Genomic DNA, 54313 nt, shown 5'->3' on the forward strand with positions numbered 1-54313 from the left:
GTAATGCCGTTCAGTGTATCGCGCTCTTCCTCGGTCAACTCGATTGGATACGTCGACTGGGTCATTATCACCAGCCTACGATCCACGACAACATGAGTGTTTCAGCTCACGGCTGACAGTACACTAGTAGCGCTCCTTCCCTTTTTCCTTGGCTTCCTGATCGACTTCCGATTCCTCCGGGCAATTCGACTCCTCCGATTCCTTCGGCTGTTCAAGCTCGCTCGGTATACCAAGTCGATTACGCTATTCGCGACGGTGTTACGCAAAAAGAAAGAAGACCTTGTCATCACCTCCACAATCGGCGGTATTCTACTGTTGCTGGCATCATCGTTGATGTACTTCGCCGAGCGCAAAGCCCAGCCCGAGGCGTTTGCGAGTATTCCCGAGACGTTGTGGTGGGGCGTGGTGACGCTGACGACGGTCGGTTATGGCGACGTCCACCCTGAAACCGTGGTCGGGAAACTTATCGGTGCAGCCGTTGCTGTAATCGGGGTCGGATTATTTGCCTTACCAGCATCCATTCTGGCCTCGGGATTCATGGAAGTCGCCACCGAGGATCCTGAATACGCCTGCCCTCACTGTGGTGAATGGGTTTCCGAGGATGATCTCCTCAAACGCAACCAAAACGACTAGTACTCCTATCTTGATTTCACCAAAACGTCACTTCTACGTACGGCAACGCTTCGAACCTGCCAACTACCATTACACCCCGGTGTGGTGCTACGAGAACTGTGTTTCAAGCCAGCCAGCTGCCGTCTCTACTTTGAAGATCTCTGATCCACTAAAGACCGATAACGGTAATTCACGGTCGTCGGACGCATACTCTTCTCGCCATAACTCGGCTAAAGCCTTCAAATCCTCAGCTCGCACTAACCGAATATCCGTTCCAACTTGCATTTCCAACTGTAATGCGTTCGTCGCTGCCTGGTCAGTAAAGTCCGGTGCGATAATCAGAAACCACTCAACATTGTGTTGCTCACCCTTCGTATCAATGTAGTTCTTGATCTTACTGCGAGCATCGCTTCCAAGGCGGAACTCCTGACGGCGGCGTTTATTGTCCCAGAGGAGCCACTGAGCGTCTTGTTGGATCTCGCCATCGGCGACCACACCACTTGCCTGTTGACCGAGCTGAGTCGTCCCTTCAAGATTGAACACCTCTTGGAATATCTTGCCGGTCGCATCCTCAAAGAGGATATCTAGCTTCTCCGAAGGATTATCCGCATCGACGAGGTCCTGAAGCTGGGGCGGCACGTCGGTAACAGCACCGTCCGCGATATCTTCGAAGGCATCCACATACAGATCGACCTCTTGTTTTCCCTCCTCCACAGACTTCTGGGACTGTTCAAAGTACTCAATAATCGCCGACACCATATCTTCGGTCTTCAGCTTGTGGGCATCAAGTCCGTATTCGTCAACGATATCTTTGAGGTCGTCCTTGGGAACGACCTGTTTCAACAACTCGCTTGGGTAGACGCCCGCTTGGACGATATTCTCTCGACGATTTTCGTTTTTGCCGTAGTTCTTCCCGGTAACACCGAAACGGTCACGGGCTTCGATCAGAACGGCCTGGTGATCGAAAATGTCGAGTGTTTCGAGCATCTGGCGATAGTTTTCGTCGGACATCTCGTAATATAGCCAATCGCGAATCACATCGACGTAATTTTCGGGGATACCAACGAGTTCGTCGTAATCGGGGTCGTCAACTTCATAGACAAGTGCCTGCTCTTGGAGAGACCATACCCCTTTCTCGATAGTGTCACGGGCATGTTCGGGACTGTCTGACCGCGAAACCTTCGGGAAACGGTCAAGCGCGGAGAGTCGTTGGAAGAAATCAAGCCACGTGTAGTACTCGTGTTTGCTGTCGTGGGCGTTGTTGTGAAGTTGGAAATAGCTGAACACCATATGGAGTTCAGAATCATTAATTTGGTTCTTGTAATCAACGGCCGCCTGTGCGAGGTGTAGCAGGTCGTCGGTTTCGGGAAAATTGTCTTCGTCTTGAGATTGAATGAGGTCTCGCTGCCAGTCCTGAACAGCATCTATCAAATCCACCTTCTCCATGTTATAGTCGGGTTGCTGGATGAGTTGATGAAGAATTCCGTATCGAATAACAAGGGCTTGGTAAGGGGAATTATTAATTTCGCCAATCCTCGGTGGCGTAAAGTTGTTGAGTTCCTTTTCAAGGCGTTCCTCAGTGGCGAGTGCTGGTGCGTATGTTTCCAGGTATGCTTCGCGATCGCTGAAACCGTCATGCTTGAACGCTTCCGGGTCGAAGTCGTCAGTTTTGATTTTAGTATCACCCTTGATGAAGCGTTTGCGTTCATAGCTGTTCCAATTTCTATCCATCAATTCATGCAATCTCATCGTTATCAATCGATTATATTCAATATACTTTAAGATATCTCTAGAAATGGGTATTTATTTGTCACTATTTGGAATGGCCCACCACTTCAAACTCACACAACGTAATTGGAATAAAATTCTATCTCTCCAGGCTAGTGAACGACAACAGACTTACTAACCAGTCGTCCTTCAGACTCTTACTACCGACCGGCATGGGTATGAAAACATGGATCATAACTCGTCAGCCTTGACTTCCTGGTCCAGCTCCGAGAGATTCCAGCCAAAGACCTCGACATTTGCTGAGATTCTTTTCTCACTCTCCTATAATGATCATCCTTCGACTCATCGGATCAAATATAACGGCAGAACTGTGTGGCTTACCGGGAAACTTTCTTCATTGCTACATCCTTCCACACACCTATGCCAACCAGAAACGAGGTAATCGAAACATGCGATTCTGACGATGTAAGCCTTGTTCGGCTCCTATACGTCGGGAACGATGGTGTTCCTCGCGGTCGCGTCGTTGATGCCGATCACATCGAATCCGCGCTGGATGATGGGATCAACCTCTCATCGGCGATGCAGTCGTTCAACTCACTTGATCATCTCGCACCCGGCGGGATGTTCGGCGCCGCAGGCGAGGTTCGAATACTCCCTGATCCGGAGACGTTCCGGGTCCTCCCGTATGCCGACCGCGCAGCCGTGTTGCTCTGTGACCTCTATGACCTCGACCGAACCCCGTGGGATGCCGATCCTAGAAGTGCGCTCTCATCGTATCTCGATGACCTCCCATATGAGACGAACGCAGCGTTCGAAAGCGAATTCTACTTCACTCGGACAACCGATGACGGCGAGCTGATCCCCTTCGACGATAGCGTCTGCTTCGGCGCCGATGGCATGCAAAGCGCCAACGACATCGCCCTCGACATGACGGACGCACTCAAAGCTCAGGGGATGGATATCGTCGCGTACTATCCGGAATATGGCCCCGGCCAACAGGAACTAGTTGTCGAGCACGCCCCAGGGTTACAGGCGGCAGACAATCATATCCTCTTCAAACAGACCGTCAAGGGGGTCGCGTCAAACAACGGCGTTGAAGCGACGTTCGTCCCGAAACCGTTCGAAGAGGCTGCCGGGTCAGGCTGTCATATCCATCTCTCGCTCTGGGACGACGGCAAGAACGTTTTCCACGACCCTGACAGTGAGGGCCGATACGGTCTGAGTGAGACTGCCCGCCACTTCATCGGAGGTATCTTGGACCATGCACCAGCGCTCGTGGCGCTGACTGCGGCGACTGTCACGTCCTACAAGCGTCTCCGGCCCCACATGTGGGCCTCGGCGTTTACCTGCTGGGGACAAGACAACCGGGAAGCAATCGTACGTGTGCCATCGTCACAATGGGAGGAGCCGAGTGACACCACTCGATTCGAGTTCAAGCCCGCAGATAATACGGCCAATCCATACCTCGCGGAACTTGGACTGCTCGCAGCTGGCATGGATGGTGTCGGCCGAGAACTGGACCCAGGCGCCCCCGTAAACGAGGATCCCGCAGAGATGTCAGCTACTGAGCGCACAGACCAGGACATCTACCGGCTCCCGGAAACCTTGGGGGACGCATTGGACGAACTGGAAGCTGACGAGGTAATTGCCGACGCGATGGGAGAGACGCTCTTCCAGTCCTATCTCGAAGTCAAGCGCAGTCAGTGGGAGGAGTTTACAGGTACTGTCACCGACTGGGAGATCGACGAGTTCACACGGGCGTTCTGATGTCCACCACTCCACCACTGTTCGATGCCCTCGATCTCGACGTAGCGGTGTTGCCTGGCTTCCCGGACGTCCATGAGGCGTATCGACTGCTCCGCGATCAAAAGGATATGGTCTGTGGGGCGTACACGCTCACGTATCTACTTCAGGCGTTCGGCGTCCACGATGATGACGGCAAGCCGGTTACGGTCGACCACGTAGCTGATGTAGCCGGCACCGCGCTCGAACCACACAATGCCGACCGTCAGTCGCTCGTCGAGCGTCGTATCGAGGAGGGCGAACTGCCAGCCGAACGTGCTGGGACGTGGTCCATGCACGACTACTTCGATGGCGACTTCACCGTTGTTGAAGACGAGGGCGGAACGAGCCCCGAAGGACTGGTTACTGCCTGTGAAACCGTCTCGAACGGTCGAGTGGAGGCGATTCCGGTGCCGGCCGTTCACAACGGCGCGACCCAACTCGACGAGGCTCGATTCGATGCGCTGCTCGGTGCGATCTCGACCGATGACCTACCTGGTCAGCCGATCCTCAACTACAATCTGAAACACACGCTAGCCCCTGCGGGGCTGCTCGGTCACAAATACAATCTCGTCTCCCTGCTCACCCAGTGGGATGACCCGTCATACTTTCGGACGATGGACTGGGACGTCGGGCACTTCACGACCGTCGCGGCGCGTGTAACGCGTTCCGAAAATGACGAACGATATTTCGTGATCCGCGATTCCTACAAGACGTTCGGGTGGGATGGCTATCATCTTCAGCCGGAGTCGTACATCAGGCAAGGCCTCGAACGAGCCGATGATCATCGGGATGGTGGTCTCCTGCTCGTATCGCCCACCGACAGTGCCGATACCGTCCGAACGTGGCTCTCCGACCACAACCTCGAATCGGGATTGTGGGACAACGGGAGCGCCTACACCGGTGAAACGGATGACTGACCTCACCGAACGCGAACAGGCACTCGTCGAGACGGGGTGTGCCTGGATCGACGAGAACGCGGACACACTTGTTAATCTATTAGGCGATCTGGTCGCGAGACCGAGCCTCCGCGGCAACGAGGGCGTTCACGACGACAGGGGGACTACTGTCGGGCGATTGTGGGACTTTCTTGAGAACCGTGCTGATCTGCTTGAACTAGACGCGCAACTGCTTCCGTCCGAAGGAGACTATTGCGAAGAACCCCGAGAGAACGTCTACACTGTTCTGCCGGGCGCAGCCGACAACGGGTTTGTTGCAACCAGCCATACCGACGTGGTTCCGCCCGGCACCGACGATGACTGGCCCGAGAACGATCCATGGCAGATACAGGAAGGAACGGTCCGTCGCATCGACGAGTGTACGGTGGAGGTTTCCGTCGGAGACCGGAGCGAGGAGCGCACCATCCGAAACCGGATGGACCGCATCTGGCGACTCCGTGATGAAGACGAGGCGGCGGCGCTGTTCGGCCGTGGGGTCTACGACAACAAGGCGGCAATCATCTGTCTCGCTGGGAGTGCGCTCGGCCTTGATGCCGCACTCACTGGCGCCGACGTGGCACTCGGCGGTGACGTGATCCACGGTCACCTCGTCGACGAAGAGTACTACCAGATCGGCGCAAAGAACATGATCGGATGGGACGGCGGCGACGATTGGCTCGGCGATCGATATGACACGTACGACGGCTGGTCCGCAGTCGTACTCGAAGGATCGTACGGTTTTGTCCCAGTCGTTGGGCATCGAGGACTCGTGTGGGTGACGCTTCGTGCCGACGGCGAGTCAGTACACGCGTCTACGCCCGACCTCGGGAACAACGCCGTCTTGGGAGTTGCGAAGGCACTCGCGGAAGCCGATACGAACGACTACCGTGACGATGTTGCCGCCCCATTCGTTGACGATGCGTTGCTAGGCGATCTGACCGTTGCCCCCGGAACGACGATCGTCGGTGGGGATGTCAAACGAGTCGATTCGGATACCGGGGCCATCGAACGAAGCGGTCTCAATACCGTTTCCGATTGGTGTGAGGCGACGTTCGATATCCGAATTCCTCGCTGGAAGGGATTTCCACAGGGTGTCGATACGCTTCAAGACGACCTCCGTGCGGCGATCGCGGAGCGGGCACGCGCTGCCGCACCCAACGTCGAGTTCTCAGCGACGGTCGGCGAACACGAGTTCTTCCCACCAGTCGCCCTCGCAGATAATCGTGAGGCCGCAGCCGACCACCCGCTGGTTCGAACGGCGTCATGGGCCGCCACTGACACTGTCGGCTACGATCCGGGAGTTGATGTCGCGCCAGGTGTCACTGACGCTGCCTTCATCTACCATGGGACACACATTCCGACTCTCGTTGAGTACGGTCCGTCGGGGGCACTGTCACACGAGCCGCTTGAATACGTCGAGCGCGACCACGTGATCGCTGGTGCAAAAGCGATGCTCAAGTTTGCGATCGCGGAGGTAGGGCTCGTTCAGAGATCGTAGAGGGCGATGGCGTTTTCTCGGAGAATTCCCCGAGCGATCGATTCGGCGTACGACTCACTGATGAAGCCATCCGCGTGGAGTCGATCGAGCACCGACGTCAGGTCGGCGCGGAACCGACGCGCGGCAAGGACGTATAGTTCAGGCACGGAGAACGCATCGCTCCCGTAGAGCAGTTTCGTCGTTGGCGCGAGTTCAAGCGCTTGCGAAATGAGTGGTTCGACCCCGTGCTGGACGAACGGCGTTGCCAGCGAAAGATCGAGATAGACGTTATCGAGCGTCGCCGTCACGTAGCCCGCAGCGCGAGTGTATGGATAGCCGCCGTGAAGCAGGACGATAGGTGTCTGAGCGTGAGCAGTGAGAAACTCATACAGGTAGGTCGGATTGACGAACTGGGGGTGTGCATCAGCGTCGCCAAATCCCGTGTGAAATTGGAGCGGCGCGTCGTGGGAGGCAGCCACGTCCGCAGCGAGGTGGACGAGATAGTCGTTGAAAATAGGCTGTTCGACGCGACCGTCCCAGTTTCGACATACCTCGTCGTACGCTTGCCGGACTGCCTCGCGATCGTGCGCGCGCACCTGGAGACCCGTTCGATACGCGATAACCGTCTTGAGCGCAACGAAATCTCCGCCGAGTGCATCATCGAGTTCGTCGACAAAGGTCTCTTCGAACGCGTTGAGCGATTCCGACGCCGGGAGTAGCCTCTCGGCGACGTTCTCGATGCGATGAATCGGCCTGAGGTCTGCGTCGGTGTACGCTCCGAACTCATCAGGCGTGACGTCAGGGAAGCCGTCATCGACGAGGATCGTTTCCGTGCCCGTCTCGTCGATGAGTTCGCGTGAGTATGATTCGGGGTCGACATCAGCGCGGTGGGCGAGTAATGTCGCCTCGTCAGCCTCACCAAACTGTTCTGCGAGGAAGTCCAGTGTCACGCGGTAGTTGAGTGTATGGCGAGCGTGTTTTGGCGCAAGCTCTCCTTCAGTGAAGAAGTCTGCAAACGTTTCGGTGACACGGTCTCTGTCGAGCGGTTCGACGGCGTGGGCGTGGTTGTCTACGAGCGGCGTCGATGCGACGACGTCGTGGATGCTCATAGCGAACGCTCGGCCGACGAAGGCAAGAAACCGTCGTGTGAATCAGTGAGCTCACCAGCCGGCGTACTGCGCTAACAGATCCGGATCGAGCGTTTCCGTTCGCGCGTCCCCGATCGCAGCTCCCAATCGTTCGATACCCGCATCGAGATTGGACTCGGAGATCGTCAACGGTGGCGTCAGCTCGAGGACGTTCGAGTGCATCCCGACGTAGAATACCGCGAGACCGTGGCGCCGTGCGTGGAGGCATACCTGCGCTGCGAGGTCGTGTGATGGATCATCCGTGCCGGGTTCGACGAGTTCGACGCCCTGCATTAGTCCTCGTCCACGGACGTCTCCGATCACTGGCGAGTCCGCGGCGAGCTCTTCTACTCCTCTTGAGAGGCGGTCACCCAGGCGAGCGGCGCGTGCTGGAAGGTTCTCCGATTCGATGACATCGAGGGTTGCGAGGCCAGCCGCGGCCGGCAATGGCCCACCTGCCGTCGTCATCATGTGACTCGCCGGCTCGAAATCGACGAGTTCTGCCCGTCCGACCACCGCGCTGATTGGAACACCGCTGCCGAGTGGCTTGCCGAGCATGATGGCGTCGGGTGCGACATCAGCGTGTTCGTACGCGAAAAACTTACCAGTGCGTCCGAGTCCGGCTTTCACCTCGTCGACGACGAAGTAGGCGTTGTTGTCGGTACAGAGGTCGGCGAGTCCCTCGAGGAATCCATCGGGTGGAACGAGAATGCCACCGTCGCTCTGGAGCGGTTCAGTGATGAGTCCAGCAACGTCGTGAGTCTCGAACGCCTTGCTGACTGCCTCAAGCGCGTCTTCTACGAGCACATCTGGTGAGTGGGGGGAACGATACACGTCAGGGAACGGTAGAGTAACAACATTCTCTGCACCGACGTCCGCCTGTGCGCTATGCCCTGAAATGGCCGCTGCGCCGGCCGTGATTCCGTGGTACGATCCCTCGAAAGATATGACCACGTCCCCATCGCCCGTGGCCGGGATTGCCTTCGAGAGCAAATCGCCTGCCTCTGATCCGGAATGCCCAAACCACACTTTCGTCGGGATATCACCATTGAATCGGTCACGGAGACGCTCGGCGAGCTCGACCAGTGGTGGATGAGGGAACGAGATTGGTGAATTCGCGAGTGCAGTATCGAGTTGCTCGTGGAGGTCAGAAATGACCGATGGATGTCGATAGCCTGTGTTCGCTACTGCCCATGCAGACGTAAAATCGATTAACCCGTCACCGTCAACGCCTGTAAGCGTTGCATCGGATTGACTTGCGAGAGCGAAGGGGAAAAACCGAATCTTCATTGCCTCCGAAAGCACGTCGGCATCTCGGTCAAGCACGCTCTGTTCTCGGTCCATACGATTGATGACGGCTGAAGGGACCATAATACTCAGGTGACTAATTGCCTAGGCGACCGAGGCATGACGAACTCAACATAATAGATACGAAGAGGTGTCATTCAATTCTTAACTACGCAATATGTATTAGTTCTACAAACTAACAAATATGAATTTCATTCTAATTTCGGCCAACGTTTAAGTACATGTTCGTTCTGGTCTGTGACAAGCTAGCATCAATGTCAACAGATACAGAAATTGCAGAATCAACGGGATTAGCAAAGCGGCTGGGATTCTGGCACTTGTGGGCGATCGGCGTTGGATCAGTGGTCGGTGACGGTATTTTCCTGCTACTGGGCGATGGGATTGCAACAGCGGGTCCGGCGGCTATCCTCGCATACGTACTGGCTGGGATGTTCATGCTTTTCATCGCCCTCGCGGTGAGTGATCTCGCGGTCGGTCTGCCGAGTGCCGGCGCCATGTGGATTTGGGGACGGGAACTCCTTGGAGACTATGCCGGATTCATTAGCGGACTCTCGTATGCCGTTGGATGGATAATCGCGGGCGGGAGTGTTGGCTTAGCATTAGGCCGGATCACTCAGTTTTTCGTTCCTGATCTAGGGGTACCAGCCGCAGTCTGGGGAATCCTCTTTGTGACGATTTTCGCGCTTATCCAGCTCGGTGGTGTGTTTCTGTCGAGCCGACTTCAGCTCGGCCTTGTACTCGTACTTGTGGGTATTGTCCTCATATTTGGCGTCAGCGCTATTCTCAATGGTAACTTCTCTCGAGAGCGTTTCTCGCCGTTCTTCGCGACCGGCACTGGAAGCGTCTGGACTGCGATGGCATTTGGAATGTATGCTTATATGGGACCACTCACCCTCACTACAGGTGGGGACGAAGCGAAGAACGTTGAGGATATCCCTCGTGCGCTGGTTGTTTCGTGTCTGACATTCCTCTTTATCTATACGGTTGCGATGATTGGGATGGTCGGTCTCATGGGCTACGAGGAGTTCTCGGCGCTTGAATCGCCCTTCACGACGACCGCAGAGATGGTCTGGGGATCGAACGCTGCACTCATCATCAATTTCGCAGCGTGGATCGCAGCATTCACCAGTCTCTTCATGGGTACGATGTACTCTGCACCACGGATGCTCTACAAGATGGGCGAAATGAAGGTCCTACCTGATATCTTCGGACAGGTGTATGAGGAGACGCGTGTTCCGCTCTTTTCAACTGTGTTCGTATGGGCCTGCAGCGTCATCCTGCTATTAGTAGCTCAATATGAACTACTGGACTATGCGCAACTCTCACTGCTACTGACGTTTGCGTGGCTTGTCACGTGGGCCATTGCGATTGTCGCCGCCGTCAAGTACCGTCGTGAACATCCTCGCCACGTTGCCAATCAGAACTGGAAACAGCCATTATTCCCGCTGTTTCCGGTGCTCGGGATGATAGGTGTCGCTGTTATCCTCTACGGTACGTTCTCGGGTGCCGTGACATCATTTGGCCTCGGAATCGTGTTCCTGATCGTCATCAGTGTAATCTACTATTTCTACGGCAGCCGGCGGATGGATAACGCTGACATTCCCACGGTGCTTGACTCCGAGCAGGAACCGAGACCTGACGACTAACTCTTTCAGCCTGTAGATTGGGTTCTACTATCGCCAACAAACTCGGCCCAACGGCACCCTCTAACTGATATCCTGTCCTCTTCAAAGCTGACTGCCTCATCTCGCGTTTTGTGTGTTTCAGCCGCTAACATTGCTTCAAGTTCGGCTCGCTCGTCGGCAGACAATCGACAACGTACTCCTGAGTTCGTGATATGAGTGGGTTCAGAGGACGTCTGAATGCTACCGAGAGGCGAACTGAGGAGATGAACTTAGTCGTTCAAGGCTGAAGCGGCACTAGATCACCTCTCTCTAGCCGAAAGATATGAATTATTATAGTGAGTGAACTCCGCTATCATGGATATGTCCTTCTCTTCGGAACAAAGCCTGGGGGAAACACTTCATCAAATTCTCACCCGATATCCTTCACCAGCACAGATCGGGAAGGGCCGCGAGTACTACAAGATCAACGACGATCCGGATCTACACGATCTCATCAAGAATACAAGCGAGGAAGCGGTGTCCAGTGTACTCGAAAGTACAGAACAGGAGTACAACGTTTCTTCCTCGCTCGGTCAGGGATCGATGAGTGATATTCCGTATATCCCGGTCGAACGTCCCGATGAGACCACAACTACGCAAAAAGGAATCTACATCGTCTACCTCTTCGACACCGATGCTGATCGACTCTATCTCACATTAAATCAGGGGGCGACGGAAGCCCAGCGTTGCTCGAGCCGGATATCCGGAAAACCGTACTCCCATACCATCCTTGAACGACATGCTGCCCAATACCGGGACTACATTCGGCCACCAAATGGATTCCACCCGGAGGCAGCGAGGATCACATCGACTGTAACCCACGAAGGTAGCGAAGAAAACGTCCAACGGTCAGATATGTATAACAGCGGTGCGATTCTCACAAAGGAATACTCCCTGGATGATCTCCAGAACGAAGACCAAATCAGAGCAGATTTGCTTGCCCTTGTCGATGTGTATGAGGAACTCTTAGACCAACTATATAGTAACCCAGTGTATGACCCTGATAACCGAACTGTCTGGCAAATCTCTCCACTTACCGATCAAGAATGGGAAACGTGGAACACTGAGAACATTGCAGTCATCCCCAACCAATCTGAAAACCCCACTAGTGAACTCCAGAACGGGGACATCGTAGTCGCTGGAACAGCGATTACAAATATCGATGTTCCATTCGGTGTCGGACGTCTCATTTCATTCGACGTCCCGTCGGAGATACTCGATGACCTTCGTGACGGGCCTGACTTCGACCTATCCAATGACCAACAGGTAGTCAGTGTCGATTGGTACCCATTTGGCGAAAAGGGAATCGCAGTCAACTGCCTTTCTGATGAGACGAACCTCTTTGCTGAGCTTCCAGATGATGATCGCTCCAATCCAACGATCACCAAACTGCCTGCAGAGTTCAATCACTTCCTTGGATCAGCCATTCGTCGGCTTGTCGTAACCGATCTAGCGACAGATTTTGAGACAGAACTCGCGCAGATCGAATCCCATCTTTCTAACCACCAACAGACACCAACCATCTACCAAGTCCCGATCCCCACTGATCAAGGCCCGATTCATACGAATTTCGACCGGACGGTTCTGGAGGGCGTCCCTCGAGAGGCGATCGAAGGCATCGTTAATATCCCGGTCGAGCAAGAGACGGTCCGTGTATGGGGAAACCAGGAAGAAGAGCCAGCTGATGTTGGCGACTATCTCCTTTTTGCTGAGAGAGATGGACACCATGGTGGACGGTATACGACTCTAGCACGCATTGCTCATTCGACAATCCTCGAGTCGGAACAGGCTGGTGAGTTCACCAATGCAGTCGGTTGGGGAGACGTAATTGATGAGGTCTACCCCCACGTAATGGTTCTCCAGCCGATCTACGAAGCTGATCTCGATCGCGAGTCCTTTTGGGATTCAATAGGCTACAAAGGATGGCCGAACGATACGTTCAGTGCAGTCAATTTCGATCGCACGGAATCGACATTCAATGACGAATACGATTCCGTTGAGCAGTTCCTCGACTCTATCAAAGGACGCCAGATCTATCCTGCCGAAAGTCCCAGCGAATACGACTCACTCGAACAGGCGGTAGCGGACATTGATACTCGTCTCCCTGTCGACAACAACTCCTGGCTCAGAAACCGAATTGGTGAAGCCGTTATCGAGGACTGGTCTGTGGCGCTCCCCGAATTCGAACCAACGGACACGGTCTCGTCTGACACCGAAGCAACGTTAGACCAACTCCGCCTCGTATATCAGTCTATAGAACCAGGGTTATCGACACAGTCAGACCAACTCGGAACAGGAATACTCGATCCACTCTCACCCGAACAAACGCTCTTCCTGGGCTGGATTCATCTCATCCAGACCGATTTGGACATCACTGAAGGGCGTCTCACCCCGCCTCAATTAGACAGCATTCTCAATGAAACCTACACCTCTCCAGAGAATCCCACTGACATCTCCGAGACAGAGCATCCACTGATAACCCATCTTCGAACTGCCGAGCCAACCGTCTACAAGACTACAGCACCGCCAGAATACTGGGTGGCCTCGGTCGAATATGGCTCAATATCGTTCGAACACGGCCATGAAGATCGTTGGGAGAGATTGGAGTCGGGCGACGTTGCAATAATTCATTCTCGATCGAAGCCATCGAACCCTGGGTTGGGGGACCAACCAGGTGGGATTATCGGCGTTGGAATTTTCGGCGACAAATTCGAGAAAGATGAGCCGTGGTGGTGGGATGAACACCACGACGGAGAAGAGTTCTCCATGCTTGCGAAATTTGATCGGCTCTTTCTCACTGGAGATATTGGCGCCATCGACACTGCCACTGGTATCTCTGAGAAGACCCGCTCTGACATCGAGCAGGAAATCGCCGCACTCACGGTGGACTGTTTGCCGATCGATGAGGCCAACCGGCTATGCAAACGCGTCTCCGGCAAAGGATTCCCTGCTCAATCGATGTATGGGACCTTCCGTACCGACGATGATGAAATCGACTATGAGCGCCCACGCGCCCTCATCGCGGCGATGGCCGATGATCTGACCGAAGTCCCAACAATCAATTCCCACAAGCCCTTCCAGAGCACGCTTCCCAACGATATTCTCGAAGACCTTCATTTCCAAGACGATCTCGGCGAGCAGATTCTCGAACAGATCTCGACCGCGCTTCAGTCCGATAAACACGTACTTCTCACAGGACCGCCCGGAACTGGAAAGACGGAGATCGCTGAACGGGTCTGCGAGCACCTCGCCGACTCTCACCCTTACCTCTATTCCGACTTCGAGATGACGACAGCGACGGCCGATTGGTCGACGTTCGATACCGTCGGTGGCTACATGCCGACCGAATCCGGCGAGAACACTGACGACCTCTCCTTCACTCCCGGAATCGTTCTCAACCGACTCAAGGATCGCCAGCGAGGCATCCAGTCAAACGATCTCCTCGTCGTCGACGAACTCAACCGCGCGGATATCGACAAAGCGTTCGGACAATTGTTCACGCTTCTCTCTGGACAGTCCGTCCAGTTACCGTACACCGTCGACGGAGACGAAGTCGAATTAACGACACACGACGACGTCGACGGACTCGCTGCATCCAACCAGTTCGTCGTCCCCAACTCGTGGCGTCTCTTTGCAACGATGAACGCCTACGATAAGACGTCACTCTACGAGATGAGCTATGCGTTCATGCGCCGCTTTGCGTTCGTTCGGGTTCCGGCGCCTGACCTCGAGGAGATTGCCTCAGAGAGTGACGATCCAGCCACTGATCTCATCTTCGACTATGCCGACGTCTGGGACCTCGATATCAGTCACGAACAAGCCGATGCAGTTGGACATGTCTGGCTGAACACCAACACTGCCGTTGAGGAGCGTGCCATCGGCCCAGCGATCATCAAGGACGTTCTCCAGTATGTCACCCTCCACCCGGAGGATGACCTCGGATATCACCTCACGCAAGCCGTTATCAGCTACATCTTCCCGCAGCTAGAGGGGGTCCCAAAGCGCAAAACCATCGTTCGGAAACTCACAAAGGTCCCGGAGATTGACCAGGACCTCCTCAAAGGGGCTGCCCAAGAAATGCTCCAGGTATCACTCGCTGAAAATGAATAGAGACGAACTCCTCGGCCAACTCACTGAGGATATTCTCGCGTATGCGATGCGTGGATCCTTTCCGGAGCAAGAGTTAGCTCGGTCGATCAAACCGGAGCAACTGGATGAGCGATTCGAGGAGTACGAACTCCTCCTCGATCTTCATTTCATCCTGCAGGACGACGTCGTCGAGTTCGTCAGGGAACTCTCTGCACAACTCCGGAGTATCCGTACTGAGACTCAGACGACTTCCCGAACGCGGAGAGGGACTATCGACGGTCGAATCAACTGGGGTGCCACCATCAAAAAGCGCTACTCACAGTACCCACAGGACAACTCGATCTTCGTCTGCGATAATCGATCCGAGAACTACGATATCCCGGAGAACATCGTTCTCAAGCGGCTCATCTCGATTATTCATCGGACGATCCGAGAAGCGGAGGAATACCTCCGAGCCGATTACGACTGGGTCAGTGAGACCTGGAAGGGAAGTAACGATCTGATTGACGAACTCCAACGAATCGTCGAGCGGAACGTCCACGTTCGTCGCATCCGCGATCCTGACACCTACGAACCGACAGAGCGGATGTTAACCACGGCTGCGGACTCTCGACACGAGGTGTACCGACAGGCTGCTTCACTCCTCAAATTTCGTCAGCGGCTGCTCAGTGGTGAGGCAGACGAGATCCGTCGATTACTCGAACAGACCGCCATCGCTCCGGACGATACCGATTCGTTGTTCGAACTCTTCGTCCTCTTCCGATTCATCGCCACTATCGAAGAGCTACGAGAGAGTGGTCCTCGGTTCCAAACGATCGCTACTGATCGCCAGGAGGTGGCCCGATTCGAGGGTGAGAAAGAGATCGTCCTCTACCACGACAACTCTGCCCGTGATCGAGATCTCTCCTTTGTTGCCGTCCCTGACGAAACCGAGGCAGCTCCATCGCGAACAGAGCAGGTCCAACTCGTCGCAAAGGAGATCGCTGGCAACTACTTTCAGAAGGAGTTCGAGGATCACACTGGCCGGCCCGATATCATCGTCCTCGAGATCATCTCTGAGGAATCGGGCGACCATGAGTATCTCATCACCGAAATCAAAAACAGCGCTAACGAGGGCACGATCCGACGAGGCATCAAAGAAACGCTCGAGTACCTCGCCTTTTTGCGTCTCAACGAAGAGTACGTGTTCGGACGTGAGGATGGCGAGTACTTCGGATCAGGGGGAAACGGGCTGCTTGTCGTTCAAGATCTTCAGAACGAGACCGCCTCGCTCGACGAGCAGCATGAGAACGAGAGCGAGATCAAGATCCTGCAGGCCTCGGAATTGGAAGAGAAGTTGATGCAGGTGCTCGAGCCGAAAATCTAACCACCAAGCCTCGAACTGACTCCTGGCAGACCATACCTCTCCAGAGAAAGGTCCTTCAGTCCTCTTCGATCGGAATATACACCTCTCATCGGCCTGTGGGCTCTGTTATGGCGAAAACGACTGATGACCTTCGCAACGAGATCCGTCAAGCAGTGGGACGCCACGAACGAATCGAATCGACGGCGTTCACCAAAGAAGCCCTCGCTGCGATCTGTGATGCGGTCGGCTACGAAATCGACGACGTAACTCTTCCACCAAAAGCACAGATGCGTGCAGGTATTCTCTGGACACTCGATCTAGTTGATGACGATGATCGTGAAAACGGGACTCGCCCCTTCCGAAAAAGCGAACTCCAATCAATCGCCGCTGCCCTCGATGCGTCGTAAACCGTCGAAGACGAATCAAAGGGAACACTACTTCGAACAGACGTCTGCGTCCTTGCAACGGTTGACTAAATTACGACAGACGACACGAAATAATATCGGTCTACCGGAGCACTACTCCTAGACGTATTTCATCACTTCGACTAAACAGGACCCGCTATTCAGTGCTGGTCCATCGGTGGTTTTCCGACGGCTAACCAATGCGCACCAATCAGATCTGTCTCTGCTTCCAATCGCTTGTGCTTGGCATCGATTCCGTCGGGTGCTGAATACGAAAATAGGAGTTTGTTTCGTCGGTTTCGTTTGTGGGTTTTGAGCCGAGACCGAAGGTTCGCACTTTCACCGATATACGTGAGTGGATGTGGTGACGTCGAATCCCATATTCGATACACGCCGTTGGTAGCAGGGACGGTGGTACTTACTTCTGCGAGTTCGAGAGGTTCGGACCACTTCAGTCCCATCCAATCAACTGCTGTTGGATCCTCATATGACTGCCACTCTAATGGTGCAATTCCTGGTTCAGCATACGGCTCAGCTTTTCCCTCCGGTAATAGGCCCCCTCGGTTCTCGTTTTTGCTATAACTGGACATCGTATAACCTGGAATGATACGGCTAAACGCACCTGTTGGGCTTTTCCCGACTGCACGTCGGTAACTCGCGATCAAAGCGGCCTCGAGCGATTTTCGAGTTGCTTTATCCGTTGCCTCGTCCGGTGTGATGTACGATACTTCAAATGTAGGACCGTCCTCTTGTCGAACCGCCCACATACAGGGCGCCCCTACGTGAGGGTCTCGATATGGCATCTCACCTGCGTAAGCACCCCGTGCAAGCGCCATAACTCGTCCGCGTACACTCCGACCTGTTTCTCCTATGTATTCAAGTCCCTCTCGTTCGACATGACGTACTCGATACAACCCTTCGTCTGTTGGAATTTCGGATAACTCCTCGTCTTCTGGGTTGAGGGATAACCATGGTGACCACTCAAATCCGAGCCAATCACGGTTCTCAAAACCGACCCAGTCCATGGTAAGGGTCTCTCACCCTGGATAATAAAGTCACCAAACGTTTTTCGGATAGGAAAAAGACCTCCTCTCATGGGCCGTCAAGGCGACATAGATCATCTTTACAGCCTACTTGAGCAGTTAGAGGATCAAATCAATGGTCCATATCGGTTATCCAATTGCAATGGCCGAATGAATTGGCCAGACCGAGGAATTTATATCTTCTTTGCCTCGGATGAAAGCCGGACGGCAACCGACTATCGGCGAATCACTCGTATTGGTACTCATGCAGTCTCAATCGATAGCGGCACCTCGCTTTGGAATCGGCTGATCGCTCACCGTGGGACTTTCAGCGGAATGTACGCTGACGGAGGAAATCACCGCGGATCTGTGTTTCGTCTCCGTGTGGGGGAAGCAATGATCGAACGGAATGGATTGCACGATGACTATCCTAACTGGGCACAGGGGTCCTCGGCTGGGAGTGAAATCCGAAACCAAGAACTGGAGCATGAGCGCCGCGTGAGTCAATATATTCGAGACCTTCCGTTCCTCTGGGTAGAGGTTGATGACGATCCTGGACCAGACAGTGATCGGGCCCATCTCGAGAGAAATATGATCGCTCTCTTGAGTAACTATGATAAAACCCCGATCGATCCGCGAGATCCTTCTTGGTTAGGGAAGCATAGCCCCAATGAGACAATCCGAAGGTCTGGCCTCTGGAACGTTGATTGTGTCACGGCAGACCACGACCCGTCGTTTTTCGATCTGTTAGAAACTTATCTCAATAAAACATCGCCCGTTTGATTGTATTGGGTCACAAAAACTCAGTCATTTCGACAATCTCCGAATTCGTATGCTTTATACTTATCTTTTTTATCTGACTTTTGCGATTTGTTGCACTAACACCGGAAGTAGTGGTGTTACACGGACTCTGTTGTCGTGTCCAATAGCTCTACAAAGCCGGCTTCAACACCAACTGATTTTTCGACTATGAACTCTTCTGCTGATCCCTATCAGTTGGCACGATGGCCGTGCAATTTCAACCGGTTGATGCCCTATTCTGAAGAACATGCTTACAGAGATCGTCGACAGAGCCTCAATTCACCTCAGAACCTTGCTTCGAAAGGCCATACACATCGTCCAGCGCGTCGAAATAGGCCCCCTCAAGCAGTTCCACTAACTGCTCGTTCTTGACGACATGCTCCACAAACGCCTGCTCTAGGGCTGCTACATAGGCCTCGAAGAACCCATCGTACGCATCTGTCTCGATATCGTACGTTGCTTCGATCATATTCCGCTTGTTTCCGGTTACTGAACTTGCCGCTGGAAGCGTCTGTTCAATCCCCGACTGACGACTGTAGAACTTGTCGTTGAACGCATCGATGAACGCCTGGTCGTTGGCGCCCATATTTCGGAAATAGAACGTCAGCTTCTCATCCCTGACAGCGCGATCCCGATTTCGCCCTAGTCGGTGGTGGAATCCGATTCGGACGTCGTTCCGATCGTCTGGTCGTCCATAGATCTCGTCGGCAAGCTCGTCGGTATGGCGCCACCAGCCATCTTTGAAGATCATGCCCCAATCAGAACTACTGGTCCGGAATTTCCACGACTGTCCACTTGATGCGTTGGCTGTCAACTCGACAGCCGTGAGGTGTTCACCGAAATCGGCGTAGGATCCAAACCCGTCTTGCTGAAGCCGCTCACCTAACCGTTCGGCCCACTCGTCGGTGAACTCCTCCCATCGCTCGTCGAACGTCTCACTGACGTCCGTGATCGCGTCGTAGTGTGTGAGGTACAGATCGATCTTCTCCTGGTCGTGTTCTTGTTGGTCGGTCATACCGGTAATTCCCTTGATGTCGTCCTGCAGCTCGTGTAGCTGTGTGGCTGTCCGCTGTGGATACCGTGGTGCATTGTCCGCGAGACACTCCTGAAGCACGTCTTCCGTGAAGTCCTTCCAGGTCCAGTTCGTGAACTCCGATTCGTTTGCTGTCGACTTGTCTTGTGGATGCAGAAAGACGTAGTAAATCCCGGAGTCGTAGTCCGTTTTCGGATCCCCACCGATATGCGTCGCCTCGTTGTAGTAGAACTCGGTTTGTGTATCCGGTGCTCCGAATTTCAACTCGACGAGAACGAGCCACTCGTTGGGGCTCTGGATTGCGAGATCGAGGTATCCGGTCGAGGTGTCGTTTGCCGGCCCCTTAGTGATCTGGACCTGTTCAGCCACGTCAACAGTAGAGAGGTCGTGAACGTCTTCTTCGAATCCGCTGTCGGATGGCAAACTCGTGAGAAAGGCCCGAAGAAACTCGTCGTCCATCCCGTGTGGCTCCGAGGGATCGAGGAGGTATTTCAGGAGGCGATTGACGTACACCTCCGCCCGTCGCTGCTGGCCCAGCGAATACTCGATGACGTTCATCAGCGATCGTGGGCGCTCAGGAACGTCTGTGATTCGTTCCCACCGACGCTCGAGTATCTGCAATTCCTCTCCTATGTTCTGTCTTGTATCCATGGGCTAGGTGTACGAGACTCACTTTACGCCAGCTTTAGAAAGGTATCCCCCACAAAGCGCATCGAATCAATTTATTGGTCAAGCTTCGAGAGATCCCAGCCGACGACCTCAGTGTCCTCCGCAATCTGATAGACCGCGACCGTCTTGCCCCCTCGTGGACAGCTCCATATGACTAAATCCTCTCTGGAATCTCACCGGAGGCGCGATCGAGATCGTGATACCCGTCTTCGGTTTCGATCCGGCTGTTGAACCACATGTCTTCCATATTGAGCTCACTCTCGTCGACGGCAATCTCGACGACCACCCATTCGTACCCATCTTGTCCGTCGTGGTCGCGGGCGTCCTCCGGTATCATATCAGGCTTTGACCCGGTGGATACGAAATAGTCGAGAACGACGTCCAGGCCATCACTCGCGGTGCATCCTGGGAGAGCGGCAACACCGCCAATAGCGGCCGACGAATCCATTAGCGCCTCTGGTTTATATGTTAGTGTTGTAGTTCTAGCAACGAACAAGATGAAGACAAACCCCTAATTTGGAGAACGCAGTCGAATTCCAGTAGCATTTCACTCTCCGTCAGTAGTGATCTCGTCGGGGGTGGCTTTGGTACTGATCTGGTGGCAGATTGCCTCTCCGGAATTTGCGTCGAACAGGTGGATCTTTTCTCTGTCAAATACGATCGGTAGATGATCATCTTCGCTCACTTCGAAGCTTGGATCAACACTCATCAGTAGCTGTGACGCACCCTGGGCCCCCTCCATTCCACTCTGATTCACTTCTTCACCAACGACGTCGAGGTAAACGAATATATTCTCTCCCATGGGCTCAAGTACCTCAACCCGTGCATCTACGCTCGGCGTGGGATCTCCTGCCTGCTCTGCGTTACTCGCTGGATAGAGATCCTCGGGTCGGATACCAATGATTACACTTTGGTCGATATTGAGACCATCACCATCCGCAATAGACGCTGGCAGGGAGAATTCCTCAGTAACGATTCCCTCGTGAGAAATCGTCCCCTTCACCATATTCATCGAGGGAGAGCCGATAAAACTCGCGACGAATTCGTTGGCTGGTTGGTTATAGCATTCTAGTGGCGGGGCAAGTTGCTGTAGTTTGCCCTCATTCAATACGGCAATTCTATCGGACATTGTCATCGCTTCGGCCTGATCGTGCGTGACGTAGATTATGGTCGTCCCTAGCTCCTTATGGATTCGTTGGAGTTCAGTACGCATATGGACGCGTAGCTTTGCGTCAAGATTCGCGAGCGGTTCATCCATCAGAAACACATCTGGGTCGCGAACGATCGCTCGTGCGATCGCAACGCGTTGGCGTTGACCACCCGACAGTTCATCCGGCATTCGGTCTTCGGTGCCGCTCATTTCAACGGTTTCGAGGGCTTGTTCGACTCTTTGGTCGATTTCTTCAGTTTCGATCTTTCGAAGACTGAGGCCGAAACTAGCATTTTCATACACACTCATATGAGGAAACAATGCAATGTTTTGAAATACCATTGCGATGTTTCGGTCCTTCGGTGGTAGGTATGTGACATCGCGGTCACCGATTGTGACCGTTCCGGCAGATGGTTCAGTCAGACCTGCCATCATCTCGAGCGTCGTTGATTTTCCACAGCCGGATGGACCCACGAGACAAACGAACTCACCGTCTTTGATCTCGAGATCCATATTTTCGACCGCTTGTACATCACCGTACTTCTTCGTGATATCTTTGAGTGTAACTTGTGCCATGGATGGTTACTCCTTTAGTGCGCCAGAGGTTAGACCGCTGATAATCTGCTCCTGTGCGAGGACGACGAGTATTGCGACGGGTATTACAGCCACCAAGCTCGCCGCTGCCATGTAATTGTAGAGCTGTTCATACTGTGTTTGATAGTTGAGGATACCGTGCACGATTGGTGCCCAATTTTCTGGCTGGCCGTTGTTCATCAGATATGAGAAGAAGAACTCGTTGTAAGTATAAATGAACGTGAGAACGCCGGCGGTTACTACGCCGGGTGCTGAAAGAGGAATAATCACCCGGAAAAGAGCGCCAAGTCTTGTACTCCCTTCAACTCTAGCTGCGTCTTCAAGCCCGTCAGGAATCTGGCTGTAGAACGTCGTAAGGATGAATATGGACAACGGCATGAACAGTGCGCTAAACGGGAGTATCAGTGATCCAGGTGTGTTGAATAGATCAGGAGAACTCAGGCCAAGTATCGAGACGTTCCCCGTGAATAGCTCGAACAGTGGAATGAGGAATGATGCCGGCGGGAAATAGGAAATTGCCAACACAAACAGCATAATTGGCACTTTCCCCGGGAAATCGAGACGACCGAATACATATCCAGTGATTGATGCGAGAAGTATAACGAATATCGTAGTCGCTAGTGACAAAACGATACTGTTGAAGATAAAGCGATGGAGCGGTGCCTGCTGGAATATCTCGATGAAGACACCGGGGTTAAAACCATTCGGCAGCAAACCGAGCCCGTATATCTGATCCTGTGGAGTCACTGCCAGAGCTGTCAACCAGTAGAATGGGAAGAGCGTCGAAACAAGGAATCCGAAGGTTGCGATGTAGAACGCCGTTTTGTACACCGAGCCAGGTCTCCTAATAGCCTTTTGCACATACACGTTTACTCTGCTGTTGGTGGTGTTTTCTTCCATGGTTTTACACTACTGCCTCCTCACCTAATCTCCAAATGTATCCTGAGACCGCGATTGCGATGATTGCCGCAATGATGAACGCGACCGTCGCAGATGTCCCATAGAGACCGTTACTAAATGTAGAGACAACCATACAGGAGAGTGATGGAATTGTGTTACAGCTGGCGACGGTTTCAATCAATCCGTAGACTCGAAGTGCCTGAATCGTCCTGAACAACATTGCGATAAGGACCATTGGCAACACCAACGGAAGCGTGATCCGTTTGAATCGCTGCCATGGCGTAGCGCCGGCTACCTTAGCGACATTGTAGAGATTCCGATCGATGCTCTGTAATCCGGCTAGGATGAGCAACGCCATGAATGCGGACGTCTTCCAAATGTCAGCAACAATGATTATTACCGTGGCGTCAAGGCTCTGAGACAGTGGTGCAGCCGAGAACAATCCTAATTCTTGGAGCGGTGCCGCAAGGAAACCGATATTGGGTTGGAACATCAGGAAAAAGATCATTCCTTGAATGACGATCGGAATCGCCAACGGCATTATTATCGCAACACGTGCCCACCGTCGTCCCTTAAACTCTTTGTCAAGAACTAATGCCTGTCCAAATCCAATAATCGTTTCGAAGAATACGCTAACGATTGTAAATATGAACGTGACCAAGAGTGCACTCTGGAAAGGGTTTGAGGGATCGAAAAATGCAGAGCCCATCTGAGAATCTCGTTGGCCAGTAATGACTTCAATGTAGTTTTGAAGGCCGACGAATTCCCCTATAATATCTGGTGAGAGGAGCGCGTCGGCATGGAGCGACATCTCGAAGGTTCGGATGAGCGGCCAGATCGCTATCAAACCAAGGACCAGCGCGGAAGGGATCAGTAGTAGATATGCAAACTGTGTTTCGTTCAACCGTTCAATGTAATTCAACACTGGCCGGTGAACGGCAAGCCAATGACGCTGATTCTGTTCCTTAGACATTATAATGAGTTATAATTTGTTGCTACCCAGAGTTGGCGATTCAGACGCTGTCTTCGATCTCTTGAAGTGAGGATTCGAGATCCGACATGGCATCCCCGGGACTTTTCCCTTGGCCAAGCGTATCGTTGACCTCTCCCGAAATCTCAGACGACTGCTGTGGCCAGACTGGCGTCACAGGCCTCGGAACCGCGTTTTCGCCAATAACACGGAACGTCTCCATAAATCGTCCGATTTCCGGAATCTCTGACGCTCCATCGGATTCAAGGACCGATGGCTTCGGGGGAATCTGGCCGATGGATTCGAATACCGCGTTCAGATGGAAGCTATCAGCCATTGTCGCCTCGACGAGTTGCGCAGCAGCTTCTTTTCTCTCGGAATAGGGGTTTATCGTCATGTTCCAGCCACCAAGTGCACCAACAGGACCTCCGCGGCCTTCGTAGGTTGCTTCATCTGCCGTTACCGCATGCGGGATCGGCATAAATCCGAGTGAGTCTCCTAATTCACTAGATGCGTCCTTAATGTAGGAGGGCCAATTTCGATTCGCAACCGCATTGCCGTTGAGGAACGGATCAGCAGAGCTCTGTTCGTTCCATTGGAGAACCGCTTCTGGGGAGATTTGACCGGCGTATCCGTCCAGCGATTCGGAATCATCTCCACCATGGATGAATGTCCTGATCATCCGGATTGCGTTCAGAACTGGCTCCTCGTTGACAGTTACGTCGCGGTCCCCGACTGGTCCAAACAGGTCACCACCAAAGTACGCTCCTCCCCAAGATGAGATAAACTCATTGAAATTACAACAGGATAATCCCTCGTAATCATCGGCTTGGAACGTGTACCCATATTCAATGTCGTCATTGCTTTCCTTAACCTCACTTACGACCTGTGAGAACTCTTCCCAAGTGACACCCTCGGTTGCCCAATTTTCTCCTTCAGGGTCGTATCCAGCTTCTTCAACGAGGTCCTTCCGGTACCCCATCCCTGGCAGTCCGACCCACATAGGGATAGCGTGAAGCGCGCCGTCCTGGCTCTGTGAGGTTGATACTGCAGGTTCAAAGTACTCTTCCTGGACGGACTCAATTAGATCACTCGATAAGTGATTTTCCAGGTTCTCCGTTTGTTCTCGGACGATGAATGGAATCGTCCATCCGCTGTCCATCATAAAGAGGTCTGGCTCACTCCGCTCGGAGTTGAGCCACTGAGTGTACTGATCCTGGCGCTGATCTGTAACGTTTGAACCTGCAATGATATTCAGCTCGATGTGTTCTGGAAGGCCTGCATTTCGGAGTTCTTCCAGAACCACGTCTTTGCTCTGCTCAATACGAGGATCTGCTGCCCATTCAAGCGTCACAGTATCCTGTCCCGCTGACCCCTCCGTGCTACCATTACTGTCGTTGCCGCCGTTGCCACCATTGCCACCATTGCCACCACTGCCACCATTGCCACCACTGCCACCGTTACCACCGTTACCACCGTTGCCACCATTACCGCTACAACCAGCAAGGGCTATTGATCCTGCAGCACCGGCTGCTTTAACGAAGCGGCGTCGGTTCACTGTTTTTTTGTCAGATGAACGCTTGTCAGCCATTGTAATTCCAAACAAATGGATCTATTCTATCCCTAATAAACCCTGTTACCACTACCGTTCATCTTGGAGCGCGTTTTATACCCTTCTTCATCAAGCTGAGGGATCTTCGAGTCTCGTAACCCGTATCCGTGTCGCTCTGAGGTCTTCGACGATGGCTCCGAACCCTCCCACGGTATATGTTTTACATTCTGTCTCGACTGCCAAATTGATTTGATCGGCGTCTGTTACACTGATTCCATCGTCTACGCTGGGATAGAAGTCGGCAACTACGCCCTCTATATGCCGTTCACGACCAGTATCAGTTTCATATCCGTCTACGGTCACTTCTAGAGAATCCCTATTGGCGGGATATGACCGGAGGTCACGAACACAATTCCTGATGCTAGCATATTCCCTCCGAAACTTATCTGTGCGCCGCCCATGCCCATGGATTACCTCCCACCGTCTCCAGAGGGTGTCCTGGAAGTATCGGTAGAGCATCGTTGAAAGCGCCTGATCTTGGACGAACATGCCGTAACCGGATTGGGGCCTTGAGACACCGAAATACGACCGGTGGGAATCAACCAATGCAAGGAATGGAGCCGACGTCTCCCTATATCGTACTTCTGAAGCCGCATCTCGCAAGTAGGGCATTAGATCGTCGATTCCAGTTTTAGAGCCCTCGGTAATGTGTATAGAAATGTTGATGATTATATCGTTCTCAATCGCCTCTTTGAGAGGATTATGGAGCTGCAAGAAGCTCGACGCAGAAAGAGCCAGGTTGATACTGTCAGTTGACTGGCGAACATCCTCTACGGCGTGTTTGAGTACTTGCTGAAAATCGTCATAAATTTCGAAGGAGTGCTTCTCGAGGGGTGGCTTTTGATAGTAATCATCAATTATATCTGCAGTATCATATAGGTCTTCGCCTAATTGTTCAAGGCTATCGATGAACGTGGTTGGATCCGTGATACGGGCACGAAGTGACCCTTTCTCGTAGGTCTCGATGATCCCTTTCTCATTGAGAGTCTCCAGGACGTCATAGATGCGCGGCTGAGGGACGTTAGAGGCCTCGTTGATTTCTGAGACCGAGGCGTCACGGAGCTCGAGGACTGTAAGGAAGGCATTTGCCTGGTATGGAGACAACCCATATGCTTCGAGAACGCTCTCAATCTCATCGAGTTTCATTTGATATTGCCATCTTCTCTGAGCGCGAGAGCTTAAACAATTTGGTCCCTCTCCTCAGATATCAGCCTATTCTATCACTCCCGTCTCTCCGTTGTTACCTTGTAGACTCCGACTCTCAGCTCCCATAAAATGGCCCTCCCTGCGTCTTGGGACGCTAACGACAGAACTGAGCAGTTGAAAGGAGTTTATTTCCACATAATTTCGCATGATTTATAAACAGATTATCGCGCGTCTGGAGCCTCGAACTCTCCCATATCGGGATGGAGCGCTCCTTGTTTGTCGGCGACGGCCCCATCAGGTTTCGAAACGGGACCGCCTATCAATGGGTCATTCGTCTGCTCCATCCAGTTTAGCAGTCGGTCGCGGAGGTCTCGACCAACCGATTCGTACTGCGGCTCTTCGAGAATATTATTACGCTGATTTGGATCGAGATATAGATCATATAATGCTTTTTTTGGAGGCGCTTGCTCGAAATACCCCAATTTTTTAAAGAATTCTTTTGACTGCCCTGCGTCCGTGTTTGGAGCGACATATTGGTCGTACTGCTCGTCAAATCGTTGCACGTATCGGTATCGTTTAGTCCGGACTGATCGCTTCGGTTCGTAGGCAGCATGATATGTGACTTCACTAAACACTTCATCACGTACGGATTCCTCATCGCCATGAAGCATAGGGAGCAACGATATTCCCTCTACCCATTGTGGGATGTCGAATCCAAGGTAGTCGCAAAACGTGGGGAAGAGGTCAATTTGAGAGACGAGTTCGTCTACTACGGATGACCCCTGTGAGTCAATTTGGTCCGGGAATTTCGCAATCAACGAGACACCCGTTCCGCTGTCTGAAAGGGTACACTTCATCAATGGGAACGGAATCCCATGGTCCGTTGTAAAGAGAAACAGCGTTTCATCGATCAAACCCGTCGATTCAAGAGTTTTGTAGACCTCTCCAACACACTTATCGACGTTTTGGACTGCGGCATGATAAGCGGCCATCTCCTCTCGTATAGATGGGACGTCTGGCAGGGGGTCCGGTGGCGCCACAGTATCGGGAGCGACGAGATTCTGATCAATGGGTAACGGTTTGTGTGTGTTGTATAGCCCCAGTGAAAGGAAAAACGGGTCTGAGTCGTCGTCTCGATCCGTTTCACGAAGAAACTTGGTGGCTTCTTCTGTGATGGCAAAGTCTCGACGGGTATGTCCGTGGTCTAACCGTCCGTTACTAGGATCTGTGTCATCTCCACGCAGCACACGGTCGTAGCCCAGTACCGATTTTTCCAGGTCGGCTTCCGTATTTCGGGGAATTTCGTGCTGTTGGCCAGCCAACACAGTATGGAATCCACGTTCCGAGAGGAAATTAGACAGATGATGATTATATTCGTGCATTTCAAAGCCACGATGCGCCAATCCAATCAGACCGTTTGAATGTGGACTTGACCCCGTGTAGAGCGCACCCCGGCTTGGTGAACAGGTTGGACCTGCACAGTGCGCATTGCGGAAGAGGACTCCATCTTGGGCCAGATGCTGGAGATTCGGGGTGTCGATCCCATATCCATAGGGACTGATATACCGGCCAGTGTCATCAGTATGGATAATCACGACGTTATTGGTGGGAGACATCAACTACTACAACTTCCCGTATCAGGGCAGTATATTCTTCCTATAACGGCAATAGTAAACAGAGGCCCTTTTAAATTCAGAGCTATATTAATATTGGGTAATTTATTCCCGTAACCAGCAGACTATAGGGTGATAAATCAATGTACTAGTCTGATAATTCTGGAAATTGTCACGCTAGCACAGATTTATACTGATGTGGTTATCCATTACATGTGATGAAAGATGCCAATGCCTCTGTCGGTGTCATCGGTCTTGGATTGATGGGAACACGCCATGCAACTAACTTAGAGGAACTTGGCGCAGATATCGTCGCTGGTACCGACATTGATTCAGACGCGAGGCAGAAGTTTGAGGTGAAGTTCAGCGCGGAATCATACGCCTCCTTCGAGCGTATGTACGACGGGACCAACCTTGATGCTGTGGTCATCACAACTCCAAATAAGTTTCACGAACCAGCAGCTCTGGCTGCACTTGACGACAACGTGGCCGTGCTTTGTGAGAAACCACTTGCTCATTCCCTCCCCGCGGCGGAACGAATCGCGGCCGCAGATGAACAGTCGGATGCCTTCTGTATGGCTGGATTTAAACACCGTTTCGGCTCCGCTACGTCGCTGTACAAGGCCTATCAACAAGATGGAGAACTCGGCGATCTTAACGCCATTGAGGGGGGATACGTCCGTCGGCGCGGAATCCCTGGACTCGGATCCTGGTTCACTAGTGAGGAGGTGGCCGGCGGTGGTGCCCTCATCGATATAGGCGTCCATGCCATCGACTATGCCCTCTACCTAGCCGGTTATCCAGAGGTGATCGAGGTGATGGGCGTCACACGCAACTCGTTTATAGCCCGAGACAATTATGATGATCCCGACGATTGGGCCGGGAAGTGGGACCTTACGGATGAGTCACGGGATGTCGATGACTCGGCAACTGTTCTTATGAGGTGTGCTGGAGACCTAACAATTTCACTCGAAATCGCATGGGCTGCAAATAGGGAGCCAGACGAAACGTTTGTTGTCCGCGGCACAGATGCCGGCGTCCGCATGGATCTACGTGGAGACTCCCTCGATATATTCAAAACTGGGAGCAAGGATCACGACCATTACAGCGACACCACTTTGACGTCAAAACGCGAGAATGACAAGCTTTGCGACGAAGATTTAGCGTTTTTGCAGGGCGTCTATTCAGACAAACGCCCGTCAATGAATACCATTGACGAAGCGCTGCAGGTCCAGCGTATTATCGCTGCGATCTATCGCTCTAGCGATCAGGATTCGTCGATAGTGCTTGAAAATGATGAATTGAGGCCAACTACGGCGGCTGAGCAGAGGTAAGACCATTCGTCACAACCTAGTGGACCTGCCAGTTAATTCGTACCCACCCCGGTGAGTTCTTACTCATTCCACTCCTTTCACTGGTGATGAGCGTGAACTCATGTCTTCTCACACTACCCCTACACCAGCCCAGATCACGTTGTCCTATCTCGAACGGACTCACCTCGAAGCGGTTGTCCGAAGGGCAACCGCTTCACAACGTGATGTGTTCCGATCTCGGATCGTCCTGTTAGCTGCTCGCAGCTATAATAACACCCAAATCGCTCGCCAACTCTCCTGTACTCGCAAGACTGTACGCAAATGGCGCAATCGCTACGCTGACTCTGGCCGGGCCGGGCTTGTCGACAAGCCCCGGCCCGGCCGACCACGTATCTATCCCGACTCCACACGCGCTCTCATCACAGCGCTCGCGTGTGAACTTCCGGCGAACCGTCAACTCCCGTTGTCGCGACTCAGCTCCGCCGATATCCATGCTCAGGCTACTCACGAAGTCAATCCTTGTCCAGCACGGTCTACAATCGCCGCCTGGCTCAAGCAGGCGGCGATTAAACCCTGGACGGTGGCATCGTGGGTTACTCCACGTGATCCTCAGTTCAAGCAGAAGGCTGGTCGTGTCTGTGATCTCTACACCGGAAAGTGGGAAGACGAACCGCTCACTGATCGTGACGTCATTATCTGTGCTGACGAAAAAACCGGGATACAAGCCCGGTCCCGGCGGAAGACGCCGCCGGGACCGGGCAAATCAGTTCGAATCGGTCACCAGTATGATCGCCACGGGACCACTATCTACCAGGCTGCGTTCATCGCAGGGACTGGCGGTGTGATCGGCCACTGCGTCGACCGGAACACACGTGCGAACTTTGAAACGCTGGTTGAGAAAGTGATGGCCGACCCGATCTGCCGAAGCGCAGATCGGGTCTTTTGGATCGTCGACAATGGCAGTGCTCACCATCCCGCGACGTTCAGATGGTGGCTCAAAAAGCAGTATCCTACCGCAATAGGGTTACATCTGCCGACTGGCGCATCCTGGTTGAATCAGATCGAACTGTATTTCTCAGTCCTGACGCGGAAATCACTGACTGGCGAAAGCTTTCACTCGGTCGATGCGGTTGAAAACCGCATCACCGAGTTCGGGGAGTTGTGGAACAGTGATCCAGAACCGTTTGAGTGGACCTACACGAGGAACGACTTGACGAGACTCCTTGAAAGGCTCCCAACGATAGAGTGAATCTCGTTGAACGCGTTTCTCTAAGATGGATCCAATTCCGGAGTACGCACGGCAGGCTCTCGAAGACCGCTTAGAGACGCACGCGCGCACCGCTTGGTCCAAGCGATGCGCGCGGGTCAACGTTCGATTCCGCGGTAAATACGCCTATGTGGAGGTCTTCGACAGTGATCCGTGGATTATGCCAGGATCGACGAAGGAAGAACAAGAGCAGGTTCGCCAAACCCCAGTGAAGATGTGCCGGTTAGGGTGGACTGGTGACATGGAATCGTGGGAGCTCGCGTTCCACAAATACAGCGACGGCCAGTACGAGCCGTCGATTCACTTCGACGGCTCGGGAGTCAGTTCACCCGAAGCGTGTTTTGACTGTGCCGCTCAGGTTTACCTTCGGTAGCGACGCTCCACACGAGGACAGCTACTGGGTACGAATTAACTGGCAGGTCCACTAGTGATCGTCGATTGAGGTTAACTCGAGATAGCGCGTTGGATGGTCCCCTTCATTGTGATTAGTTGTCGATCCAGATCGGAGATCCCCAGGCGTATTGGCCATTACGTTGTGCGACACGCACGTAATAGTAATCCTCATCGTCACTCGCGGGCAATTCGTCGAACTCAACGCTGGCCTGGCAACTGGATTCGTGATATGCCCGACTCACTCGGACTTTCCGGGAATTATGATAGACGATATCCGGATTGTTGATGTCTTCGTCGTGGAGTTCGAACTCCTCGATGAGCCGGTTTCGACATTCATTCTCGAAAGCGAACAAGTGATTTGTAGCCCTCGCGCTTTCGAGTGGAATTTCTAATCGTTCATCCTCCACATCGACGACGATAGTGGTGTCATCGGATCCAGTGACTTCGACAATGAATCCCTGTGTCGTGCGATCAGCGTCTCCCTCAGGAAGGAGATAGCTTTGGTTATCACGGGATGTGACGAGATCAAACTCGCACTCTCCATCTGTGAAGTCGTACGTCTGCCCGAACCCTCTGAAGCGAGGTTGAATCTCAGTGACAGTTCCATTTCTTGCACGGATCGTTCCCGACCAGTCGAACTCGGTTTCATCAAAATCGCCGTACTCAGGCGTCGGTCCCCAACCGAACTCCATTAATAACCGGTAGCAGTCTGATTCCTCATCCTTTGAGGTATCCTGATGTGTGTACACCCGTTCCACGTCACCGTTGTAAATCAGTTCAACGCGATCCAGCGGGAGCGGACAATCTACATCCACTACAGCCTGTCGTTTCACAGTATCGGTAACATGCGATCCGAGTGGATGGCCATCTATCGACCACCAGAGTGTAATTCTGTCGCCAGTAACGCCGTAGGTACGCCGCTCTTTCAGCGCTTCCCAGACCGCATCCCGCGTCAACTCGGTAGCCCATATACCGGCGACTCCCTTTCCCCATGTCCCTGGCAGACCTGGACCATCGTTCGAAGCGATCACTCCGACATGATGACCCTGATTTAATCCATCTACGTAGGTGCCTCCTGCCGTACGGGGTCCCGTATCCGGGTTTTGTTCCATTGAGACAGGAGAGTCGATCGATTCGCTTGACCCGTGACTAGAGTAAATCTCTGCGACAGGAGATAGTTGGTCCTCGTAGATGTCCCAGTCTTTGCCCCGATTTCCTACATCATATGCTGTGTGATGGGGGAATACAAGTGCCTCGCGGTCGGACGCGTTCTCTAGCAGGGACGTAAGGTCCCAGGCTTGATCAAGAGGGTTCCCTTCGTCTTTGTAGTACACGTTGTGATCCCCCCATCGGGTTCGGTTCCCGTTCCACTCGTAGGCGGGAAAGGTGACGAATTCCTGTGGATTGTTATTCCGTACTGATACGGCCTGGATATCGTCCCACCAGGATTCAAACTCCGCGTCAGGCCCAACTGACTCCTCTCGAATACCTCCCTCACGCCCTTTCCGATACCACTTGAACGGGTAACATTGTACCACAGAGACATCGAGATGTTGCTGGGCATACTCCAACACAGTATCCAGTTCGCTTCGATCGGCACCCGGCCCTGTCATGTGTTTGTGGAGATCTCCCCAGAACAACTGGTAGTTAGCCACTGACTCAAAGCTCATCGCAACAATGAACGAAGAACAGGTATTAAAATCCTTGTCTCCGCAAATCTCTCAGCGTGGTGATGAGGGGGAATCAAAGTCAGTGTGAGATCTTGTTCGCTTTCTCATGGCAACTAGTTGGATTACCGACTGTCTCTCTCGTCGATAATCCGCATGGTTTTTGTAATCGCTACCGATGTTACAGGCATGTCATCGGATGACTTTGGTATCGGTCTCGTCGGAGCTGGCTTTATCAGCCGTGAAGCGCATGCACCGAGCGTCGAATATATCCCTGATGCCCGTATCGCAGGAATCCAGAACAGAACGCGGGAAAACGCCTCGTCACTCGCTGCCGACTGTAATCAAAATGGAAATTCTGAGCCTTCTATCTACGGTGACGGAGAGATCAAGGCGCTGGCTACTGATCCGGACGTCGATGCCATCTGGGTCACCACTCCGAACTTCACCCGCCTCAACGCCGTGAAGGCAGTTATAGAGGCCGTTGAAGACGGTGCCGACTTGCAAGGCATCGCTGTAGAAAAGCCGATTGGCAGGACGGTCAAGGAAGGGAACCGACTGCTTGAACTCGTGGATCGCGTCGATCTCCCGCATGCCTACCTCGAAAACTGGCCCCACGAACCTGACGTCGGTGATATGCGGTCCCTTCTCTGGGAGCAGGGCCGTGACGCCGGCCGCCCGTACATTGCCCGCTCCCAGGCCGAACACGGAGGTCCGCACTCAGGTTGGTTCTGGGATGGGCGTAAACAAGGTGGCGGCGCGCTGACGGATATGCTCTGTCACGCCCTTGCCAATAACGAAATCTTGTTATCCGATCCCAATGGATCTCCCCCCAAAGCCGTCTCAGTTACGGCGAATACGGGGACACTCAAATGGGATCGAAATGCCTATGCGGAGGAACTGGAGGCCGCATACGATATTAACTTCGCAACGGATCCTGTCGACGACTACGCAAGCGCGACGATTCAGTACGAGGATGCGAATGGGCGGCCCGTTATCTCCGAGGCGAGCGGATCGTGGTGTTACGTCGGATCCGGCGTCAGGCGGACGATAGAATTGCTTGGGCCCGAGTACTCTGGACAGGTACTCTCTGATGAGACGTCTTCCAGCGTCTTTTTCTCGGACGATTTGTCGAACGATGAAGGCTGGGCAGAGAAACAAAACGCCACCAGCGGCCGAATGCCGGTCTCTGCCGCTGAAGTAGTAAAGGGTGGCTACGTTGCAGAGAACCGTAACGCGATTGAATCCTTCCGAGATGAACAGAATGCGAGACTTGATCTCGATGATGGTTGCCGTATCCTTCGTCTGTGCATGGCCGCCTACAAGGCCGCCGAGACGGGGCAGGAAGTCGACCCTCGGGCCACAGACCTGACGGAGTACGTCCCATTTCCTGCCCGAAAATAACTATACCAAGGACCGGAGACTCGGCCTCGCTACTGTACCGCAGGTAACATTTTTTACTAGATTGGCTCACCTAATCTGGCAACTGTATTAGTCTAGTCTCGTACTTTCTCAGTCCAAAAATCAGCCTTCAGAACCCGCCATTTGACGGCTTTTAGTCGACTAGGTCTAAACGTTTGCCCGCGTCGGCGCTACGCCGCGCGGTTTCGACTATTCTGTGAGCTTCCCGGCAGAATTGGGGGTCGAGCGGCCCCTCAGGTTCCACATCGTTTTCAAGACAGTAGATCACATAGTGGGCAAGGTCCTGATACTGCGGTTCCAGGGGATCGGCTGCTACTGTGTAGCCTTCGGGTTCTTCGGCAGTCGATACACGAATAACGTCTCCCTCTGTCCGATTCGTGATGGCACCCTCTGTTCCAATGATTTCATATCCTTTCTTATTTGTGGGCTGTATCTCCCAGGGATTCGTGAGCATTCGCCAGGTGGTTTGAAGTGTCGACAATCCATCTTCATAGCGACAGATAGTTGCGCTTTGGACGTCGACTGGTCCATTGTCAGGCGTGTATGACTCGGCAGTTACTGTCTCTGGAAGTTCTCCACCGCGGAACCATGTCGAGAAAGTCGATCCGTAGCCGAGATAATCGAGCATCGACCCACCACCGTCTGCCGGCTCATAGAACCAACTGTCATTCGGTGGGGCACCGGCATTTCCGCCATAATATTGGAGCTCAACGATATCACCGATGACACTCTCGGAGACAAGCCGTCGAATCGTATGTCGTTCAGCGTCCCAGGCAGCTGGCCAGTTGATGAAGAGAGTACCGTCTGTACCAGCCATCGCTTCCAGCATTCGATCGGCATCCGATAGCGACACGGAGAGCGGTTTTTCTATTACGATGTGGAAACCGTAGGGTGCGACCTGCTCAACGAAATCAGCGTGCAGCGAGTTGCGTGGACAGCCGATAACAATGTCTGTATCGACCGTCTCAAGACACTTATCAAGGTCTTCGAACACTATGTCGTCGGATAGGCCAAGATCGTCGACGGCGTCTGAAAGTGATCCAGTGGACGTCTCCGGAGTCTCATCACAGACGCCGACGATCTTAGCGTTTGGATGATTGTCTACCCACTGAAGGTTCGTATTCATATGCATCTGGTCAAAGTTCGCACCGACGAAGCGCCACGTCATGACTAAAACGGCTATCTGATTAATATAAAAAGGTATGGGTTGTACCCATCTCTGGGGACATCTGCAGGACGACTTAAGGCGATTTCATATCATATATAAACGACGAAAGCCTTTCTGGATGGTCAAACGCCGACTGGATAGACATAGAAATTCAGGTTTTGTTGTAATGATTGCATTGACGCTGTGGTCCAGTCCCTCATATTGGTGAACCTTTGACAGCGAGTCTCTATACAATTACGGTGGTATGATTGTAACGAAAGTCATGAGGGCGATCTACGATTTCCATAGTATTTATTTTTACTTCGCCAGTTTTCATTAACCAGGAACCTCTGAGAATCCCCTGCTACTTGATAGTAATTCCATAATTTTATTATATCTATATTTCTAGTACATGGATTACTATAACAGAGAATAATAATAATACGAGGATAGTGTAATATATTAATTTAACAACCATCCATATAGAGCACAAGTTATAGAAATTAACTGGTAACATCCACAGTATATCAAACCTATAGATGTCTATTACCCTTATGAATTCACAAATATAGATCTTATATCACTTTAATTTATTAGAGAATACAGGCTATAGGCGACAATACCTACAAATAATAGATTTTAATCCAATATACTAAGTTTTAAAACCCTCGATTTGAGAACTTGCCAGTGATATTGATTGACAGATTAATTAGTGGATGAGGGTAGTGTCAATAATTTTTGGACCTATGGAACTAACCCAGTTATGTAGCCAACCTAAATTAGTGATCTGTTGCCACTATTGCGTGCTCAGGGATCGGCTACGACTCGAAAGTCCATGTGGCTAGTAGTGTAATCGGGAGTACTCTAGGTGCGTGCGGCGACACGATATCGGTTGCAGTAGGACTTGTGACAGAGGTGCGATCCGCCCCAGATCACCTTTGCTGTCCCGTCCTTAGCCCAGTGCGATTTTTGAAGGCCCCTTCATCGTGATTGGTTCTCCACCAGTCGGCAATCCACACCCAAATGTTACCCGCCGTATTGTAGAGACCGTAGCCGTTGGGTTCGAACGCGTCGACGGGTGCGGTGTGATCGTAGCCGTCAGCGGCGGTATTGTGGTCAGGAAACTCCCTCTGCCAGATGGTTCTCCGACCAATCCGAGTCTCCACCTCGTCCCACCTTGTGCAACAGACGTCTTTAGTGGAGGCTCATTGAGCCTTTCATCGAGCAAAGTGCTATCTTCACTCGGCGCCTAGTTTGAACATTGTGACACGTCCAGTCGGAACGCAAGAAGAATTGGAAGCACGGCGACGGCGTGCCGTCGCCATGCTGGAACTTGGCCACAGTCCGTACGAGATTGCTGAAATCGAAGGAGTTGCACCGTGGTCAGTATATCGATGGAAGAAGATGTATGAGGATGAGGGAAAGGACGGTCTCAGTTCGAAACCGCATCCTGGATCCACGACAGCACTTCCGAAAGAAGATTTCGACGAGCTTGCGGACCTGCTCCAGCAGGGTCCGCAAGCACACGACTTCGAAACTGATCGGTGGACATTAGATCGAATCCGTGTGATGATCGAGCAGGAATTTGGTGTGTCTGTGAGTACACCGACCGTCTGGCGCTATATGCAGCGGATCGACTGGAGCTGCCAGAAACCGCAACGTCGCGCTCACGAGCGCGACGAAGCGGCCGTTGAGGAGTGGCTGAACGAAACGGTCCCGGCAATTGAAAAAAGCGCGACTGAACGACGAATGGCTCGTTTTCGTCGACGAGAGTTCGTTTGGCATGCAGTCAACGGTTGTACGAACGTGGGGTCCACGTGGACAGACACCGGTCCACGTTGGCTCAGGACAGTGGGACCGCTGGAAGGTTCTTGGAGTGCTGGCAGTCGCGCCTGCCAGCGGCGCGACTGCCTTCAGTCATTGGATGACTCCAGATGGGCTCCCCGGGCTGATAATTGCCGAGTTTGTGCGGGATTTCCTGAATTACTATAACAAACCCGCCGTTGTCTGCTGGGATAATGCTCCAACACACAAGTATGCAAAACGACTCTTGACAACACCAGGGTTAAACACAGCGACCCGGGTCGCTGTGTCTTTTCCCAAGATGCCAACGTACGCTCCTGAACTCATGCCAGTCGAACAAGTGTGGAAGGTCGGCAAAATCGACTTGCTCGGAAATTTCGTTCCGTTCAATTTCACTGATCTTGAATGGGAGGTTGACGGATCGATCGCCTCGATCGGCGATCGACCCGAGTTACTTCGAGCGTTCGTCAGATGGGCGGGGTTCGAATTGGATGAATCACATTGGCAGTGAAAAGCTCAACAGATGTTGCACAAGGCCTCCCAAATCGAATTCCGTTGGTGGGTAGTCCTCTCTCAATACAGCGGAAACGGGTGTCTCATAGATTGATCCGGGATACTCTCCTCGATAGGGTAGGCCACGCAAGAAGAACTTTCACATCCCAATAGGATTCCCCCGTATGGCCGACGACGGTCGGATAACGACGGATCGCTTCTTCGGGGGCGTTGCAAAGCGACTCGAGAACCTCCAGTCCATGCTCGCATTCGTCGCCGAGACCCCTCCTGACGAACCTTCCCTCCGGAACTGGCTCGTATCCAATACAGCTGCAGAGAGCGATTCAACCATCACAACGTACGTCAGCTTCCAGCGCTCGATTGGTCTCCTCACCCTCCAAGACGCCCAGTACCACCCAACAGCTCGTGGCACAGCGTTTGCAGAGACCGGAGATCCGGAACTCGTCTTTGAGGCATTTCTCGACAACGTCGCCGGCTTCGAAACGATTCTCTAGATACTCGACGCCCAACCGGCTACTGCGCCGGAAATCCAAACAGCCCTCCGAGAGGCATACCCCGAGTATCAACTCCCGGAAGCAGTCGTTGGCAGACATCTCGAATGGCTCCGTGCACTCGGTACGATCGAACAGACCCACCAGAGTGACCACTACGAACTGACGGCGTTCGGAGCCCGACTCCTCCGCGAAAGGATCGACCAGACACCGACCATCGACGATCTCGAGATCGGCGGCACATACGACCGCGTCGACCTTCACGACACGTACGGTGGGACACGATATCGTGGGATTGCCCCCTCCGCCGAGCATCCCTACCTCTTCTTATTCACAGGCGACTCCGGAACGGAGCACGGGTACAAGGACGAATTTCGCGGTGATACGTTCATCTACACCGGTGAGGGCAGGACAGGCGATATGGAGATGACGGGCGGGAACAAGGCCATCCGTGACCACCAGGAGGACGGCCGTGAGCTCCACCTCTTCGAGAACAACGACGAAGCCTGGAGCGTAACTTACCTCGGACAGTTCGAGTGTGTCGATTGGTTCGAAGAACAGCTTCCAGATACCGATGGGAACCGCCGCAGAGCGATCCGATTCAAACTCGAGCCGGTTGAGAACACGATCGAAGTCACAGACACCGATCTCGACGAACTCGATACGGCTGAGCTCTACCAGAGGGCTACGGGAGCAGCGACATCCACTGGAGAAGACACTCCACAGGCTACTCCCGAAACGACACGAACCAGCTACACCAGATCGGAGGCGGTCAGAGCATACGCCCTTCGCGTTGCTGATGGCGTGTGCCAAGGCTGTGGGAATGAAGCGCCATTTCTCGGTACTGACGGCGAGCCGTTCTTAGAGGTACATCATCTCTCCCGTCGCAGTGATGGTGGTCCTGATCATCCTGACAACGTCGTCGCTCTGTGCCCGAACTGCCACCGTCGAGTCCACCACGGCAAAGATGGCGATGAATTCAATCAGGAGCTCATCTCACGGACAGACAGCGGAGTGTGACTGACCGCAGGACGGGTTGATCCACGCCAGATCATCCATGTACCGACCATGACTCACTCATCTTTCCTTTAGGTCGTCCGGAGACGATCCATGGACGGTTCGTAGATCTCTCCTTTCTGTTTGAGCCTCTCGATCTCGTGTTCAGCGTTTGACCGTGACAGCCCTGAATACTCAAGAAGCGTTATCACCTCGTTTTCTGGGGCGCCATCGTCATAGGAGTCCTCAAGACCGGAGATCACGTCCTTCGTTGCCCGAGCTCGTTCTCGATCACCCCGGTGCTCATCCAGGTCGACAACATCGAGGTCGACTGCTCGTCGGATATCTTCGACCACTACCGTCGTTCCGTCAACCCGGACAAAGAATGGGGGATCAAGACGTTGATTGATCCGAGCTGCGATTTCCTCAACTGGGAGACGAGCCTGAAAAGATCCTGAATCGATGTCGTATTCGACGGTGACGTCCGTGGTATCGACGATATCGTTGACCTCTGCCTGGATTTCACGTGACAGCGAGTCCAGCGTCCGGTCTACATAGTCCAGATGCTGATGTACCGTTGCAAATTTCTCAGCAACCGTCTCTTCGCTGTCTGTCATATCTGTTGCTGTCCATCCGATCCGTGATTAATCTTCGTCGAAAAACTCCTGGTTCGACTAGTAGTGAGCATACGGCCTACTCATGATACTTGATATAAAGATCTGCAAATCCCCTCCAGTTGGCCTCTACATATCGTTTCATGCGGGTATATGAATATCCATCCTCGAGCCAGACCTTCCGGTCCTCATCCGCGTCAGTTGGAAGATATACCTTGTCGAGATGCGGTTGCCCATGACTCGTATCCATACGAACGATCTGTTCATTTTCCCCGAGCGGGTCTGCCCCCTTCTTGACCAATACGACGCCGTATCCGTCTGCATCCCGGCCAGGATCGTAGTGCTCTCCTGGAGATGGTTCCGGCTCTACGAATCCCTTCAAAAAGTACACGTCTCCTCGATAGGTCCCTAGATCGATTGTTTCAAAGCTATGCATTTACCGTCACCGTCCCGTATGAGAGTTTAGAATTTCCATAATTCATATACACTATTTTCTAAGCTATTCAAAACCGGATATGGGATATACCATCTTTGACAGGCGTACTATAGTTATAGAGTATTTCACTAAAAACTTTCGATATAATCACCAGTGGGTTCGGGAAGGTCGTCTAGCTCTACAAGTGGTCTGCGACAGCTTTATCAGCGTTGCAGTTCTAGCAACAGTCGGGAAGAAGATAGATGCCTGAATTCGAAGATCGCGGTTCCTCGATTCCGGATCCGAACGAGTTCGATCCAACTGACGCAGCCGACGATATTCCTCTTGACTTCCGGAGTGCCTTCTCAGAGACCCTTAGCCAGCATGGGTTTCCGGACACGCTTGTCCTGGCTCGTGAGCGTGCTGACGATGTCTTTCACGAACGCCGATTAGCCCTCTTGGACTATCTAAAAGATAACGACCCACGATCCGTTCGTGCGCTGGCTGATGACACTGGATACGATAAGGGGGTTGTGAGTCGAGACCTTCAACGCCTCGCTCGTCTCGATATCATCGAATTCGATGACGATGGCCGGGCGAAAGCTCCCCGCTTGAAACATCGCCATGTCGTCGTCGAGCCAGTCATTTGAGATAGTCACGTAGTTTCGAGGAACTCGAAGGAAATCTGGAGTTCGTCGGTGTCACTCTTCGCACAACTCAATCGAAATCGTTTCCGACTGTGATCGTGTTCGCTCGACCATCACCATGGACGACCGATGGAACAATTTCGAAGACGCACTCGAGTCAGGGGAGTCGGATCGAGTCAACGAAGTGATCGACGGGATCAAAGAAATGGATCTCGACGAACGGAGCCGACTGTTCGAGGTCTGCTTCGACGATCTGACTGACCTCTACGCCGAGAGCGATGACGGGTACATCCGACAGTCGACCGTCCGCGTGGCAGAACGGCTTGTGCCCGGAATAGCGCTGGTTTTCGCGGTGGCAGACGACGACCGCTCTCTGACTCTGGATGTCGAGGGTGTTCGTCAACAGACCGACGACGCGACTGGCTTCTTCTTGGAGGCGATGACGGACGAAGATGGTCGAGTCAGAAACTCCGCTAAACGTGGGCTGAAAGACGCGTTCAGGACGTACGATTCGCTCGAGGACGAGGAGACGATCGAAGCACTCGCAGTCGAATTCAAGGAGATGGCAACCGAGTACTCCGACAAGCGACGGGAACACCTCCTCGACGCGAAAGCGGACGCCGAGTTCTTCCTTCAGTCGGGATTCGGCCGGCTCCTCGAAGGGTTTCAGAAGGAGTTCGGAGACTCGATGAACAACTAATTCCGGCGAAACTTCCTGTGGGACAGCCCATCGCTAGTGAGATGCTAATCCCAAGACAATATATAGATACATAATTAATTTTTATATAAAAGTAATCTGTCTATATGGCACAGACTTTAGGGAGATCGTCCGTGATTGAACTCAAAAATCCTGATTTCGGCTACCTAGCGATGCAAGCACCCGTCGTAAGTTTACTAACGAACTAGTGATTAAATTCTCATGTCTGTCGGTTAGACCCTATATTTTGTAATAATCACGCCGTCTCTATGATTCATACCCAACTTCTTCCCAATCTGTTTTCTGCAGCCATCTTTAACAAAATATTCACTGCTGATCATCTATTCTCTATCAACGCATTGTAGAAATATCTGTTGCCGAATAATACAGCCGAAATAAAAGATACATAACACCTTTGATCCGGTACAAAAACACCTTTTCTATACGTTTTCCGCTCAATCGGGTTGACTAAGAGAATGAATGGTTTGAGGCGACCTTTTAATATTGCTCGACCCAACCGCACCATATGCGCAGAGCCAGTATTACTGAGGACACATCTCTTGCGTATCGAGATCTTGGCCAAGGCGACCCAGTTATTCTTCTCCACGGAGGCTGCATGAACCATCGAGTATGGGAATCTCAGATATGTGCGCTTTTGGACTCGGGGTATCGTGTGATCGCACCGGATCTGAGAGGCCATGGAAGATCAGATGCTCCTGATAGTTCGTATACTGTGGAAATGTATGCAGAAGATCTTGCGACCTTGAGCGACGCCCTTAGAATCGATGACTTTGCATTAGTTGGATGGTCGCTTGGGGCGACGATTGCAGCAACGTTCGCAAAAGACTACAGAGACCGTCTCACAAAGTTAGTCCTCGTTTCAAGTAGTATATTTTCCGATATTTCCCAGGTTGAATCGGGCAAACAACGTGAAAGCGAACTCCCACTCGGAAAGATGATAGATAACCAACGCCGAAACCGACCTCGGGGAATGGAACGGTTCGTTGCTGGAATGTTCGGATCTAAAGGTCATGAGCAAGCTATAGAGTGGCTCTGGTCAATCGGGATGCAGACGCCAATGTGGGTCGCCGTTCGAACCCTGGAGATCTATAGGGACCCTGCTGCTAATAGGTTACATGAGGGACTCAATGCGCTTGATATCCCTGTCGCCATTTTTCATGGCGCACTTGATGGGTCTGCAACTCTTGATGAGGCACGAATTATTGTAGACGAAATTCTCACTGATGGTCATTTTGTCCCGTTTCATGAAAGCGGCCACGTCCCGTTTCTTGAAGAGTCGGAGCGGTTTGACGAAGCACTCGTTTCGTTTCTTGAAGACTGACTTAGCACGTCTGGATGTACAACTTTCCTATTTGCAGTAGATTTTCGTCTCGCATTAGTAGAGTCGCGTTACGGACATAGGCTTGTAATACAATATTCAAGAATATCGAATACCCGACTATGAGTGGACTATATTGAGCTCAACCTCGTTCGCGGTTCCGAGGAGCAAATTAGGAAGCTCTTCTTCGAACAGCTTCCCCTTCATACGGTGGCTAGGGCCCGATATACTGATTGCGCCGAGCACGTCTCCGTGCTCGTCGTGCACTGTAGTTCCGAGAGCGTGAAGCCCTTCTACATTTTCTTGCTCATTTATACTGTACCCGCGGTCTCGAATACGTTCGAACTCCTCGAATAGAGCGTCTTCATCGGTTTCAGTGAAGTCGGTAAGTGCCGCTAATCCGTAGTGGTCGAAAATCTGCTCAACATAATCTTCCTCCAAATGAGCGAGAATCGCTTTCCCAGCCGAGGTTGTATGAATAGGGATCCGTTTTCCGATTCCCGGATCGGTCTGTACTGCGTGGCTCCCCGTTTCTCGGTAGACGTACACCGCTTGTCCGTGCTCCTCGACGATAAATTGAACCCGTTCACCAGTTTCCTCCGCAAGTTCTTTGACTTTCTCTTCAACCATGGGATACCCCTTCTTTCGGGTCTGAGCTTGTCGTCCAAACTCGAGAAATCGAAGGCTCAAGTAATACTGATCGCCGTCACGCACAATGTATTGCCGGTGCAGAAGTGTTTGAAGGTGGCGATGAATCGTACTCTTCGCCAGATCCAGGTCGTCTGCAAGCGACAGGAGGGTCGCTCCCTCGTTAGCATGGATTAATTCGAGTATTTCGAATGCTGTGTCGACCGTAGAAACCGGATTCGCTGGGGAGTCAACCGATTGCATGTATGTTGTTCACTATTTTCTCCCTCTTCAAGGTTCCGCATACTCGAATACATACTATTGACCTACTGATATATTTGTGGATACGGATGGACCCCTACGTTAAAGCATGAGGATTGACTACGTAGAGGGGATGAGGGAACATGACGTCATCATCGTCGGTGGCGGAGGCGCTGGTCTTCGGGCTGCTATTGCTGCGCATGAGGCCGGTGCGGATGTAGCAATTGTCTCGAAGTTGCACCCGGTTCGATCTCATACTGGGGCAGCGGAAGGCGGAATCAACGCTGCTCTACATGGCGACGACTCGCCAGAGCTGCATGCATACGACACGATGAAGGGGGCCGATTATCTTGCGGATGCTCCAGCAGTTGAGGCCCTCTGTCGAGAATTCCCGCAAGAGCTCATCCAGTTAGAGCACTGGGGAATGGCGTTTTCACGCGATGAAGACGGGCGAATCGATCAACGATATCTCGCTGGCCACTCTGCACCCCGGACGACGTATGCTGGCGCTGAGACAGGACACCATCTTCTTCATACACTATACGAACAGGTCATCAAACGTGGGATCAAGGTTTACGACGAGTATTATGTTCTATCGCTTGCTGTTACTGATGAGCCACATCCCGATGATCGGACCTGCCATGGCGTCGCTGCCTACGATATTTCATCGGGCAGCCTCGAGGGGTTTCACGCCACTAATGGTGTTGTCCTCGCCACTGGCGGGCTGGGCCAAGTCTATAGTCATACCACTAACGCAGTATCAAACACTGGTGATGGTGCTGCGATGGCCTATCGATCTGGAGTTCCGCTTCAGGATATGGAGTTTATTCAATTTCATCCCACGACGTTGCCTTCGACAGGGGTCCTTATCTCTGAAGGCGTGCGTGGTGAAGGAGGGATACTCTATAACCGAGATGGTGAGCGATTCATGTTCGAACGAGGGTACGCATCTAACACCGGAGAACTTGCGTCACGAGACGTCGTTTCTCGCGCAGAGCTGATCGAAATTCAGGAAGGACGGGGTATTGAAGATGACCACGTTCGCCTCGATATGCGTCATTTGGGGGCCGATCGAATTTGGGACCGGCTCGAGAATATCGTTCACTTGGCCGAAGACTTCGAAGGAGTTGATCCGATTATTGACCCCATGCCGGTTAAGCCTGGACAGCATTTTGCTATGGGCGGTATTGAAACGGATGAATACGGTCAAACCTGTATCGAGGGCCTATATGCTGCTGGTGAGTGTGCATGCGCGTCCGTTCACGGGTCGAACCGGCTCGGTGGCAATGCACTGCCTGAGCTCATCATCATGGGAAAACGAGCGGGGGTCCAAGCTGCAACGAAACCAACCCCGGCAACTCAAATTCCTACTGGAAGCGATGCTGTTTCGGAAGAAGCCGAAACACAGCTACCGACGGATATTGGAGTAATCGATCGGGATTCGGCGGTGGTAACAGATGGGAGCCACCACGACATCGAACCGCGGACGATCGTTTCCCAGACCGTCGATAGGGCCGAGAGCCGAGTTGATCAGCTGCTCGATACTGATGGCGTGAACCATGCCCAAATCAGATCAACGCTCCAAACAGCATTAGAAGACCACGCGAATGTCTTTCGAACCGAGACCGGACTCGAATCAGCTCTAAAGACGATACGTGACTGCCGGCGTCGATATCGTGACGTCGGTGTTGCTGACCCGTCGCGGACATTCAACACCGACCTCATTCAGACCATTGAAACCCGGAATCTCATCGATATTGCAGAGGCGATTACGACGAGTGCATATATCCGAGAAGAGTTTCGAGGCGCACACTGGCGCGAGGAGTATCAGGACCGAAACGATGAGGAATGGCTCAAACACACAGTCCTGGCATGGAATAACGGCCAGCCGGAGTCCTACTTCAGCGATGTCCACTTAGACGGGGAATTCGATACGTATGAACCGAAACTCAGGAGCTACTAAACACTAGTCGAACAACTCGCGTGCGAGTTCAGGATCCTGAGGAATATGGCCATCCTGTTCTTCAACTCTATCGAGATACTCTCTCAGGTCCTGACGGTATTTTGGGTGCGTACAGTTGTCGACGATCATTCGGGCTCGCTCTAATGGCGAACATCCGCGGACATCAGCGATACCCTGTTCGGTAACGAAGACATCGATATCATGTTCTGTGTGATCTACGTGGGGAGTGAGCGGTACAATTCGAGAAATGTCTCCCCCCTTGAGCGTAGACGGAAGCGCACAGATAGAAACGAGTGAGTTCCCGTTAAAGTCATTTGAGCCACCAATCCCGTTGAGAACGTGTGTCCCACGAATATGTGTCGAATTCACGTTTCCGTACAAATCAATCTCCAAAGCACTATTGACGCCAATAACGCCGAACCGATCTATAAGAGCGGGGTTGTTCGAAATATTGGTTGGGCGAAGGACGATGTCCTCTCCATAGCGATCAATATTCTCAAAGAGTTTTGCTTGACCTTCCTCAGACAATGCTAGGGCAGTTGCACTTGCGGATTCGATGTGACCTGCATCCAACATTTCTAACAACCCGTCCTGAATCACCTCACCAAAATAAATAACGTCGCGTCCATCTGGATCGAATTCCGCTAACTCTCCCATCAACGCATTACCCAGGCTCCCAACCCCGAACTGAAGATGCAGGGCATCATCAAAGACGGGTGTCCGATTCATTTCCTCAGTCAAAAATTTCCGTAGGTTGACTGCAATCGCCTGATCATCCTCCGTCGAGTCTCGGAAGCTGTAGGTCGTATCAGATCGATCTGTTTCTATGACCCCAACTAGCTTTGATGGGTCGAATTCCACCCGGGATGACCCAATACGACCATCCGGCTCTGTCAGCGGAATCGGATCACGGTTTGGTGGTTTCCCCGGAAGGTAATTGTCATGAAGCGACTGCAGTGCCAATGGCTGTGCACTATTCACCTCAACGAGTAGTTTTGGAGCCGCATTAACGAACGCCGGGGTCTGGCCGATTGAAGTCGATGGAATCAACCAGTCTTTACCGACAGCTACAGCTTCGATAATCGCTACATCTGGATCAACGAGGCCGCCGTACTGGACCTCATCTCCTAACGAGGCAACTTTTCTATCGCTGAACGCAATCCGTCGATCGTTGATTGCTTCCCGCGCTGTCTTCAGTGCCTGATAGGGATACCGTCGCGTGATTGCGTTTGCTTCCACCAGTTGTTCGTCAATTTCGCCACCTACACTTCCACCACTGACAATTGTCAACTCGAGGTCTCGATTTGAGTTCGCCAGGGACAGTGGTACTTCCTTTGGGTATCCGACACTACCGAATCCGCTTACGAGAACCGTTGCATCGTCAGAAACGAGATCGGCAGCCGATTCCGCAGAGACTACCGGGAAATCGCCTTGCAAGCGCGTATCAATAGAGCCGTCGTTCCCTCTTTGTGGGGTCATTCTACGTCCTCCGGCTGTGTCCCTACCCCCTCAGGCCACCCTACAGGCTGTTCGGCAGTGGGTTCGGCAAATTCACGCTTTAGAACCATCGGTGTCCGTTGTAGTGAGAGCACTTTCTCGTCGTCTTGATTGAACGCGCGGAGTTCGGTGGTAACGATCCCAACATGGTCACGGGAAGAACTCTCGCGAAGTTCTACTACTTCTGACTCAGCAAAGATCGTATCGCCGTGAAAGACCGGCGCATGGTGACGAATTTCGTCGTAACCGAGATTCGCTGTTGCGTTCGCAGAGACGTCAATCACGCTCATTCCGACGGCGAGAGCGAAAACAAATGTTCCATTCACCAGACGCTCTCCGAATTCAGTCTCAGCTGCATATACCTCATTGAAATGCATCGGATTGGTGTTCATCGTCACGTTTGTGAACCACACGTCATCTGTTTCGGTGATGGTTCGGCCAAACGGATGCTTGTACACGTCGCCGACCTCGAAGTCTTCATAGTACCGTCCTTGCCATCCTTCGACGAGTTGTCGTGAATTGGTTGTCATAGGTAGTGGAGGTACCATCATAGCCCCGATAGCTGGCTGAGGACCAGTCTTGGGGCTCATGACAGTACGAGAGTGCAACCGGATGATTTGATTGGGACTCATATAAGTGTGAGGGGCGGGGGCTACATCATCCATCCCTTCACATACGATAGAAAATCGTCGGAATCGATATCAAATGGACTTCGGAAGAACGCGGAGTGCTACCCGAGTTTGAATGGGTCGTCAACCTCCCCAGAGAGGTCAACCCAGATTGTCTTTGTCTGCTGGTATTCCTCTAACCCTTCTATGCCGTTCTCACGCCCTAGCCCGCTATCTTTGTATCCACCAAATGGCGCATTGTACGACAGCGTTCGATATTCGTTTATCCAGATCGTTCCGGCTTCAAGCTGATTAGCAATCCGAGTTGCCTGCCGATGATCCTCTGTCCAGATTCCAGCAGCCAATCCGAATTGGCTCTGATTCGCGAGCTCAATTAACTCCGATTCGCCGTCAAACGTCAATACACTGGCGACTGGTCCGAAAATTTCTTCCTGAGCAACAGTCATGTCGTTCTCTACATCGGTAAGGATCGTCGGCTGAAGGAAACATTCTCCTGGTAGATCCTCAGGTTGCTCTCCTCCGTATTCAAGGGTTGCACCCTCTTCAAGCCCTGTTTCAATGTATGAGGTATCGGTTTCCCACTGATCGCGGAACGCAACAGGACCCATTTCTGTGTCTGGGTCCATCGGATCGCCAAGGTTGATTTCCTCAGCACGATCGGTAAACCGATCGACGAACTCCTCAGCGACATCCTCTTCGACGAAGACTCGTGATCCAGCTAAGCAGGTCTGTCCTGTTGCTGCAAAAATCCCCTTGATAACCCCGTTAATCGCATTATCGAGATTTGCACTCGAGAGTACTATGTTTGGGCTTTTCCCTCCGAGTTCGAGGGACGCAGGAATCAATGACGATCCTGCATCCGAGCCAATCTGCCGACCGACGCTGGTGCTCCCTGTGAAGGCGACTTTGTCGATATCGTCGTGATTGACCAGAGTATCGCCAGCAATACTCCCACTACCAGTTACGACGTTATAAACGCCTGCAGGGACGCCAGCCTCTTCATGGAGGAGTTCCGCAAACCGAAGTGCACTGATCGGTGTATAGGAACTGGGCTTATGGACGAAAGTACATCCTGCCGCGAGGGCCGGCGCCAGTTTAAATGTCGTTAACAGGAGCGGTGAATTCCACGGAGTGATTGCACCGACAACTCCACGAGGTTCCTCAGTCACATACGTGTGAAATTGGCCGCCTTTGTTTTCCACAGGAATCGTTCGGCCTTCCTGAGTTCGACATTGGCTTGCATAGTATCGGAACCATTCACCGAGCCCTCCCATTTGGGAGCTCATTTCGCGAATTAGCTTTCCATTCTGGCGTGTCTCGAGCTCAGCGAGTTCTTCAGTATGATCATCTATCGTATCTGCGATGCTCTGTAGAACACTGGCTCGCTCGCTAGCTGGGAGACCGTTCCATTCAGCAGACTGAAAGGCAGAACGTGCGGACTCCACGGCCCGATTAACGTCGTTTTCTGTGCCTGCTGGGACGGTTGCCCAGATTGACCCATCATACGGGTACTCAACCTCGATCCGATCTTCGGCTTCCGACTGAACGAATTCCCCGTCGATATACAGGTTGTAGTCTTCCCTCTCTTGTGGCATAGCGAGATACGTGTTAAACCTCAGCATTAATAGCTATTGTGACCGCGACCTCATGGTTGGAAATCTTTCTATGCTCAACGCGGTCCCGCATAAATAACCATACAATTAAGTAAGTGGCCAATGTTGACTCAGATGTATTGGTAGAGTCGATCTACCATACGGAGGTAGAATAGCGAATGCCCAACTCAGAGTTAGCGAGCGAGCAGTGGTGGAACGACTACCAGGAACTGGTAAACGACGACGAAGAAATGAAAGTGCGAGGGCACGATCAATTCGATGATAATTTCTTCATCCAAATCGATGACGAGAAGTTCGTTGTCGAAATGTATGGGGGAGAAGTCCAAGACGTACACGCAAATCCAGGCGTAAACGGTGAACATTCCTTCGGCGTCGAAGGGAGTCAAGATGCGTGGGAAGAATTCCTCGAAGAAGTTCCCCCAGCCCACAATAACGAAATTATCGCCTCAGATTATCGAACAGCAGTTCGCGGTGAAGAAGGATACTTAGAATTGCATGGAAACAATAAGAAAGTCTTCCAAAATCTTCGGCCGTTCCAGCGCGCACTCGAATTGATGCGTGAAACACAGAATCAGTAAGGCAAATGAGCATTGAAGCCCCTTCCCACGGCGAACAAGAAGAGATCACTGGACACTACGTTGGCGTTGAGATTGATGGTGTCGAAAACCGGGTCTACTACGAAGAAAATGGCCCAGAGGATGGCATCCCGCTACTTTGCCAGCATACGGCTGGCAATCATGGACACGAGTGGCGGCACCTCCTTGCGGATGAGGATATCACCGAACACTTCCGAGTAATCGCATACGACCTCCCGCACCACGGAAAATCACTCCCTCCAACAAGCGAGGAGTGGTGGAAGGAAGACTATATTCTGGATGAAGACAACTTTGCAGAGAGTATCGTCAGTATCGCAGATGCACTCGATCTTGATGATCCAGTCTATATGGGCTCGAGCATCGGGGGAAACGTAATTCTCCAACTTGGGGATTGGCATCCGGATCGATTCCGAGCACTAATCGGACTTGAATCGGGGACCTACAGCCCGGGATACTTCCTCGATTGGTTCCATGATCCCCAGGTGAATATTGCAGAGGCCAGTGCCTATGCCTGCTGGGGGCTAATGGCCCCACAGGGCCCCGAAGCTACCCGCAGAGAAACTATGCATCTGTACGAACAGGGATCGACCGGCTTGTTCCGAGGCGACCTCTACTACTATTCCGTTGATCACGACTATCGAGACAAACTCGATCAAGTAAATCCGGAATGTCCAGTGTACGTAATGAATGGAGAGTACGACTTCGCAACTGACCCTGATGACGCTCGTGAAGTCGCAGAAGGCATTGGAGATAATGCGCAAGCAATCGAGATGGGCTCAATAGGTCACTTCCCGATGAGTGAAAACCCCGAGCTCTTCAAGCAATATCTCATGCCTGTCTTAGATGACATCAGAGGTGAGGACGTGTCCATTCCAGAAAAAATGTCTCCAGAATAAATATCCAAACTGATTCCCACAGGCTCATATCCCACTGGTCTACATTCCCATCAATCAATACTATCTGATATGATAAAAATAGTGATATTGGCTAATACAATCTAGAGTATGGCAATTCACGACTCTACTGAAGTAGTATTGAACTATAATTACCAGTGTACTGAAGGTCCGAGTGAAGCAGTTATCCGCGGCATAGCTGTTGTGTGGAATGTTCCACCTTCGAAATTAGTTCCACTTTACAATGCGATCGATCCCGAAGCTCTAAACGCGCTTTTCAATCATAAAAATGATGATGGCAAGTCTAATATAACAGCTGAATTTTCATATATGGATATTCATGTGGTGGTTTCTAACACTCAAATAACACTCAATTTCCAATATGACATAAATCAAGAGATTGTAACTGCGGCTTCTTCCACGAAAGATTGATTTTCTCTACGCGAGAGCGTTGGGGAGGTCGCGATCCTCTTCGATCGGGTCTCGAATGACCTTGCGGTACTCTTCGAGATCATCGTCGTCTCGGAGGTCCTGACTCATGATTACTTACTCTCTGTTTGTGCTCGGCGTGTATTCAATGTCCGCCACCTCAAGGCACGATTTACCTAGAAACCGCGTGTACGCCAACCGAGGGCACTGACCGACGGGGAGGATATATCTCGAAGAGACGGTTCGGAGATGGCGCTGAGACTGGTACTCGGCGTGGCGATCGGCGTCACGATGAATCAGTTGGCTATCGGCGTCGCCCTCGGCATCATTCTCGGCGCCGCGCTCGAAGCTGGTTAGACCTGACTGCGGCAGTAGGAAGATCGACGAGTCTCTCTTAGACAACCCCATGCGATTGAATCCTATCTGGGGTCTCACCAGCAGCATGATCAAGGTCACGAGACTGATCCCCGGTCTCGATCTGACTGGTGGACCAGACGTCTTCACTGTCGAGCTCACCCTCGTCGACGGCAATCTTGGCGACCACCTACTCGTATCCATCTTGTCCGTAGTGGTCGCGGGCGTCCTCCGGTATCACCTCGGGATCAGATCGGCGGAATACCGAACACCTGGGATTCCAATTATGCGCGTCCTTGTAGGCGACACTTCTTACGAGGACCATCTCCATCTCGAATCGGAAGCTCGCTAGTCAGATGCTCGGCAGACGCACGTCAGACATTCCCTTTCGAGTGGGACAAGTGGAGATACTGTTTCCCCTGGAACAAGTGGAGAATCATGCAGGATGACAAACTAATGGTCTGACGTCTGTGCGACGTGTTTCGAGTGGAGAATGACAGACGATAACGGGGGTGGGGGGAACATCGAGTGTGTCGAGACCGTTCCACTGTTCGTCTACGAGTTCGGAGCGGCAGTCACTCCCGAGGAAGCGCGGTGAACCCGAGTGTCCGAAAGCCGTCATCGTAGGTGAGGATATGCTCGATCCCGTAGTCCCGTGCCTGCAGACCGATCACGTGGTCGGTGAGGGAGATCGCTTGGTCGTCGTACTTGTGAAACTGTTCGACCGCTCGCTCGGCGAGCGACGGCTCGACGTCGAGCATGCGGAACGTGTCGGTTTCGAGTAGTCGATCGACGACATCATGAGCGACTCGAGTCCCGGCGTGTGAGAGGAGGAGGGACACGACCTCGTCGAGTACGTACTGATTCGTGACGAGCGGATAGTACGGGAGATCGTTCGCGCCAATCGCTTGGATTACCGGCCGAATCTCATCATGCCGCGAGGCCTTCGTGTACTGATGGGCGACGATCGCATCGGTATCAACAAAGAGCGGCACACGTCCGTCGACATCGCCTTGGCGCCTGCAAACACCGCGTGGCCGTCGCGATCCGCGAGCCAGTTTTCAAGGCGGCGATCGCGAACGACTCCCAGGATCGTGTCGCCACCGACGGCGGGGAGCTCGTCGCCAGAAGATGAAGGTGAGGTCCTCGAGATCGACGACGTCGACGGGACGACTGCCGAAACCGAGAACTGTGCGTGCTCGACGCTCCCTGGCGACTATCCCTGTGCCGCGTGCTATATCGACGGAGACGCCGAGTGGCCTGACGAGGAGGACGACACCCACAGGAGCCACTAATCGGCGTTCGGCGAGCGAATCTTCTCTTCGGACGTCTCCCTGTCGAGTGAGAACGGAAGCAAACCGGACCGAACGTGCCTCGTATCTTCACCTTGTCGCCAGAGATACTTAAAGACGGAATGGGTGAGGGTTCGGCGGCGTCATCACCTTGTGCAACAGTCGGCCGCCCACTCTGAAAGATGTTGCACAAGGTGACGCGACTCCAGTGTCTGCGCTAGCGTACTCGACCGCCTCATACAGCGGAAACACGGTGTCTCATGCGCGCCACTAGCCACCTCGATATGAGCTCCCTCACAGTGATCACCGAATACGCCTTTGCTCGAGCCGTTAGTGAGAAGACTGTACGCAGAACCCGTTCCCTTCGGGATCGCGCATCACAATCCAGGTCTCCGTCACTGGACCGGTCGTCCCTGTTTTCGTCTCGACGACGGTCGCTCCGAGTTCGGTGAGTCGCTCGACTTCCGCTTCCCGATCGTCAGCGTCGAGGTCGAGATGAACCGGGATATGCTCGGGTGAGGATCGCGGCATCTTCTTGAAGAACAACCGTGGACCGTCCTCTGTTGGATCGACCGCTGCAGCGGCTGCGTTGAGATCACCACCTTCGGCTTCAATCGCCTCGATGATCTCCGGTGGCGGCTCTTCGAGGTCGTAGTCGAGTGCGCCTGCCCAAAACTCGGCGAGTGCCCGCGGATCCTCGCAAGCGAACGTGATGTTGCCCAGTGAGGCCATGCGGGCGCGACCACGTTCCCATGGAAAACTGTTTGCCTCGTCTGTGGGTCGACCTCGGGACGAACTCTGCTCAGGATTCACCGAACACCCGAGCCCTCGTTGTGGACTGGTCGCTCATCGTCAAATGGTCTGAACTTCACGCCCGCCGCATTGCACGCTCGATCTGACTCTTCGGGAGCCACTCCTCCGAAAGCCCCACGGCGTCCTCCCGCTGCTCGAACGACTCGCGGTTGTCCGCTAGACGGTCTTCGAGCCACTCCCGACGAGAGTCATCATCGCCAGCGTTCTCGATTCCTTCCTCGAGTTGGTGGATCCGATGGGCGAGCTTCAGCAGTGGCGGGACGGCTGCTGCATCACTGAATAGAAGGGCGTCGTCCGTATCACGAGCGATTCGCCCGACGAACGCTGTCGGGGTTGCGCCATCGACGAACCCGACCTTCTGCTCGACAAGCCACTCGGGGAGATGGATCAGGATCTCGTCCTCTTCGAGTTGGTCCAAGAGCTGCCAGACCTGCCGTGTTGTGACGTTGTCATCTGTCCAGTCCTGGGCGAATCGCTCGTACTCACGGTACTCTTGGATCTCCACCCCGGCGGCCCTACCAAACAGAGTGTTGTTTCGGACGAGCGTAGATCTGTGCGATCAGTGAGATATGGGCGTGAATCACCGTAGCGTCGCTGCCAGCAGCGACGCAACTACTCATGTTTTGGAACGTTGGTGC

Annotated in this window: 49 protein-coding genes and 1 pseudogene; 26 read left to right on the top strand and 24 right to left on the bottom strand. The window is 52.8% G+C overall.

Annotated elements, in window-relative coordinates; translation table 11 throughout:
- Positions 1 to 96 precede the first annotated feature (96 nt).
- Positions 97 to 633: a potassium channel family protein gene (locus LCF40_RS18440; RefSeq protein ID WP_224829656.1), complete on the top strand. Its 537-nt coding sequence runs from the start codon at positions 97 to 99 to the stop codon at positions 631 to 633.
- Positions 634 to 720: 87 nt separating this feature from the next.
- Here LCF40_RS18440 and LCF40_RS18445 read toward each other — a convergent pair whose 3' ends face one another.
- On the bottom strand, positions 721 to 2343 hold the full coding sequence (locus LCF40_RS18445; protein ID WP_224829657.1) for a hypothetical protein: 1623 nt from the start codon (positions 2341 to 2343) through the stop codon (positions 721 to 723).
- Positions 2344 to 2760: 417 nt separating this feature from the next.
- Between LCF40_RS18445 and glnA2 the strand changes: the two genes are divergently transcribed.
- Genes glnA2 through LCF40_RS18460 form a run of 3 tightly spaced genes read left to right on the top strand, consistent with a single transcriptional unit; the run spans position 2761 to position 6558 of the window.
- Positions 2761 to 4107: a gamma-glutamylputrescine synthetase gene (glnA2, locus tag LCF40_RS18450; protein ID WP_224829658.1), complete on the top strand. Its 1347-nt coding sequence runs from the start codon at positions 2761 to 2763 to the stop codon at positions 4105 to 4107.
- Positions 4107 to 5042 carry a DUF6885 family protein gene (locus LCF40_RS18455; RefSeq protein WP_224829659.1) on the top strand — a complete coding sequence of 312 codons (936 nt, stop codon included), beginning with the start codon at positions 4107 to 4109 and terminating at the stop codon, positions 5040 to 5042. The genes glnA2 and LCF40_RS18455 overlap by 1 nt, the downstream gene beginning before the upstream one ends.
- Complete coding sequence (locus LCF40_RS18460) at positions 5035 to 6558, top strand: M20 family metallopeptidase (RefSeq protein WP_224829660.1); 1524 nt, start codon at positions 5035 to 5037, stop codon at positions 6556 to 6558. The genes LCF40_RS18455 and LCF40_RS18460 overlap by 8 nt, the downstream gene beginning before the upstream one ends.
- On the opposite strand, the gene LCF40_RS18465 is transcribed toward LCF40_RS18460, so the two are convergent.
- A complete protein-coding gene (locus tag LCF40_RS18465; protein WP_224829661.1) occupies positions 6546 to 7646 on the bottom strand; it encodes an amidohydrolase family protein in 1101 nt (366 codons plus the stop codon). The genes LCF40_RS18460 and LCF40_RS18465 overlap by 13 nt on opposite strands.
- Before the next feature lie 51 nt (positions 7647 to 7697).
- Positions 7698 to 9008, bottom strand: coding sequence for an aspartate aminotransferase family protein (locus LCF40_RS18470; protein WP_224829662.1), 1311 nt, complete (start codon positions 9006 to 9008; stop codon positions 7698 to 7700).
- A 185-nt stretch (positions 9009 to 9193) separates the two neighbouring features.
- Here LCF40_RS18470 and LCF40_RS18475 point away from each other — a divergent pair, with 185 nt between their 5' ends.
- The 4 genes from LCF40_RS18475 to LCF40_RS18490 all read left to right on the top strand — a co-directional run bounded on the left by LCF40_RS18475 (position 9194) and on the right by LCF40_RS18490 (position 16477).
- A complete protein-coding gene (locus tag LCF40_RS18475) occupies positions 9194 to 10618 on the top strand; it encodes an APC family permease (protein ID WP_224829663.1) in 1425 nt (474 codons plus the stop codon).
- 339 nt (positions 10619 to 10957) lie between these two features.
- Complete coding sequence (locus LCF40_RS18480; RefSeq protein WP_224829664.1) at positions 10958 to 14746, top strand: MrcB family domain-containing protein; 3789 nt, start codon at positions 10958 to 10960, stop codon at positions 14744 to 14746.
- On the top strand, positions 14739 to 16091 hold the full coding sequence (locus LCF40_RS18485; protein WP_224829701.1) for a hypothetical protein: 1353 nt from the start codon (positions 14739 to 14741) through the stop codon (positions 16089 to 16091). The genes LCF40_RS18480 and LCF40_RS18485 overlap by 8 nt, the downstream gene beginning before the upstream one ends.
- A gap of 107 nt (positions 16092 to 16198) precedes the next feature.
- Entirely contained in the window at positions 16199 to 16477 is a 279-nt protein-coding gene (locus LCF40_RS18490; RefSeq protein WP_224829665.1) for a hypothetical protein, read from the top strand.
- Positions 16478 to 16635: 158 nt separating this feature from the next.
- Here LCF40_RS18490 and LCF40_RS23475 read toward each other — a convergent pair whose 3' ends face one another.
- Positions 16636 to 17499 carry a GIY-YIG nuclease family protein gene (locus tag LCF40_RS23475; protein ID WP_318247912.1) on the bottom strand — a complete coding sequence of 288 codons (864 nt, stop codon included), beginning with the start codon at positions 17497 to 17499 and terminating at the stop codon, positions 16636 to 16638.
- A gap of 69 nt (positions 17500 to 17568) precedes the next feature.
- On the opposite strand from LCF40_RS23475, the gene LCF40_RS18500 reads away from it, so the two are divergent.
- Positions 17569 to 18279 (top strand): GIY-YIG domain-containing protein, encoded by a 711-nt coding sequence (locus tag LCF40_RS18500; RefSeq protein ID WP_224829666.1) that lies wholly within the window; start codon positions 17569 to 17571, stop codon positions 18277 to 18279.
- Between the two features lie 292 nt (positions 18280 to 18571).
- Here the strand turns inward: LCF40_RS18500 and LCF40_RS18505 are convergent, their stop codons facing one another.
- The 8 genes from LCF40_RS18505 to LCF40_RS18540 all read right to left on the bottom strand — a co-directional run bounded on the left by LCF40_RS18505 (position 18572) and on the right by LCF40_RS18540 (position 27987).
- Positions 18572 to 19888: a PD-(D/E)XK nuclease family protein gene (locus LCF40_RS18505; protein WP_224829667.1), complete on the bottom strand. Its 1317-nt coding sequence runs from the start codon at positions 19886 to 19888 to the stop codon at positions 18572 to 18574.
- 265 nt (positions 19889 to 20153) lie between these two features.
- The gene (locus tag LCF40_RS18510; RefSeq protein ID WP_224829668.1) at positions 20154 to 20447 is read right to left on the bottom strand and encodes a hypothetical protein; all 294 of its coding nucleotides are present in this window, start codon (positions 20445 to 20447) and stop codon (positions 20154 to 20156) included.
- Between the two features lie 99 nt (positions 20448 to 20546).
- Positions 20547 to 21725, bottom strand: coding sequence for an ABC transporter ATP-binding protein (locus tag LCF40_RS18515; RefSeq protein WP_224829669.1), 1179 nt, complete (start codon positions 21723 to 21725; stop codon positions 20547 to 20549).
- A gap of 6 nt (positions 21726 to 21731) precedes the next feature.
- A complete protein-coding gene (locus LCF40_RS18520; RefSeq protein ID WP_224829670.1) occupies positions 21732 to 22643 on the bottom strand; it encodes a carbohydrate ABC transporter permease in 912 nt (303 codons plus the stop codon).
- 4 nt (positions 22644 to 22647) lie between these two features.
- The gene (locus tag LCF40_RS18525) at positions 22648 to 23616 is read right to left on the bottom strand and encodes a carbohydrate ABC transporter permease (protein WP_224829671.1); all 969 of its coding nucleotides are present in this window, start codon (positions 23614 to 23616) and stop codon (positions 22648 to 22650) included.
- Positions 23617 to 23656: 40 nt separating this feature from the next.
- Entirely contained in the window at positions 23657 to 25204 is a 1548-nt protein-coding gene (locus LCF40_RS18530; RefSeq protein ID WP_224829672.1) for an extracellular solute-binding protein, read from the bottom strand.
- Positions 25205 to 25294: 90 nt separating this feature from the next.
- Positions 25295 to 26371, bottom strand: a complete 1077-nt coding sequence (locus LCF40_RS18535; RefSeq protein ID WP_224829673.1) for a TrmB family transcriptional regulator sugar-binding domain-containing protein — start codon at positions 26369 to 26371, stop codon at positions 25295 to 25297.
- Positions 26372 to 26592: 221 nt separating this feature from the next.
- Positions 26593 to 27987, bottom strand: coding sequence for a sulfatase family protein (locus tag LCF40_RS18540; RefSeq protein ID WP_224829674.1), 1395 nt, complete (start codon positions 27985 to 27987; stop codon positions 26593 to 26595).
- Between the two features lie 215 nt (positions 27988 to 28202).
- Between LCF40_RS18540 and LCF40_RS18545 the strand changes: the two genes are divergently transcribed.
- Positions 28203 to 29318 (top strand): Gfo/Idh/MocA family protein, encoded by a 1116-nt coding sequence (locus LCF40_RS18545; protein ID WP_224829675.1) that lies wholly within the window; start codon positions 28203 to 28205, stop codon positions 29316 to 29318.
- Between the two features lie 100 nt (positions 29319 to 29418).
- Positions 29419 to 30546, top strand: coding sequence for an IS630 family transposase (locus LCF40_RS18550; RefSeq protein ID WP_224829676.1), 1128 nt, complete (start codon positions 29419 to 29421; stop codon positions 30544 to 30546).
- Between the two features lie 503 nt (positions 30547 to 31049).
- Here LCF40_RS18550 and LCF40_RS18555 read toward each other — a convergent pair.
- Positions 31050 to 32627: a DUF3604 domain-containing protein gene (locus tag LCF40_RS18555; RefSeq protein ID WP_224829677.1), complete on the bottom strand. Its 1578-nt coding sequence runs from the start codon at positions 32625 to 32627 to the stop codon at positions 31050 to 31052.
- Positions 32628 to 32813: 186 nt separating this feature from the next.
- On the opposite strand from LCF40_RS18555, the gene LCF40_RS18560 reads away from it, so the two are divergent.
- Entirely contained in the window at positions 32814 to 34028 is a 1215-nt protein-coding gene (locus LCF40_RS18560) for a Gfo/Idh/MocA family protein (protein WP_224829678.1), read from the top strand.
- A gap of 151 nt (positions 34029 to 34179) precedes the next feature.
- Here LCF40_RS18560 and LCF40_RS18565 read toward each other — a convergent pair whose 3' ends face one another.
- Positions 34180 to 35214: a Gfo/Idh/MocA family protein gene (locus LCF40_RS18565; protein ID WP_224829679.1), complete on the bottom strand. Its 1035-nt coding sequence runs from the start codon at positions 35212 to 35214 to the stop codon at positions 34180 to 34182.
- Between the two features lie 911 nt (positions 35215 to 36125).
- On the bottom strand, positions 36126 to 36359 hold the full coding sequence (locus LCF40_RS23825) for an SUMF1/EgtB/PvdO family nonheme iron enzyme (protein ID WP_224829680.1): 234 nt from the start codon (positions 36357 to 36359) through the stop codon (positions 36126 to 36128).
- 97 nt (positions 36360 to 36456) lie between these two features.
- Here LCF40_RS23825 and LCF40_RS23830 point away from each other — a divergent pair.
- From LCF40_RS23830 to LCF40_RS18590, 4 genes and pseudogenes are all read left to right on the top strand, one after another.
- Positions 36457 to 36903: pseudogene (locus LCF40_RS23830) on the top strand (IS630 family transposase); the annotation flags it as partial.
- 13 nt (positions 36904 to 36916) lie between these two features.
- A complete protein-coding gene (locus LCF40_RS18580; RefSeq protein ID WP_224829681.1) occupies positions 36917 to 37507 on the top strand; it encodes a transposase in 591 nt (196 codons plus the stop codon).
- A gap of 166 nt (positions 37508 to 37673) precedes the next feature.
- Positions 37674 to 38003 (top strand): hypothetical protein, encoded by a 330-nt coding sequence (locus LCF40_RS18585; RefSeq protein ID WP_224829682.1) that lies wholly within the window; start codon positions 37674 to 37676, stop codon positions 38001 to 38003.
- 228 nt (positions 38004 to 38231) lie between these two features.
- Positions 38232 to 39020 (top strand): HNH endonuclease, encoded by a 789-nt coding sequence (locus LCF40_RS18590; protein WP_465269270.1) that lies wholly within the window; start codon positions 38232 to 38234, stop codon positions 39018 to 39020.
- Positions 39021 to 39088: 68 nt separating this feature from the next.
- Here LCF40_RS18590 and LCF40_RS18595 read toward each other — a convergent pair whose 3' ends face one another.
- Both LCF40_RS18595 and LCF40_RS18600 read right to left on the bottom strand, forming a co-directional pair.
- Positions 39089 to 39613 carry a hypothetical protein gene (locus tag LCF40_RS18595; RefSeq protein ID WP_224829684.1) on the bottom strand — a complete coding sequence of 175 codons (525 nt, stop codon included), beginning with the start codon at positions 39611 to 39613 and terminating at the stop codon, positions 39089 to 39091.
- A 76-nt stretch (positions 39614 to 39689) separates the two neighbouring features.
- Positions 39690 to 40046, bottom strand: a complete 357-nt coding sequence (locus LCF40_RS18600) for a DUF7718 family protein (protein WP_224829685.1) — start codon at positions 40044 to 40046, stop codon at positions 39690 to 39692.
- 242 nt (positions 40047 to 40288) lie between these two features.
- On the opposite strand from LCF40_RS18600, the gene LCF40_RS18605 reads away from it, so the two are divergent.
- From LCF40_RS18605 to LCF40_RS18615, 3 genes are all read left to right on the top strand, one after another.
- Complete coding sequence (locus LCF40_RS18605; protein ID WP_224829686.1) at positions 40289 to 40675, top strand: HVO_A0114 family putative DNA-binding protein; 387 nt, start codon at positions 40289 to 40291, stop codon at positions 40673 to 40675.
- Between the two features lie 115 nt (positions 40676 to 40790).
- Entirely contained in the window at positions 40791 to 41372 is a 582-nt protein-coding gene (locus tag LCF40_RS18610; protein ID WP_224829687.1) for a hypothetical protein, read from the top strand.
- A 523-nt stretch (positions 41373 to 41895) separates the two neighbouring features.
- Entirely contained in the window at positions 41896 to 42711 is an 816-nt protein-coding gene (locus tag LCF40_RS18615; protein ID WP_224829688.1) for an alpha/beta fold hydrolase, read from the top strand.
- Positions 42712 to 42828: 117 nt separating this feature from the next.
- Here the strand turns inward: LCF40_RS18615 and LCF40_RS18620 are convergent, their stop codons facing one another.
- Positions 42829 to 43599, bottom strand: coding sequence for an IclR family transcriptional regulator (locus LCF40_RS18620; RefSeq protein ID WP_224829689.1), 771 nt, complete (start codon positions 43597 to 43599; stop codon positions 42829 to 42831).
- Between the two features lie 130 nt (positions 43600 to 43729).
- On the opposite strand from LCF40_RS18620, the gene LCF40_RS18625 reads away from it, so the two are divergent.
- Positions 43730 to 45559 (top strand): FAD-binding protein, encoded by a 1830-nt coding sequence (locus tag LCF40_RS18625; protein ID WP_224829703.1) that lies wholly within the window; start codon positions 43730 to 43732, stop codon positions 45557 to 45559.
- A gap of 3 nt (positions 45560 to 45562) precedes the next feature.
- On the opposite strand, the gene scpC is transcribed toward LCF40_RS18625, so the two are convergent.
- From scpC to LCF40_RS18640, 3 genes are all read right to left on the bottom strand, one after another.
- Entirely contained in the window at positions 45563 to 47038 is a 1476-nt protein-coding gene (scpC, locus tag LCF40_RS18630; protein WP_224829690.1) for a succinyl-CoA:acetate CoA-transferase ScpC, read from the bottom strand.
- Complete coding sequence (locus LCF40_RS18635; RefSeq protein WP_224829691.1) at positions 47035 to 47586, bottom strand: MaoC family dehydratase; 552 nt, start codon at positions 47584 to 47586, stop codon at positions 47035 to 47037. The genes scpC and LCF40_RS18635 overlap by 4 nt, the downstream gene beginning before the upstream one ends.
- A 200-nt stretch (positions 47587 to 47786) precedes the next feature.
- A complete protein-coding gene (locus tag LCF40_RS18640; protein ID WP_224829692.1) occupies positions 47787 to 49280 on the bottom strand; it encodes an aldehyde dehydrogenase in 1494 nt (497 codons plus the stop codon).
- A gap of 176 nt (positions 49281 to 49456) precedes the next feature.
- On the opposite strand from LCF40_RS18640, the gene LCF40_RS18645 reads away from it, so the two are divergent.
- The 5 genes from LCF40_RS18645 to LCF40_RS18660 all read left to right on the top strand — a co-directional run bounded on the left by LCF40_RS18645 (position 49457) and on the right by LCF40_RS18660 (position 51922).
- Positions 49457 to 49876 (top strand): hypothetical protein, encoded by a 420-nt coding sequence (locus tag LCF40_RS18645; RefSeq protein ID WP_224829693.1) that lies wholly within the window; start codon positions 49457 to 49459, stop codon positions 49874 to 49876.
- Between the two features lie 5 nt (positions 49877 to 49881).
- On the top strand, positions 49882 to 50790 hold the full coding sequence (locus tag LCF40_RS18650) for an alpha/beta fold hydrolase (RefSeq protein ID WP_224829694.1): 909 nt from the start codon (positions 49882 to 49884) through the stop codon (positions 50788 to 50790).
- A gap of 108 nt (positions 50791 to 50898) precedes the next feature.
- The gene (locus LCF40_RS18655; RefSeq protein WP_224829695.1) at positions 50899 to 51219 is read left to right on the top strand and encodes a HalOD1 output domain-containing protein; all 321 of its coding nucleotides are present in this window, start codon (positions 50899 to 50901) and stop codon (positions 51217 to 51219) included.
- A gap of 246 nt (positions 51220 to 51465) precedes the next feature.
- Positions 51466 to 51573: a glycine zipper domain-containing protein gene (locus LCF40_RS23975; protein ID WP_465269269.1), complete on the top strand. Its 108-nt coding sequence runs from the start codon at positions 51466 to 51468 to the stop codon at positions 51571 to 51573.
- 85 nt (positions 51574 to 51658) lie between these two features.
- The gene (locus LCF40_RS18660; protein ID WP_224829696.1) at positions 51659 to 51922 is read left to right on the top strand and encodes a hypothetical protein; all 264 of its coding nucleotides are present in this window, start codon (positions 51659 to 51661) and stop codon (positions 51920 to 51922) included.
- 223 nt (positions 51923 to 52145) lie between these two features.
- On the opposite strand, the gene LCF40_RS18665 is transcribed toward LCF40_RS18660, so the two are convergent.
- Positions 52146 to 52565, bottom strand: a complete 420-nt coding sequence (locus LCF40_RS18665) for a type II toxin-antitoxin system VapC family toxin (RefSeq protein WP_224829697.1) — start codon at positions 52563 to 52565, stop codon at positions 52146 to 52148.
- A 99-nt stretch (positions 52566 to 52664) separates the two neighbouring features.
- On the opposite strand from LCF40_RS18665, the gene LCF40_RS18670 reads away from it, so the two are divergent.
- Entirely contained in the window at positions 52665 to 52865 is a 201-nt protein-coding gene (locus LCF40_RS18670) for a hypothetical protein (RefSeq protein WP_224829698.1), read from the top strand.
- Between the two features lie 327 nt (positions 52866 to 53192).
- On the opposite strand, the gene LCF40_RS18675 is transcribed toward LCF40_RS18670, so the two are convergent.
- On the bottom strand, positions 53193 to 53594 hold the full coding sequence (locus tag LCF40_RS18675; RefSeq protein ID WP_224829699.1) for a VOC family protein: 402 nt from the start codon (positions 53592 to 53594) through the stop codon (positions 53193 to 53195).
- A 136-nt stretch (positions 53595 to 53730) separates the two neighbouring features.
- Positions 53731 to 54180: a hypothetical protein gene (locus LCF40_RS18680; RefSeq protein ID WP_224829700.1), complete on the bottom strand. Its 450-nt coding sequence runs from the start codon at positions 54178 to 54180 to the stop codon at positions 53731 to 53733.
- Between the last annotated feature and the right edge of the window lie 133 nt (positions 54181 to 54313).

It is taken from the genome of Saliphagus infecundisoli, from assembly GCF_020177375.1.
In the GTDB taxonomy this organism is placed as follows: Archaea; Halobacteriota; Halobacteria; order Halobacteriales; family Natrialbaceae; genus Saliphagus; species Saliphagus infecundisoli.

Coding starts and splice junctions, on each gene's coding strand:
- LCF40_RS18445 (WP_224829657.1), bottom strand. CDS start 2,343: ATGGATAGAAATTGGAACAGCTATGAACGCAAACGCTTCATCAAGGGT.
- glnA2 (WP_224829658.1), top strand. CDS start 2,761: ATGCCAACCAGAAACGAGGTAATCGAAACATGCGATTCTGACGATGTA.
- LCF40_RS18455 (WP_224829659.1), top strand. CDS start 4,107: ATGTCCACCACTCCACCACTGTTCGATGCCCTCGATCTCGACGTAGCG.
- LCF40_RS18460 (WP_224829660.1), top strand. CDS start 5,035: ATGACTGACCTCACCGAACGCGAACAGGCACTCGTCGAGACGGGGTGT.
- LCF40_RS18465 (WP_224829661.1), bottom strand. CDS start 7,646: ATGAGCATCCACGACGTCGTCGCATCGACGCCGCTCGTAGACAACCAC.
- LCF40_RS18470 (WP_224829662.1), bottom strand. CDS start 9,008: ATGGACCGAGAACAGAGCGTGCTTGACCGAGATGCCGACGTGCTTTCG.
- LCF40_RS18475 (WP_224829663.1), top strand. CDS start 9,194: ATGTTCGTTCTGGTCTGTGACAAGCTAGCATCAATGTCAACAGATACA.
- LCF40_RS18480 (WP_224829664.1), top strand. CDS start 10,958: ATGTCCTTCTCTTCGGAACAAAGCCTGGGGGAAACACTTCATCAAATT.
- LCF40_RS18485 (WP_224829701.1), top strand. CDS start 14,739: ATGAATAGAGACGAACTCCTCGGCCAACTCACTGAGGATATTCTCGCG.
- LCF40_RS18490 (WP_224829665.1), top strand. CDS start 16,199: ATGGCGAAAACGACTGATGACCTTCGCAACGAGATCCGTCAAGCAGTG.
- LCF40_RS23475 (WP_318247912.1), bottom strand. CDS start 17,499: ATGGACTGGGTCGGTTTTGAGAACCGTGATTGGCTCGGATTTGAGTGG.
- LCF40_RS18500 (WP_224829666.1), top strand. CDS start 17,569: ATGGGCCGTCAAGGCGACATAGATCATCTTTACAGCCTACTTGAGCAG.
- LCF40_RS18505 (WP_224829667.1), bottom strand. CDS start 19,888: ATGAACGTCATCGAGTATTCGCTGGGCCAGCAGCGACGGGCGGAGGTG.
- LCF40_RS18510 (WP_224829668.1), bottom strand. CDS start 20,447: ATGGATTCGTCGGCCGCTATTGGCGGTGTTGCCGCTCTCCCAGGATGC.
- LCF40_RS18515 (WP_224829669.1), bottom strand. CDS start 21,725: ATGGCACAAGTTACACTCAAAGATATCACGAAGAAGTACGGTGATGTA.
- LCF40_RS18520 (WP_224829670.1), bottom strand. CDS start 22,643: ATGGAAGAAAACACCACCAACAGCAGAGTAAACGTGTATGTGCAAAAG.
- LCF40_RS18525 (WP_224829671.1), bottom strand. CDS start 23,616: ATGTCTAAGGAACAGAATCAGCGTCATTGGCTTGCCGTTCACCGGCCA.
- LCF40_RS18530 (WP_224829672.1), bottom strand. CDS start 25,204: ATGGCTGACAAGCGTTCATCTGACAAAAAAACAGTGAACCGACGCCGC.
- LCF40_RS18535 (WP_224829673.1), bottom strand. CDS start 26,371: ATGAAACTCGATGAGATTGAGAGCGTTCTCGAAGCATATGGGTTGTCT.
- LCF40_RS18540 (WP_224829674.1), bottom strand. CDS start 27,987: ATGTCTCCCACCAATAACGTCGTGATTATCCATACTGATGACACTGGC.
- LCF40_RS18545 (WP_224829675.1), top strand. CDS start 28,203: ATGAAAGATGCCAATGCCTCTGTCGGTGTCATCGGTCTTGGATTGATG.
- LCF40_RS18550 (WP_224829676.1), top strand. CDS start 29,419: ATGTCTTCTCACACTACCCCTACACCAGCCCAGATCACGTTGTCCTAT.
- LCF40_RS18555 (WP_224829677.1), bottom strand. CDS start 32,627: ATGAGCTTTGAGTCAGTGGCTAACTACCAGTTGTTCTGGGGAGATCTC.
- LCF40_RS18560 (WP_224829678.1), top strand. CDS start 32,814: ATGTCATCGGATGACTTTGGTATCGGTCTCGTCGGAGCTGGCTTTATC.
- LCF40_RS18565 (WP_224829679.1), bottom strand. CDS start 35,214: ATGACGTGGCGCTTCGTCGGTGCGAACTTTGACCAGATGCATATGAAT.
- LCF40_RS18585 (WP_224829682.1), top strand. CDS start 37,674: ATGGCCGACGACGGTCGGATAACGACGGATCGCTTCTTCGGGGGCGTT.
- LCF40_RS18595 (WP_224829684.1), bottom strand. CDS start 39,613: ATGACAGACAGCGAAGAGACGGTTGCTGAGAAATTTGCAACGGTACAT.
- LCF40_RS18600 (WP_224829685.1), bottom strand. CDS start 40,046: ATGCATAGCTTTGAAACAATCGATCTAGGGACCTATCGAGGAGACGTG.
- LCF40_RS18605 (WP_224829686.1), top strand. CDS start 40,289: ATGCCTGAATTCGAAGATCGCGGTTCCTCGATTCCGGATCCGAACGAG.
- LCF40_RS18610 (WP_224829687.1), top strand. CDS start 40,791: ATGGACGACCGATGGAACAATTTCGAAGACGCACTCGAGTCAGGGGAG.
- LCF40_RS18615 (WP_224829688.1), top strand. CDS start 41,896: ATGCGCAGAGCCAGTATTACTGAGGACACATCTCTTGCGTATCGAGAT.
- LCF40_RS18620 (WP_224829689.1), bottom strand. CDS start 43,599: ATGCAATCGGTTGACTCCCCAGCGAATCCGGTTTCTACGGTCGACACA.
- LCF40_RS18625 (WP_224829703.1), top strand. CDS start 43,730: ATGAGGGAACATGACGTCATCATCGTCGGTGGCGGAGGCGCTGGTCTT.
- scpC (WP_224829690.1), bottom strand. CDS start 47,038: ATGACCCCACAAAGAGGGAACGACGGCTCTATTGATACGCGCTTGCAA.
- LCF40_RS18635 (WP_224829691.1), bottom strand. CDS start 47,586: ATGACAACCAATTCACGACAACTCGTCGAAGGATGGCAAGGACGGTAC.
- LCF40_RS18640 (WP_224829692.1), bottom strand. CDS start 49,280: ATGCCACAAGAGAGGGAAGACTACAACCTGTATATCGACGGGGAATTC.
- LCF40_RS18645 (WP_224829693.1), top strand. CDS start 49,457: ATGCCCAACTCAGAGTTAGCGAGCGAGCAGTGGTGGAACGACTACCAG.
- LCF40_RS18650 (WP_224829694.1), top strand. CDS start 49,882: ATGAGCATTGAAGCCCCTTCCCACGGCGAACAAGAAGAGATCACTGGA.
- LCF40_RS18655 (WP_224829695.1), top strand. CDS start 50,899: ATGGCAATTCACGACTCTACTGAAGTAGTATTGAACTATAATTACCAG.
- LCF40_RS23975 (WP_465269269.1), top strand. CDS start 51,466: ATGGCGCTGAGACTGGTACTCGGCGTGGCGATCGGCGTCACGATGAAT.
- LCF40_RS18660 (WP_224829696.1), top strand. CDS start 51,659: ATGATCAAGGTCACGAGACTGATCCCCGGTCTCGATCTGACTGGTGGA.
- LCF40_RS18675 (WP_224829699.1), bottom strand. CDS start 53,594: ATGGCCTCACTGGGCAACATCACGTTCGCTTGCGAGGATCCGCGGGCA.